The sequence below is a fragment of the Haematobacter genomosp. 1 genome (genome assembly GCF_002196855.1).
Taxonomy (GTDB): domain Bacteria; phylum Pseudomonadota; class Alphaproteobacteria; order Rhodobacterales; family Rhodobacteraceae; genus Haematobacter.
The window spans coordinates 1-55,023 of record NZ_NIPW01000034.1 but is presented as its reverse complement, the minus strand read 5'-3'; the positions used below and the strand labels follow the sequence as shown (position 1 = coordinate 55,023).

The window sequence follows — 55,023 nt, the reverse complement described above, 5'->3', positions numbered from 1 at the left end:
ACCGGCAAGGTGGAGATCACCTCCATGAACCATGGCTTCACCGTGGACAGCCAGACCTTGCCTGCGGAGGTGATTGAAACGCACGTCAGCCTGTTCGACGGCTCCAATTGCGGCATCCGCGTGAAGAACCGCCCGGTCTTTTCCGTTCAGTATCACCCGGAAGCCAGCCCCGGCCCGCAGGACAGCTACTACCTGTTCGACCGTTTCACCGCAGCGATCCGTCACAAAAAATCGAGTTGATCGGTTTCTGTTAACTTCGCGTTAAGGTTGATAGACGGAAGTTGACCCCCTGTTACACGGGGGGTCAGCATGTCCGTCACACCGCTTCGGGCCGTTCGCTCACGTCCTCAACCCGCGCCGCAGCAGGGGCGGCCCGAAATCGGTGCGCTGCTGGTTGGCAAGGGCACTCTGCTGCCGCCCGACCTCTTTCGGGCGCAAGCGCTGCTCGCCCGGCAGGAGGCGGACCTTCCCGATACCCTGCTGGCGCGGGGCCTCGTGTCGGAGCCGACCCTTCTCGCGGCCTTTGCCGATCAATCCAACGCCCGGATCGTCGATCCGCTGGCGGAGCGCCCGGACGCCCGGCTGATCCATACCTTCGGCGCCGTGCGCTGTCTGCGGGAGGGCCTGCTGCCCTGGCGGCGGGCAGGCGGCGTGACCATCGTGCTGTCCTCCCGGCCCGACCGCTTTTACAGGCGGCGGGAAGAGCTGGTGACGCTCTACGGCCCCGTCGCCCTCGCCCTCGCCTCCGCCCCGGCGATCGAGGAAGCCGTGCTGCGATCCGCGCGGGAGGAGCTGCGCGATCAGGCCGAATCGACGGTGGGAGAGGAGGAGAGCTGCCGGAACTGGCGGCCACAGCGTCTGGCCCGGCTCGGCCTCGGTGTCGCGATGGTCATGATCCTGCTGCTCGCAACGTCACCCCGGCTCGTGGTGGGCATTCTGGCCGCCGTCGCGCTGCTGGTGCTGGCCGCGAGCACTGTGCTCCGTCTGGCGGCTCTCGCGGCACGGCTGCCGTCTCTGCTGGCCGAGCGCCGGCCTGCCGCCACCGCCGATGTTGAAGTTCCGCTGATGCGGCTCCCCGTCGTCTCCCTGCTCGTGCCCATGTTCCGGGAGGAGGATATCGCACCGCGCCTGCTCGCACGGCTCGGGCGGATCGACTACCCGCGGGAGCTGCTTGATGTCATCCTCGTGCTGGAGGAGCGGGACCGGCAGACACACAAGGCCCTTGCCGAAGCCGATCTGCCGCCCTGGATGCGGATCGTCACGGTCCCCGACGGACCGCTCAGGACCAAACCGCGCGCGATGAACTTCGCCCTGGATTTCGCCCGCGGATCGATTGTCGGTGTCTATGACGCGGAGGATGCCCCCCATCCCGACCAGATCAACCAGATCGTGCGGCGGTTTTACGAGGCCCCGCCGGAGGTCGCCTGTCTGCAGGGTGTGCTGGACTATTACAACGCGCGGACGAACTGGCTCGCGCGCTGCTTTACCGTGGAGTACGCAAGCTGGTTTCGTGTGATCCTGCCGGGATTGCAGCGCCTCGGCCTGCCGCTTCCGCTCGGGGGCACGACATTGTTCATGCGGCGCGACGCGCTGGAGGCGCTTGGCCGCTGGGATGCCCACAACGTGACCGAGGATGCCGATCTGGGGATCCGCCTCACCCGCCACGGCTATCGGACGGAGGTTCTTCCGACCGTGACGGAGGAGGAGGCGAACTGCCGCGCGCTCCCCTGGGTCCGGCAGCGCTCTCGCTGGATCAAGGGCCACGCGATCACATGGGCGGTTCATATGCGCGATCCTGGCAAGCTCCGCCGCGATCTGGGCTGGCGGGGGTTCTGGGGGATGCAGCTGATCTTTGCGGGCGCGGTGGCCCAACCCCTGCTGGCGCCCGTGCTCTGGAGCTTCTGGGCGCTTGCACTGGGCCTTGGTCATCCCCTGTCGGGGATGCTGTCGCCCGCAGGCACCACGGCGCTGCTCACGCTGTTCTTCGGAGCCGAGGTGCTGAACATGGTCTGCGGGATGCTGGCGGTAGCCGTGCCGGGGCGGCGATTTCTGCTGCCTTTCGTCCCGACGCTGCATTTCTACCACCCGCTGGCGACGCTCGCGGCGGCAAAGGCCATCTACGAGCTCGCCTCACGCCCGTTCTACTGGGACAAGACCGCGCATGGCATCTTCGACGCGCCCGCTCCCGCCTCGCCCGCCTCCCCGCCTGTCAACGCGTGAGGATCATGCGGTCGCCCGCGATCTCCAGCCGCTCGAAGCGGCGCAGGTAGTCCATCCCGAGCAGCGATCCCGGCATTTCGCCCTCACTCACCCATGCGGTGACGTTACGTTCCGCATGCGGTCCGAAGCGCACCTCCTCCAACCGGACGCGGGCTGTGCGCACGAGGCCGTTTGCCGTCATCGCCTGCCCGAAATAGGGGAGTTCATCCGGGTCCAGACCGATGGCGCGGGCATCCTCGCGCGAAAGGACGACGTTGGACGCGCCCGTATCGACGATGAAGGAGACGGGCGTTCCATCGACCTCCAGCGTCAGGTGAAAATGACCATCCCGCCCGCGCGGTACCTCTATCCGGGCGCCGTCCTCCATCACCTGCTGGCGCGGCATGACGGTGGAGCGGATGTCGCCCCACAACCCGATGACCGCCAGCACGCCAAAGAAGATCAGCCCCCAGAGCGCCGCATGGCGCAGGAGCGTCATCCCTTCCCCGCGGCGGCGCAGCAGGAAACTTCCCCCCACGGCGGCGAGAAGCAGCATGAGATAGATGAACTGTCCGGCGTCGTTTCCGCTCAACCCTGCTCCTCCGTTGCCGGGATTTGACATAAGTCCCGCCCGGGCGGCGGCCAGTCCCTGCGACCTATAGCCCCGTCAGCAGCCCCATCTGGCGAATGCCGTCGATCACGAACTGCACCGAAAGCGCCGCGAGCAGCATCCCGAACAGCCGCGTGGCGACCATGATCCCGGTCGGGCCGAGACGCAGCGCGATCCACCCGGAGGCCAGGCACAGCAGATAGACGATCGCCACCACGGCCACCATCAGCAGAAGGATGATGGCCATGTCCAGTATGCCTGTGCCGGACTCGCCCATCAGCAGGATCATCGTCGTCAGCGCCCCCGGCCCGGCGATCAGCGGGATGGCGAGCGGGAAGACCGAGGGATCGGGCGTCGGCTCATCGGCATTGCGCACACGCCGCTCCGTCCGCCGCTCGAACAGCATGTCGAGCGCGGTAAGAAACAGCAGCAATCCCCCGGAGATGCGGAATGCCGGCATCGAGATGCCGATGGCGGAGAGCAGCGGCTCCCCCAGCAGTCCGAAGGCCGCGAGGATGATGATGGCCGTGATGCTGGCGCGCAGGGCGACCTGCTGGCGCTCCTGCGCACTCATCCCGGCGGTGAGGGTGATGAACGGCGCGACAAGCCCGATGGGGTCGATGATGACAAACAGCGTGACGAAGGCCGAAATGATCGCCGTCAGGGTCATCCACCCGCTCCCTCAGCCTTTGCGGCCTCCAAACTTTCGGGGTTCCCGCCCGTCGAGACCCTCAGCCTTCCGCCGCCTCCAGCCGTTCCAGCGCCTGCAGCCAGAGGGCCTCCGCGCGTTGCAGACCCTCCGCCACCTCAAGGCTCTTGGCCTGCCACTTGCGGGCATCGGCGACACGCTCGGGAGCATATAGCGCGGGATCGGCCAGAATCGCATCGAGTTTCTTGCGCATTTCCGTCAGCTTTTCGATGCGTTCCTCGGACTTGCGGACCTCCTGGCGGAGCGTCTGAACTTCGTCGCGTTTGGGACGCGCCTTCTTCTCCGCCCGCTCCTCCCGCGTGTCATCGGAGAGCAGCATCCGGCGGTAATCCTCCAGATCCTCCTCGAACGGCGTCACATCCCCATCCTTGACCAGCCACAGCCGGTCGGCCACGAGGCTGAGCAGGTGCATGTCATGGCTGACCAGCACCACGGCCCCCGAATACTCCGTCAGGGCAACGACAAGCGCTTCCCTGCTTTCGATGTCCAGATGGTTCGTCGGCTCGTCGAGGATCAGCAGATGCGGCGCGTCAATGGTGGCGAGCAGCAGGCTGAGCCGCGCCTTCTGTCCCCCGGAGAGCCGGGCAACGGCGGTATCCGCTTGATCCGCACCAAGGCCGAACCCCGCCAGCCGCGCCCGGAGCCGGGGCTGCCCTTCCGCGGGACGGAGCCGCCGGACATGCTGAAGGGGCGTCTCGTCCAGATACAGCTCATCCACCTGATGCTGCGCGAAGTAACCGACCCGGAGCCTGTTCGACACCGTCATCCGCCCTTCCAGCGGAGCGAGCTTTCCGGCCAACAGCTTGGAGAGCGTCGATTTCCCCTCACCGTTCCGGCCGAGCAATGCGATCCGGTCATCCTGATCTATGCGAAGGTCGAGCCGTTTCAGCACCGCGCGCCCGTCATAGCCCACCGAAACCTTGTCCAGCGCCACGATGGGGGGGGAGAGTTCCTCCGGCACGGGGAAGGTGAAGACATGGGCCTTCGCCTCCTCCGGCGCCGTTATCGGCTCCATCCGGGCGAGTTGTTTCACACGGCTCTGCGCCTGCCGCGCCTTGCTGGCCTTGGCGCGGAACCGGTCCACGAAACCTTGCAGATGGGCGCGCCGCAGTTCCTGCTTCTTGGCCTCCGCCGCCTGAAGCGCCCGCTGCTCCGCCCGCTGCCGCGCGAACTGATCGTAGTTGCCCTGCCAGTAGGTGAGCTTGCGGTTGTCCAGATGCAGGATGCCCTGCACGGACCGGTTCAGCAACTCCCTGTCGTGAGAGATGATGATGACCGTATGGGGATAGCGGCGCAGGTAATCCTCCAGCCACAGCGCCCCTTCAAGGTCGAGATAGTTCGTCGGCTCGTCCAGCAGCAGCAGGTCCGGCTGCGAGAACAGCACGCCCGCCAGCGCCACGCGCATCCGCCAGCCGCCGGAGAAATCCGAGCAGGGGCGAAGCTGCGCCTCCGCGTCGAAGCCGAGCCCCTTCAGGATGGAGGAGGCGCGCCCCTCTGCCGACCAGGCGTCGATATCGATGAGACGGGTGTGGATCTCGGCGATCCGCGCGGCATCGGTGGCGGTTTCCGCCTCCGCCATCAGGTCCGCGCGTTCGGTATCGGCGGAAAGCACCGTGTCGATCAGGGAGACGTTGGAGGACGGCACTTCCTGCGCCACGCCGCCGATCCGGGCGCGGCTGGGCAGCGCGATCTCACCGCCCTCCAGCGACAATTCCCCCCGGATCAACCGGAAAAGGGTCGTCTTGCCCGCGCCGTTACGTCCGACGAGGCCCACTTTGTGACCGGTCGGAATCGTGGCCGAGGCATGTTCGAAGAGCGGTCGGCCCTCCACGCTGTAGCTGATATCGGTGATCCTGAGCATGGGTTGGGCATGTCCTCTGCGCGCAGGCTTGTCAATCCGGCGCCGTTCAATACAGGGCTGCGGGTCAATACAAGGCTGCGGCGCGCTACGGCAGCAGGTGGCGATTCATCCGGCAGGCGGAAGACGCGCGGCTTCCCATCGCGGGCGTCCCGTGCTAGCAGGGCGCGGCAATCCGGGGCGCCCTGTCGGTGCCGCCGGCAAGAGGATATGTGACATGGCCATCGAACGGACCCTTTCGATCATCAAGCCCGACGCCACCGCCCGGAACCTGACCGGAAAGATCAACGCGCGCTTCGAGGAGGCGGGCCTGCGGATCGTCGCCCAGAAGCGCCTCTGGCTCTCCGAAGCCCAGGCCGGCAAATTCTACGAGGTCCACAAGGACCGTCCGTTCTACGGCGAACTGGTGAGCTTCATGGCCTCCGGTCCGGTCGTCGTGCAGGTGCTGGAAGGCGAAGGCGCGATTGCCAAGAACCGCGAAGTGATGGGCGCGACCAACCCGGCCAACGCGGCCGACGGCACCATCCGCAAGGACTTCGCCCTGTCGGTCGGCGAGAACTCGGTGCACGGGTCGGATGCGCCGGAAACGGCTGCTGAAGAAATCGCCTTCTATTTCTCCGGCCTCGAAATCGTCGGCTGAGAGCCCGGGCCGAAAAGCCTACGCTGAAATGAAAAGGGCCGTCCCGATCGGGGCGGCCTTTCCTTTTGCGCCTGGACGCAACGGGGGGAGCGCGACAGCGCCCCCGACCCGGCCGGGATCAGATCGATGCCCAGTCGGTGAACTTCGTTTTCCGGCGGGTCTCGAACGCGGGCTGTGCGGCCTGACGCTGCTCGGTGCCGGTGTCGTCCACGCCCATCTGCGGCGCGGGATTGTTGCTGTCCCCAGCCTGTTGAACGGACTGCTGGACGGGCGGTTTCGCGGATGCCATTCCACTGCTCCTTGGTTTGTGGCGATGGCTACTTACTCCCTCCCCACAAGGAAGCAAGGGGCTATCGTCAGACCCCCGCGCTCTTGTGATCACACCGAGAGAAAACAGCCTGCGACTGGCAGGTTTCCGCGGCATGATGAGGATGGAGCGGAACCAGCCGTGGCTTTTCAATACGCTGTAATAAAATGCTATTTTCGAAATCTATTGAATAATTCCGGGCGTCGTCGCTCTCGGGCAGCCCGGAAAGGGCTGATTAATGTTACGCCAGAAACACTCCGTGACCGATACAGAACCGGCCAAAATGCCACAACGCGCCGGGAGCGGACGCGGACCGCGGGGCGCAGCATTGTTTCCCGGGCAGCGCTAGTCGCGCGACTTTCCCGCCCCGAGTCCCGCCCGCATGAGGGTCTTTCGCACCGGGCCCGCGGAATAGAAGGCACCCAGCGCCGCGGCGCGCAGGTCACGGAGGGGGCGGGCCGAGACCATGGAGGCGCGGTTGAGCAGATCGATGCCCGCTTGCCGCAGATGAACGTCGCGCTCCCGCTGCAGCGCGAACTGACGCAACATCCCGGCCCCGCCCAGCCCCGCCGGATCCGCGGCAGCAAGATCGGCAAGCGTCGCGATGTCGGCAAGACTCATGTTCAGCCCCTGCGCCCCGATGGGCGGGACGACATGCGCAGCCTCCGCCACCAGCGCCACGCGCTCTGCCGTCATCCGTTCCGCCCGCTGGGAGATGATGGGCCACAGGCTCCGCCGCGTGATGAGGCGGAGCGGCCCCACCACTTCAGCCGAGCGTTCAGTCGCTTCCGCCTCGAATTCCTCCACCGGCAGGCGGGAGAGGCGCAGCGCCTCTGGCCCGCTTTCCATCCAGACCACGGCAGAGGCCGGGCGTCCCTCGCGGTCCGGCAGCGGGACAAGCGTGAACGGCCCGCCGGAACGGTGAACTTCGGTCGAGATACCGCCATGCGGGACCGGGTGGGTCACGGCGAAAGCCAGCGCCTTCTGGCCATAGGAAATCCGCCGGACGGGAATCGCCAGCGCTTCCCTGACCGGCGAGTTGCGCCCATCTGCCGCCACCAGAAGCCGGGCAGAAACCTGCGCCCCGTCAGACAGCGTGACCAGAGCCGCTTCCGTCCGGGTCAGAACGCCTGCCGTCGCCACGCCTGTGCGGAATGCGACATTCCGCATCTCGCCCAGCCGCGCCACCATCTCGCGGCGCAGCAGCCAGTTCGGAAGGTTCCAGCCGAAGGGCTGATCGGAGATATCGGCGGAGTCGAAGTCGCGCGTAAGCCGGGGGATCGTCTGCGCCCCTCCCGCATCGACGATCCGCATGATGGAAAGCGGCGCGGCAAAGGGCGCGAGCCGCTCCCACAGGCCCGCGCGGGTGAGCAGATCAATGGCCGGTTGCAGGAAAGCGGTGGTGCGCAGATCGGCCGCCGGGTCGCCCTCCTCCACCGTGGGCGGGGTGGGATCGACGCAAAGCGTGCGGAGACCGAGGGCACCGAACACCGCCGCAGCCGTCAGCCCCGCAACGCCGCCGCCCGATATCATCACGTCAAAGCTTTCGCGCTGCATCTCAGCCCCCCTGACCGCTGGCAAGCCGGGCAAGGAAACCGGCCAGATCGTTCGTGTGATGACGCACATGCGGCGCGTCCAGCCGTTCCGGCGCGACCAGCACCGTCTGCATCCCCATCTCATGGGGCGCGAGAAGGTTCCGGGGATCGTCCTCGAACATCGCGCCTTCCGCTCCGGTCACGCCGGCAAGACCGAAGACGGTCTCGAACGCCGCGCGCTGCGGTTTGGGGAGGTAGCCCGCATGCTCCACCCCATAGATACCGTCGAACAGCCCAGACAGCCCCCGCGCCTCCAGCACCCGTTCCGCATAGGGCGCCGAGCCGTTGGTATAGACGAACCGCCGCCCCGGCAGCGCCGCGATCTCTGCCCGGAGCGCCGGATCGGGCGAGAGCACGTCGAAGGAGATATCGTGCACCCGGGTCAGATAAGACCCCGGCTCCACGCCATGTTCGCTCATCAGCCCGGCAAGCGTCGTGCCGTAGAGCGACCAGTAGTGGTGACGCAGCCGGTCCGCCTCCTGCTGCGCGACGCCCAGCGTCTCCATGACGTATTCCGTCATCCGCCGTTCGATCTGGTCGAAAAGCCGCATGGCCGGGGGATAAAGCGTGTTGTCGAGATCGAACACCCATTGGCGCACATGGGCGAAGTCGTTCGACGGAGGCGAGGGTTGGCGTGTCATCGCACCTGTCTAAGCCCGGAAAAGCCGCGCCGCAACGTCCGCTGCGATATATGCCCGGAGGTCTGCCCGGGGGTCTGCCCGGACATCTGTCGGCAATGCTTGGCCTTGCCCCCGCCCACCGCGCCCTCTAGCTTCGGCCCCGACATTCCGAGACATTCGCATGACTGCCATCAAAGATCCGCCGAAAGACGCCTATTCCCTCATCCTCGACGCCATAGATGCCGGTGTCTATCGGCCGGGTGACAGGCTGGTCGAATCCGAGCTTGCCGACCGTTTCGGCGTGTCGCGCACGCCCATCCGGGAGGCGCTGCAACGGCTTGAGACGCAATCCATGCTCGTCCGGGATGGGCGCAGCATGGTGGTGGCCTCACTCGATCATCACCAGCTCGCCGAACTTTACGCCGTGCGGGCCGAGCTGGAGGGGCTGGCCGCCCGTCTTGCCGCCCGCCACGCCACGGATGAGGAAGTGCGCGTTCTCCGCGCCATGGTGGAGGAGGATCGCCGTCTTGCCAACGACCCGAACGCGCTGGCCCGCGCCAACCGGCGCTTTCATCACCAGATCCATCTGGCGTCGCACAACCGCTACCTGATCCAGCAGCTCGACCTCGTGCACCGCTCCATGGCCCTGCTGGCCTCCACCTCCCTCGCGGCGGAAGGGCGGGCGGACGCGGCCCTTCAGGAGCATCAGGCGATCATCGCCGCAATCGCGCAGCGGGATGGGGATACCGCGGCGGAGGCGGTGAAAACCCACATCTCGCGCGCCTACGAGATGCGCCTCAAGCTGGATGCGCAGCAGTCAGAACAGTTCTGAGGGTGTCGCCCGCGCCCGCCGCCCCCATATAGACGATCAAAGGAGGCGCCCATGACCCTGCCGTTCGACAACAGCTATGCCCGTCTGCCTGACCGGTTCTTTGCCCGCCAGCCCGCCACGCCGGTGGGTGCGCCGCGGCTCATCCGGCTGAACCGCCCGCTGGCGGAGCGTCTTGGGCTGAACGCCGACTGGCTCTCTGGCCCGGAAGGGGTGGCGGCGCTTGCGGGCAACACCGTGCCGGAGGGGGCGGAGCCGCTGGCCATGGCCTATGCCGGTCATCAGTTCGGCGGCTTCGTGCCGCAGCTTGGCGACGGACGCGCGGTCCTGCTGGGCGAGGTCGTCGCCCCCGATGGCGCGCGGTTCGACATCCAGCTCAAGGGGGCGGGCCGCACGCCCTTCAGCCGCATGGGAGACGGGCGCGCGTGGCTTGGGCCGGTGCTGCGCGAATACATCGTCTCGGAGGCGATGGCCGCCCTCGGCGTGCCGACGACCCGCGCCCTCGCCGCAGTGGCCACGGGAGAGCCCGTCTATCGCGAGGGGGCGCTGCCCGGCGCCGTGCTCACCCGTGTCGCGGCATCGCATATCCGTGTCGGCACCTTCCAGTTCTTCGCCGCCCGGCGGGACGAGGAGGCGCTGCGCCTGCTGACCGAACACGTGATCGCGCGGCACTATCCGGGAGCGGCGGGGCCGCTCGGCCTGCTGAAGGGCGTGATCGACCGTCAGGCCCGGCTCATCGCGCAATGGATGTCGGTCGGTTTCATCCACGGGGTGATGAACACCGACAACATGGCCGTGTCCGGCGAAACGATCGACTACGGACCCTGCGCGTTTCTCGACACCTATCACCCGCGCAAGGTCTTCTCCTCCATCGACCGGCAGGGGCGCTATGCCTATGCCAACCAGCCGCAGATCGCGCTGTGGAACCTCGCGCAGCTTGGCACCTCGCTCCTGATGATCATGGACGGGACGGAGGACGCGGCGGTGGAGGCGGCGGTGGAGGCGGCGGAGGATGCGCTCGGCGGCTTCGCCCCGATCTATCAGGCCGAGTACCTGCGGCTGTTCCGCGCGAAACTGGGCCTGCGCGGGGCGGAAGACGGGGATCTCGACCTCATCCAGTCGCTGCTCACGCTCATGGCCGAGGGTCAGGCCGATTTCACCCGCACCTTCCGGGGGCTGGCCGAGGGCACCGCGCGCGACGAGTTCACTGACGGCGCGGCCTTCGACCGCTGGGCGGCGGTCTGGCAGGCACGCCTGGCGCGGGAGACCGGCGACCCGGCAGAGGTGATGCGCGGCGCAAACCCCTGGATCATTCCCCGCAACCACCGGGTGGAGGAGGCCATCGCCGCCGCCGTGGCGGAGGACTACGCCCCCTTCGAGCGCCTGACGGCTGCGCTTGCCGACCCCTTCACCGTGCGGAGCGGGGAGGCCGACCTCGCCCGCGCGCCGCTGAAGGAAGAAGCCGTGCACCTGACCTTCTGCGGCACCTGAGCCGCATCCCGCACCCGTTAGCGCCCTCGGTCGCGCTAACGGGGAAAATCCGGCTGGCGAGGCCGGAGCAGATCGCTTAAACCGCCCCAAACACCGAAGGATTGCGGGATGGAAAGCATCATCGCCCGTTGTGAGGCGCGCGGCCTGCGGCTGACCGAACAGCGCCGCGTGATCGCCCGTGTGCTGGAAACGGCAGACGACCACCCGGATGTCGAGGAACTTTACGCCCGCGCCAGTGCCATCGACCCGCGGATCTCCATCGCCACCGTCTATCGCACGGTGAAGCTCTTCGAGGAGGCCGGTCTGCTGGAGCGCCATGAGTTCGGCGACGGGCGCGCGCGCTACGAGGATGCGGAGCGCGACCACCACGACCACCTGATCGACATCACCACCGGCGAAGTCATCGAATTCGTCGATGAGGAAATCGAGGCGCTGCAGGAAAAGATCGCGCAGCGGCTCGGATACCGGCTGAAGGGCCACCGGCTGGAACTCTACGGCGTTCCGCAGCACAGGAAGGACAAGGACAGGGCATGAGCACGATCATCGACATCATCGGTCGCGAGATCATCGACAGCCGCGGCAACCCGACCGTCGAGGTCGACGTGATCCTGGAGGACGGCACGCTGGGCCGTGCCGCCGTGCCTTCCGGCGCCTCCACGGGCGCCCATGAGGCGGTGGAAAAGCGTGACGGCGACAAGGGGCGCTATCTCGGCAAAGGCGTGCTGGAGGCCGTGGCTGCGGTCAACGGCGAACTGGCCGAGGCGCTGGTGGGTGAGGACGCGACCGAACAGGTGGCCATCGACCGGCTGATGATCGAACTCGACGGCACGCCCAACAAGGCGCGGCTCGGTGCGAATGCCATTCTCGGCGTGTCGCTGGCGGTGGCGAAGGCGGCGGCGGATTTCACCTCCCAGCCGCTCTACCGCTATGTGGGCGGCACCTCTGCCCGCGTCCTGCCGGTGCCGATGATGAACATCATCAACGGCGGCGCGCATGCCGACAACCCGATCGACTTCCAGGAATTCATGATCATGCCCGTCGGCGCGGAGAACATCCGCGAGGCGATCCGCATGGGGTCCGAGGTCTTTCACACGCTGAAGAAGGAACTGTCGGCGGCGGGTCTGTCCACGGGGATCGGCGATGAGGGCGGCTTTGCCCCGGCGCTGTCTTCCGCGCGCGACGCGCTCGACTTCATCCTGAAGTCGGTCGAGAAGGCGGGATACCGGGTGGGCGAGGACATCTTCCTCGCGCTCGATTGCGCCTCGACCGAGTATTTCAAGGGCGGGAAGTATGAGCTGGAGGGCGAGGGCAAGTCGCTTTCCGCCGCCGAGAACGTCGATTACCTCGCCGCCCTCTGCGCCGACTACCCGATCATCTCCATCGAGGACGGCTGCGCCGAGGACGACTGGGAAGGCTGGAAACTGCTCACCGACCGTCTGGGCGACAAGGTGCAGCTGGTGGGCGACGACCTGTTCGTGACCAACCCCGTGCGTCTGGCCGAGGGGATCGCCAAGGGCTGCGGAAATGCTCTGCTGGTGAAGGTCAATCAGATCGGCACGCTCACCGAAACGCTTGCCGCTGTCGATATGGCGACCCGCGCGCGGTTCAACTCCGTCATGTCGCACCGCTCGGGCGAGACGGAGGATGCGACGATCGCCGATCTCGCCGTCGCGACCAATTGCGGCCAGATCAAGACCGGCTCGCTCGCCCGGTCCGACCGGCTGGCGAAATACAACCAGCTCCTCCGTATCGACGAGATGCTGGGCGAGACGGCGGAATATGCCGGCCGCTCCATCCTGAAGTAAGGCGGCAGGGGCATGGACGATGCGGAGCGGATCATCGCGGCGCTCGGCCTTGCCCCGCACCCGGAAGGCGGCTGGTTCCGTCAGACATGGATCGCGGAGGCCGCGACGGGGGAACGCCCGTCAGGCACCGCGATCCTTTTTCTTTTGCGGGCGGGCGAGCGGAGCCATTGGCACCGGGTGAACGCGACGGAGATCTGGCATTTCCATGCGGGCGCGCCGCTCACCCTCTCCCTCTCCGAACATGCGGAAGGTCCGGCGCGGCACCTGCGCCTCGGCCCGGATGTGCTGGCGGGAGACAGCCCGCAATGCATCGTCCCCGCGGGCCACTGGCAGGCGGCCCGTTCCACCGGCGCATGGACATTGGCCGGCTGCACCGTCAGCCCCGGCTTCACCTTCGCAGGGTTCGAGCTCGCGCCTCCTGGCTTCGATATCGGCGGTTAGCAGGCTGCTGAAGGAGGCCCTTGGTCTGCGTCGGAGCGGAGATCGTTGGCAATCTGAGGAAATCCGGTCGGAAATCTACTGATTTCGGGTCCAGCCGGGTCATTCGGGGACCGAGGCCGTGTCAAAACCCCGTCAGGTAGTGTAGCCGTATTGTTCCATAGCGGTCGAGTTGACCTGCGGAGTTCATCGTTTCTTGCGTCGCCCTTCGGAGGAAACGGTTTTGGACAGGTTCACGTATTCCGAGATCGACACAGCCTCGACCGATTTCCCGAGCATGGGCACCCCAGAACCCGTCTCCAGCCGCTCAGGCGGCCCGCGCATCCGGGCGGCTGATCCGGCCGCCTGTCACAGGCCGCGGCACGCCAGTGGTCATCCGCGCGGAGAGCGGCAGGCCACGCAGCACACGGACGGCGAGGAAGGCGAAGGCCTGTGCCTCCAGCATGTCGCCGTCGAGGCCCGCATCCTCCACCGGTGCGACGCGCGTGCCAAGCCGTTCTGCCAGCATCCGCATCAGCGTTGCATTGTGCCGCCCGCCCCCGGTCACCAGCACGCGCGAGACGGGCGTCGGGAAATGCCGGGCGCCCGCCGCGACAGTCGCCGCAACCGCAGCCGACAGCGTCGCCGCCCCATCCGCATCGGACAGCGTTTCGACCGAGGGCAGAAGCCCAGGAAAGCCGTTCCTGTCCAGTGACTTCGGCGGTCTCTGTGCGAAATAGGAATGGGCCAGCAGCGCCGCCACAGCGGCCTCATCCACCGTGCCGGAGGCGGCGAGTGCGCCCCCCTCATCCCGCGTGGCGCCCCGGCGCTGGCGGAGAAAGTCGTCGATCGGGGCATTCGCGGGCCCGGTGTCAAAGGCAAGGAGCGCGCCTTCGGCCTCCGGCGCGGGGCGGCGCGGATCGACCCAGGTGAAATTGCCGACACCCCCAAGGTTCAGGAAGGCCACAGGCTCCCGCTCCCCCGCCCAGCGGGCGCAGGCGAAATGGAAAAACGGCGCGAGCGGCGCCCCCTGCCCGCCTGCCGCGACATCGGCGGAGCGGAAGTCCCAGATCACCGGGCGGGCCAGCGCCGCCGCCAGCGCCGCGCCCGAGCCTGCCTGATGTGTCCCCCGCCCGCCGGGATCATGGGCCAGCGTCTGGCCGTGAAAGCCAGCGACCTCCCCCGCCAGCGGGGACATCAGCGCTGCATGGGCGGCCTCCACCACCCGCGCAGCCTCCGCCACCCCCGGCTCGCCGGGCCAGCGGCCGAGCGCGGCGCGCAGAACGTCCCGCTCCACTTCGGTATAGGGGCGGTAGGCGGAGGGGCCGAAGGTCTCTATCCGTTCGCCATCCGTCACGACCGTCGCCGCATCCACCCCGTCGAGCGAGGTTCCCGACATCGCGCCGAGCGCTGTCATCATCCGGTCCATGACCCCTCCGAAACCGTTCCGCGCCGCCATGACGCTTTCCCTTGCAGCCGCCCGGCGGTATAGGCGACGGCACATGGAGAGGCACCACGGGTGAGCCTTGGGATCCATGTCAGACAAGAGAGGATGAAAGGGCAATGGCCTTCCAACCGAAATCCGATTTTCTGAGCGTCATGATCGAGCGTGGCTATGTCGCCGACTGCACCGATTACGAGGCGCTGGACGCGGCTTTGGTGAAGGGGATCGTGCCCGCCTATATCGGCTATGACGCGACGGCCGCGTCGCTGCACGTGGGGCATCTGCTCAACATCATGATGCTGCGCTGGTTGCAGAAAACCGGGCACAAGCCGATCACGCTCATGGGCGGCGGCACCACCAAGGTGGGCGATCCCTCCTTCCGCAGCGAGGAACGCCCGCTGCTGACCCCCGAGCGGATCGACGAGAACATCGCCGGGATGAAGCAGGTGTTCTCCCGCTACCTCTCCTACGGGGAGGCGGGGAACGGCGCGCTGATGCTGAACAACGCCGAATGGCTGGATCACCTCAACTACCTCGAGTTCCTGCGGGACATCGGGCGGCATTTCTCGGTGAACCGGATGCTGTCGTTCGAATCGGTCAAGTCGCGGCTGGACAGGGAGCAGTCGCTCTCCTTCCTCGAATTCAACTACATGATCCTTCAGGCCTATGACTTTCTGGAGTTGAACCGCCGGTATGGCTGCCTGCTGCAGATGGGCGGGTCGGACCAGTGGGGGAACATCGTCAACGGCATCGACCTGACGCGCCGGGTGATCGACGAGGAGATCTACGGTCTCACCTCGCCGTTGCTCACGACATCGGACGGGCGGAAGATGGGCAAGTCGGCGGGCGGCGCCGTGTGGCTGAACGCGCAGATGCTCTCACCCTACGAGTTCTGGCAGTTCTGGCGGAATACCACGGACGCGGATGTGGCCCGGTTCCTGAAGCTCTACACCGAATTGCCGGTCGCGGAATGCGAGCGGCTGGGGGCGCTCGCGGGGTCGGAGATCAACGGCGCGAAGATCATCCTCGCCAACGAGGTCACCACGCTCCTTCACGGTGCGGAGGCGGCGGAGGCGGCGGAGGCCACGGCGCGCGAGGTATTCGAAAAAGGCGGGATCGGGGACGATCTGCCCACGCTCGCGCTTGAAAGCGGGGAAGTGGGCGAGGGTATCACGCTGGCCCAGCTCGTCGTGCGGTCGGGGCTGGCGAAATCGGGCAAGGATGCGAAACGCCTGATCGCCGAGGGTGGCCTGCGCGTCAACGACGCGGCGGAGGCCGATGCGGGGCGAATGTTCGCGCCTGCCGATCTTGCGGAGCCGGTGAAGCTCACCGCGGGGCGGAAGCGTCACGCGCTGGTCGTATTGAACTGACCGGGCGGGGGCCGCGGGCGTTGCGCCTGCTGCCCCCATCCGTATGCTGCGGGCAAGGATCAAGGAGAACACCATGGATATCCGCGCCCTGACTGACGACTACGCCGTCTCGCCCCAGATCGACCCGTCCGACATTCCGGCGATCAAGGACGCGGGCTATACCACCATCATCTCCAACCGCCCGGATGCGGAGAACCCGCCGGAGCTGCGTAACGACGAGATGCGCCGCGCGGCGGAGGCAGCCGGACTGACCTTCGTGGAAAACCCGGTGATCGGCGGCGCGCTCACCGAGGACAACGTGACGGCGCAGGCCGCCGCACGGGAGGCGGCGACAGGGCCGGTGCTGGCCTACTGCGCCTCCGGCAACCGGTCGTCCATCATGTGGGCGCTGACGGAGGCGGGCAATCTCGCCACGGACGACATCATCGCGACGCCGTCGCGCTATGGCTACAACCTCGAACCCGTGCGCGGGCTGATCGACGCGCTGGCCGCGCGGAAGTGATCCTGCGCTTCGCCGGCAGCCACGCCTATCCGGGCTGTCGCGTCGGACTGGCGGAGGCCGTGGGCGATACGCTGGCGGAATTTTCCGACGGCAGCACCGCCCCTGCCATGGCAGAGCGGCAGGGCACGGGCTGGGACATTCGGATCGCCCCTTACCGGACAGCGCGGGGCACCGCCATCGCCGCCGGGAACTGGCGGTTGTCGCCCGTTGGCGACGGCTGGAAGGTCACGACACGGCTCGGCGGGTGACGCGGCAGCCTGTGCCGAACGAAACATGCAGCCTGTGCCGGGCGAAACAGAATGTGAGAGCGCGCAGTCCTCTCATCCGGCTTTCGGCAGAGGTGCTTTCAGCCCCATTTGGGCAGAGCACGCCCGGTCCGCTGCCGAAAGTCTTCAGATCAACGCGGGCGCAGGGGGCCGGGAAGTCCGGCCGCCTGCATCAAGGCGGGCGCAGGGACCGGGAAACCTGCCGCCCGCGACCCGCGCCGTTCAGTGCATCGACACGAAGCCATGCGCCTCGAACAGCGCACGGATCGGCTCGGAGGACAGGAAACTGACGAAGCCATCCGCTTCGGAAGGATGGGGCGGCTCCTTCATCACCGCGATCGGATAGAAGATCGGCGCGTGGCTTTCCGGCGGGAAGGTGGCAACGATGGTCACCGCCTTCTGCGCGACCGCATCCGTGCCATAGGCGACGCCATAGGCCGCCTGCCCCTCGGCGACGGCAGCAACCACCCCCGGCTCCGTCTCTGCGGTCAGCAGATGCGGCTCCACCATCTCCCAGACCCCGAGATGGCGGAGCGATTCGCGCCCGTAGTCACCAAGCGGCAACCCCTCTGCCGCCAAAGCCACCTTGCCCTCGGCCAGAAGTCTGGCGGCATCCGGGCTTTCGAGCGGGACGGGATCCGTATGCCCCGGCCCGCCGATCAGCACGAGCGTGTTGCCCAGCAGGTCGAACCGCTTGCCCTCCGCGATGAACCCGCCCGCATCCAGCAGGTCCATGGATTCCGCATCGGAGGACAGGAACACATCCACATCCGCGCCCTCCGCCACCTGCCGCGCCAGTTCCGAGCTGGCCCCATAGGTGATGAGCGCCCGCTCCCCGCTCGTCCGCGCCCACTCCGCCGCGGCGAGGTCGAGCGATGCCTTGAGGCTGGTGGGCGCAAAGACCACCACCGGCTCCGCCGCGTGAACAGGCAGGCTAGCCAAGCTCAGGCCAGCGGCGAGCAGAAGGCGGCGTGTCAGATCGAACATGGGGTTCCTCCTTGGATCGGAACGAGGGGCGCGTCGGAAGAGGCGCATGTCAGAGCGGCACGGGGGTCAGCACTTCCGGCTCATGCACCGTCACGCCGGGCAGGCCGGCCTGCAGGACCGAGGCATCCTGCGCGAGCAGCGGGAAGGTCCGGTAATGGCTGGGCAGGACAAGCGAGAAATCGAAGAACGTCTTCGCGGCATAGGCGGCACGGGTCATGTCCATCGTGTAATGTCCGCCCGCACAGAGGATGCCGATATCGGGCGCATGCAGATCCGCGATGATCTTCATGTCGGCCATCACATCGGTATCGCCGGAGAAATAGATCGTCCGCCCCTCGCCCGCGATGACATAGCCCGATTCCGTGCCGGCATAGATCGTCTGGCCGTCCACGGTCATGGAGGAGGAATGCGTGGCGTTGACCATCGTCACCTTTGCGCCGTTCAGATCGACCGTGCCGCCCTTGTTGAAGTCGATGGTCTTGCAGCCGTGACGCTCCGCGAAATAGCCCATCAGTTCGGGGATACCAACCAGCGGGATGCCAAGTTCCCCCGCGATGGCGAGCATGTCGCCGGTATGGTCGTTGTGGCCATGCGTCAGCACGATGTGGGTCGCGCCCCTGATGGCATCCGCGCGGCGGCCCTCCGGGAACATCGGGTTGCCGGTCAGCCACGGGTCCACCAGCAGAACCGCGCCCTCGACCTCGATGCGCCAGCCGCCATGGCCAAGCCAGATGATCTGCATGGATTTCTCCTTTATTGTTCCGCCCGAAAGGTAGCCGCGCCGCGCGGGAATGGAAACGCATGGACTGGAGCCGGACGATAGACGCCTATTGCGAGCGGACGGACGCCTCCTTCTGGTCGGAGCCGCTGAATGCCGTCACCAACCTGGCCTTTCTCATCGCGGCCCTTGTGTCCTGGCGGCGGATCAGCGGGGAGCGGCTGCCGCTGGCCGGTGTGCTCTGCGCGCTCCTGGCGCTGATCGGCATCGGATCCTTCCTGTTTCACACTTTCGCGACCCGCTGGGCGGCGCTGGCCGATACGCTGCCGATCCTTGCCTTCATCCTCGCCTATCTTTTCACGGCGAACCTGCATTTCCTGCGGCTCCGCTGGCCCCTGGCCCTGATCGGTGTGGCGTTGTTCTTTCCCTTCGCCGCTCTGGTCACCCCGTTTCTGGCGGGTGTGCCGCTGCTGGGCCGATCCGCCGCCTATCTGCCGGTGCCGCTCCTGATCCTGTTCTACGCGCTCCTGCTGTCGTCTCGCGCCCCGCAGACGGCCGGGGGGCTGGCGCTCGGAGCGTGCATCCTGCTTCTGTCGCTCACCGCCCGCTCCGCCGACGGGCTGGTCTGCGCCCGCCTGCCGATGGGCAAGCATCTGCTCTGGCACGTGCTGAATGCGCTGATGCTCGGCTGGATGATCGAGGTCTATCGGCGTCACATGCTTGCGGAACGGGGCCTGCCTCGCTAAACGATCCCGGTCCTGACGCGGAGACACCCCATGTCCATCGACACCGATACCGCGCGCCGCGTGGCGCACCTTGCCCGTATCCGGGTGGAGGAGACCGACCTGCCCGCGCTGGCGCAGGAACTGTCGAACATCCTCACCTTCATGGAACAGCTCAATGAGGTGGATGTGGAGGGCGTGGAGCCGATGACCTCGGTCACGCCCATGCGGCTCAAGCGTCGTCAGGACGTGGTGACGGAAGGGGAGATGCAGGACAGGATCCTCGCCAATGCCCCCGATGCCCGCGAAGGATTCTTTGCCGTGCCGAAGGTGGTGGAATGACCGAAGTCCTGCCGAACCGTCTGACCATCGCAGATGCGCGCGACGCGCTCCGCAAGGGCGACATCACCTCCGTCGAACTGACGGAATCCTGCCTTGAGGCGATTGCCGCGGCGGGGGCGCTGAACGCCTTTGTCCACACCACCCCGGAAATCGCGCTGCACCGCGCGACGGAGGCCGACAAACGGCTGGCCGGGGGCGATGCGCCCGCCATGTGCGGCATCCCGATCGGGGTGAAGGATCTGTTCTGCACCGAGGGCGTGGCCTCGCAGGCCGCCTCGCGCATTCTGGAGGGCTTCCGTCCGGGCTACGAATCGACCGTCACGCAGCAGTTGCGCGATGCGGGCGCCGTGATGCTGGGCAAGCTGAACATGGACGAATTCGCCATGGGCAGCTCCAACGAAACCTCCGTTTACGGCGATGTGGTGAACCCGTGGAAGGTGGACGACCGCAACCTGACGCCCGGCGGCTCCTCCGGCGGATCGGCGGCGGCGGTGGCGGCGGACCTGTGCCTTGGCGCCACGGGAACGGATACCGGCGGCTCCATCCGCCAGCCCGCCGCCTTCACCGGCATCGTGGGCATCAAGCCGACCTACGGGCGCTGCTCCCGCTGGGGCACCATCGCTTTCGCCTCCTCGCTGGATCAGGCGGGGCCGATGACCAAGACGGTGCGCGACGCGGCCATCATGCTGGAAGCGATGTCCGGGCCGGACGCGAAGGATTCCACCTCCGCCGACCTCGCCGTGCCGAATTTCGAGGCCGCGCTCACCGGTGACATCCGCGGCAAGCGCATCGGCATCCCGCGCGAATACCGCATGGACGGCATGCCCGACGAGATCGAGGCGCTCTGGAAACAGGGGACCGAAATGCTCCGCGACGCGGGGGCGGAGATCGTGGACATCTCCCTCCCCCATACGAAATACGCGCTGCCGGCCTATTACGTGATCGCGCCGGCGGAGGCGTCCTCCAACCTCGCGCGATATGACGGGGTGCGCTATGGCCACCGGGCAAAGCTCGGGCCGGGCGAAGGCATCGTGCAGATCTATGAAAAGACCCGCGCCGAAGGCTTCGGCAAGGAAGTCCAGCGCCGGGTCATGGTCGGCACCTACGTGCTCTCCGCGGGGTTCTACGACGCCTACTACAACCGCGCCCGCAAGGTCCGCGCGATGATCAAGCATGACTTCGACGTGGTCTTCGGCGACGGGATCGACGCGATCCTGACACCGGCCACGCCCTCTGCGGCATTCGGTCTGGGTGAAATGGCCGATGCGGATCCGGTAAGGATGTACCTCAACGACGTCTTTACCGTGACGGTCAACCTCGCGGGCCTGCCGGGGATTTCGGTGCCTGCGGGGCTGGACCGGCAGGGCCTGCCGCTGGGCCTCCAGCTTATCGGCAGGCCGTGGGAGGAGGGCGAGCTTCTCAATGCGGCCTTCGCACTGGAGACCGCTGCGGGATTCGTTTCCAAGCCCGCGAAATGGTGGTAAGGCGCTAGAAAATCAAATGGGTTGCCCGATGCGCCTTACCTTCGCTGTCCTCGCTCTCTCTGCCCTTGCTGCCTGCTCCTCCGAAGGGAGTTATCAGGAATACATGCACATGCGTGAGGGGGGCGCGGCTGGCGCCGCGCCGGCCAGTGCGATCGGCGGGCCTTCAGTCTCGTCCTCCACCCTCGGCGCACCCGCCGCCACCTACGGCGACACGGCGCCAGCGCAGGAGCGCGCGGCGGTGTTCACCGGCATCTCCGACGAGCAGAGCTTTGCCGCCGTCCGCTCGCGCGAGACGATCGAGAGCGACAAGGCCCGCATCGAGGCCAACGCCCGCAGCTACCAGCAGGTTGCGGCGGTTCCCCTGCCCCAGCGCACCAATACCGGGCCGAATATCGTGGCCTATGCGCTCCAGACCACCAACAACGTGGGAGAGCAGCGTTACAGCCGCGTGAACCCGTTCCGGGGCAATATGAACGCCAGCGCCTGCGCGCGCTATGCCTCGCCCGATCTCGCCCAGCAGGCGTTCCTTGAGGCGGGCGGCCCGGAGAACGACCGGCGCAGCCTTGATCCCGATGGCGACGGTTTCGCCTGCGACTGGGATCCGACGCCCTTCCGCAACGCGATGCGCTGACCCGTGGCCTCGCCGAACTTCGGCGAGCGTCGGGACGGCGCGCGGCCAGACATGGTGGTGATCCACTACACCGCGATGACCGATTTCCGCGCGGCGGAGGAGCGGCTGTGCGATCCCGCGGCGGAAGTGTCGGCCCACTGGCTGATCGGCAAGGACGGCGCAACGCTGCCGCTGGTGGAGGAGAGCCGCAGGGCATGGCACGCGGGGGCCGGCCAATGGGGCGCCGTGACCGACGTGAACTCCCGCTCCATCGGCATCGAGCTTGACAATACCGGCGCGGAGCCGTTCTCCGCCCCGCTGATGGCATCGCTGGAGCGGCTGCTGGCCGACATCCTCGACAGATGGGCCATTCCGCTGGAGCGGGTGATTGCCCATTCCGACATGGCGCCCGCACGCAAGATCGACCCCGGTCCCCGGTTCGACTGGCGGCGGCTCGCGCTGTCCGGTCTGTCGGTCTGGCCGGAGGCGGCAGAGGGGGGCGGAGCATGTCTGGACGGGCTTCCGGCCTCTCTCCGCGCCTTCGGCTACCCGGAGGGTGATGCGGCGCTGCTGCTCTCGGCCTTCCGGCTCCGCTTCCGCCCCTGGGCCGATGGGCCCGCCGACCCCGTGGATGCGGCGCTGGCCGCCGACCTTGCCCGTCGCTTTCCCGTTGACCAGAGGCGGGGGAGCGTCTAGCTCTCTCCCCGCGCGGATGGCCGGATGACCGCGGGGGCCGCAAGGCCCGCGAGGAAAGTCCGGACTCCATGAAGCAACGGTGCCGGGTAACGCCCGGCCGGGGCAACCCGAGGGAAAGCGCCACAGAGAACAGACCGCCCGCGGTTCGCCGCTGGCAAGGGTGAAACGGTGGGGTAAGAGCCCACCGCGGGACTGGCAACAGGACCGGCTTGGCAAGCCCCACCGGGAGCAATGCCGAATAGGGGCCTCGCGCCTTCCGCTCCGGCGGAGGCAGGGACGCTTCAGCCCGGAGGCCCGGGTTGGCAGCTTGAGCCCGGAGGTAACTCCGGGCCTAGAGGAATGGTCATCCAGGGGGTCCGCCCCCGGACAAAATCCGGCTTACAGGCCATCCGCGCATACAGACCAATGGGCAACGGACACCGGAAGCCCGACCACCGGAAAAACTGCGGAAGCCCCGAAGCCGCCCGCGGAGGATGCCATGACTGACGACCGGACCCAGAAACAGCGGATGCTGGCGGGGGAACTCTATCTGGCGAACGATCCCGAACTGGTGGCCGAACATCTTTCGGCGCAACACCTGCTTGCGGTCTTCAATGCCAGCGCGCCCGATGAAACCGCGGTGAGGGATCATCTGCTGTCCCGGCTGTTCCGCCACTGGGGCGATGGTGCAGTGCTGAAACCCGCCTTCCGCTGTGATTACGGCATCCACATCTCCATCGGCGCGCGCAGCTTCGTGAACTACGACTGCGTCTTTCTCGACTGCAACCGCATCGACATCGGGGAAGAGGTGCAGATCGGCCCCGGCGTGCACATCTATACGGCAACCCATCCCCTCGACGCCGCCACCCGGCGCTCCGGGCTCGAATCGGCCCTGCCCGTGCGGGTGGGCGACGGCGCGTGGATCGGCGGCGGCAGCATCCTCTGCCCCGGCGTGACGGTGGGCGCGAACACCGTCATCGGTGCGGGCAGCGTGGTGACGCGCGACCTGCCCGGCGGGGTGCTCGCGGTGGGAAATCCCTGCCGTGTGCTCCGGCCGATTTAGAATCGTTCCAGAAATCTTGACTTTCCCTGTCGGAATCGACATCTTGGCGGCAACAGGAGACAGCCCATGTTCATCCAGACAGAGACGACCCCGAACCCCGCCACGCTGAAATTCCTTCCCGGCCTGACCGTGCTGGAGGTCGGGACCGCCGATTTCCCGAACGAGGGCGCGGCCGACCGTTCCCCCCTCGCCCGCCGCATCTTTGCGGTGGAGGGCGTGACGGGTGTGTTCTTCGGCACCGATTTCGTGACGGTGACCAAGGCCGAAGGCGTCGCCTGGGAGCACATCAAGCCCGCGATCCTCGGCGCGATCATGGAGCATTATCAGTCCGGTATCCCGGTGATGGAGGGGGAGGCCCCGAAGGCCAACTCCGGCCACCGCGAGCATACGGGAGAGGATGCGGACATCGTCGAGCAGATCAAGGAACTGCTGGACACGCGTGTCCGCCCTGCCGTGTCCCAGGACGGCGGCGACATCACCTTCCACGGGTTCGACCGGGGCGTCGTCTATCTGCACATGCAGGGGGCCTGCGCGGGCTGCCCGTCCTCCACCCTCACGCTGAAGATGGGGATCGAGAACCTGCTGCGCCACTATATCCCCGAGGTGATCGAGGTCAGACCCGTTGCCGCCTGAGCCGCTGATTCTCGCCTTCGACACATCGGCCGCGCATTGCGCGGCCGCTTTGCTCTCCGGAGACCGGCTGCTTGTTTCGCGGCAGGAGGCCATGGAAAAGGGGCAGGCGGAGCGGCTGATGCCGCTGCTGGAGGAGGTGCTGGCGGAGGCGCAGGCCGGCTGGCGCGATCTCTCGGCGCTCGGCGTGGGCGTGGGGCCGGGCAATTTCACCGGCATCCGCATCGCCGTCGCCGCGGCGCGCGGGCTGGCGCTGTCGCTCGGCCTCCCCGCCATCGGCGTCAGCCGGTTCGAGGCGCTGGCGGTCGGCACCCAGCGCCCGGTTCTCGTCAGTCTCGATGCACGCCGCGATCATGTGTGGCTCTGTCCCCTGCGCGCTGAGGGCGGATCGCTGCCCCGGGGAACAAGCGAAGGCGCTGTGCTGGCCGACCCGAAGTCCCTGCCGGAGGGACTGGCAGAGAGCCAGCTTCCTGTTCTGGGCCACAGAGCTGCGGAGATCGCGCGCCTGACAGGGGGGGGAGCACTTGGGCCGGGGCTGCCGGTTGCGGAGGGCGTGGCCCGGCTCGCGGCTGAGCGGCGGCACCGCCCGGCTTCTCCGCCGGCCCCTCTCTACCTCCGCCCCGCCGATGCGGCGCCGCCCGCGGACCCGCCGCCGCTCATCCTGCCATGACGCCGGCGGAGCTTGCACAGCTTCACGCGGAAAGTTTCACCACGCCCCGCCCCTGGTCGGAGCGGGAGATGGCGGAGGTACTGGCCGGGCGCGGCGTCTTTCTGCTGAGGGAAGGCGCTGCCTTTCTCATCGGCCGGGTCATCGCGGATGAGGCGGAGTTGCTGACGCTTGCCGTCTCCTCCGCGTTTCGCCAGCGGGGTATCGGGCGACGGCTGGTCGAGGGGTTTGCGGCGGAGGCGGCGCGGCGCGGCGCGGCAAGCGCGTTTCTGGAAGTCGCCGCCGACAATGCCCCGGCGCGCGCGCTCTATGCCGCGACAGGTTTCCGGGAGGCCGGGCGCCGCAGGGGGTACTACGCCACCCCCGATGGCCGTTCCGTCGATGCGGTGGTCATGACACGGGCACTCTCCCCCTCCTGAACCGCCCCGCCACCGTCTGCGCCAGAAATCTGTTGACCGCCCGCAGGGGCTGCGGCCAAATCGTGCTGGGCGAAGACCCGGCTGTCGCCACTGGGACCGGGCGGCTGGCAGACAGGCAACAAGGAGACATTTCATGGGTTTGATGCGGACCTATCTCGGCGCCGCCGCTGCGCTGTTTCTGGGCGCGGGCGTTGCCGCAGCCGATCCGGCGCTGATCTTCGATCTCGGCGGGAAGTTCGACAAATCCTTCAACGAAGCAGCCTATGGCGGGGCGCAGCGCTGGGTCGCGGCATCGGGCGGCAGCTACCGTGAGCTTGAGATGCAGTCGGAGGCGCAGCGGGAGCAGGCGCTTCGCCGTCTGGCCGAAAGCGGTTCCAACCCCATCGTGATGACCGGCTTCGCCTTCGGCGACGTGTTGAACAAGGTTGCCCCGGACTATCCCGACACCAAATTCGTCATCATCGACATGGTCGTCGATCAGCCGAACGTGCGCTCCGTCATCTTCACGGAGGAGCAGGGGTCATATCTTGTGGGCATCATGGCCGCGATGGCCTCCAAGACGGGCACGGTCAGCTTCATCGGCGGCATGGATATTCCGCTCATCCACAAGTTCGCCTGCGGCTTTGTGCAGGGTGTGAAGGCGACCAATCCCGGCGCCAAGATCATCCAGAACTACGTGGGCACCACGCCCACCGCCTGGAACGACCCGGTGAAGGCCGGTGAGCTGACCCGCGCCCAGAAGTCGCAGGGCTCGGACGTGGTCTATGCGGCGGCAGGCGGTTCCGGCATCGGGGTTCTGCAAGCCGCCGCGGATGAGAAGATGCTGTCGATCGGTGTCGATTCGAACCAGAACTTCCTGCATCCGGGACAGGTTCTGACCTCCATGATCAAGCGCGTGGACAATGCCGTGTTCGAGGCCTTCACCGAAGGCGGGAACCTGGCACCGGGGCTCAAGGTGATGGACCTGGCCTCCGAAGGGGTAGGGTATGCTCTGGATGAGAACAACGCCGCTCTCGTCACCCCGGAGATGAAAGCCGCCGCAGACAAGGCTGCCACGGAAATCTCGGCCGGAACGCTCAAGGTGCACGACTACATGACCGACAACACCTGCCCCGTGCAGTGAGCGACGCGATGACGGGAGGCGGCGACGGCAGGGACACGGCGGCGCCCCTCGCCATCGAACTCAGGGGCGTGTCCAAATCCTTCGGCGCGGTTCAGGCCAACCGGGACATCTCGCTCAAGGTGCGCAAGGGCACGATCCACGGCATCATCGGCGAAAACGGCGCCGGGAAATCGACGCTCATGTCGATCCTGTTCGGGTTCTATCAGGCCGATGCGGGAGAAATTCTGATCGACGGCAAAGTGACCGCGATCCCGGACAGCCAGTCCGCGATCCGGGCGGGCATCGGCATGGTATTCCAGCATTTCAAGCTGGTGGAGAACTTCACCGTGCTGGAGAATGTCGTGCTCGGCGCGGAAGGCGGGCGCTTGCTGCGCCCCGCGCTCGCGCGGGCGCGGAGCCTGCTTGTGGACCTCGCCCGTGATTATGAGCTGAACGTGGACCCGGATGCGCTGGTGGAGGAGCTTTCCGTCGGCCATCAGCAACGGGTGGAAATCCTCAAGGCGCTCTACCGGCAGGCCAATATCCTGATCCTCGACGAACCGACGGGCGTGCTGACCCCGGCGGAGGCGGACCACCTGTTCCGCATCCTCCGCGCGCTCCGGGACGAGGGCAAGACCATCCTCCTCATCACCCACAAGCTGCGCGAGATCATGGAGGTGACCGATGCCGTCTCCGTCATGCGGCGCGGGGAGATGGTGGCGACGCTGCCCACGCGGGACACCACACCGGAGGCGCTGGCGGAGCTGATGGTCGGGCGCAAGGTGCTCCTCCGCGTGGAGAAGGAGGAGGCGACGCCCGGCCCTGTCGTGCTGTCGGTCGAAAACCTGACCGTGCGCGACCCCTCCGGCGTGGAGCGGGTCAAGGATGTCTCCCTCACCGTGCGGGCGGGGGAGATCGTCGGCATCGCGGGGGTTGCGGGAAACGGACAGTCGGAACTTCTGGCGGTGCTGGGCGGTATCATGCCCGCCGCCTCCGGTCACCTCCTGCTCAACGGCCGCGCCTTGCCGCTGTCGGGGCGGGAGGCGAACGGACGGACCCGCAGGAAGGCGGGCATCGCCCATGTGCCGGAGGACCGCCATCACCTTGGCCTGATCCTCGATTTCACGGCGTGGGAGAACGTGGCCTTCGGCTATCAGGACGACCCGGCCTACCGGCGCGGCCCGTTCATGCAGAACGGCGTGCTGATCGGGGAGACGGAGGCGAAGATGCAGCGTTTCGACGTGCGCCCGCCCCTTCCCCGCCTTGAGGCCAAGAATTTCTCGGGCGGCAACCAGCAGAAGATCGTTCTGGCGCGGGAGATGGAGCGCAACCCGGACCTGCTGTTGATCGGCCAGCCGACGCGGGGGGTGGATATCGGGGCGATCGAATTCATCCACCGGCAGATCGTCGCCCTGCGCGATGCGGGCAAGGCGATCCTGCTGGTTTCCGTTGAACTGGACGAGATCCGCGCGCTCTCCGACCGGATCGTGGTGATGTGCGGCGGTGAGATCATGGGCGAACGCGCGCCCGAAACGACCAGTGAACAGGAACTCGGCATGATGATGGCAGGAATGGACGGGAAGGCCGCGTGATGCCGAAATGGGCCGATGTCTTTCTCGTGCCGCTGATCAGCATCCTGCTGGCCTTCATCATCTCCGCGCTGGTGATCCTCGCCATCGGCGCCGACCCGGTGGAGGCGATCCGCACGATGGTGACGGGCGCGCTCGGCTCCTCCTACGGCTGGGGTTTCACGCTCTATTATGCCACCTCGTTCATGTTCACCGGGCTGTCGGTGGCCGTGGCCTATCACGCGGGCCTGTTCAATATCGGCGGCGAGGGGCAGGCGACGCTGGGCGGCCTCGGCGTTGCGCTCGTCTGTCTGGCGCTGCCGTGGACCTCTTGGTGGCTGGCGCTTCCCGCCGCGATGATCGGCGCGGCGGTGTTCGGCGCGGCCTGGGCCGCGATCCCCGCCTGGCTTCAGGCGCGGCGGGGCAGCCACATCGTCATCACCACCATCATGTTCAACTTCATTGCCGCGGCATTGCTGAACTATCTGCTGGTGAACATTCTGCGGCCCATAGGCTCCATGGACCCCGCGACGGCCCGTTTTCCCGCAGGGGCCACCCTGCCCCGCCTGTCGGAAATCCTCGCGCTCGTGGGTATTCCGTTCAACAACCGCAATCCGGCCAATATCACCTTTCTGATCGCCGTTGCCGCCTGCATCGCAGTCTGGCTCCTCATCTGGCACACGCGTCTGGGCTATGAGATCCGCGCCTTCGGCAAATCGGAATCCGCCGCGCGCTATGCCGGTATCTCGCCCACGCGGATCACCATGTGGGCCATGCTCATCTCCGGCGGGCTGGCGGGGATGATGGCCATCAACAACGTCATGGGGGAGGCCCAGCGGCTGGTGCTGAACTCCGTCGAAGGGGCGGGCTTCATCGGCATTGCCGTGGCGCTCATGGGCCGTTCGCATCCGGTGGGGATTTTCCTCGCCTCCCTGCTGTTCGGATTTCTCTATCAGGGCGGCGCGGAGCTTTCGCTCTGGATGGCGATCCCGCGTGAACTGATCACCGTGATACAGGCGCTGGTCATCCTGTTCACCGGCGCGCTGGACAACATGGTCCGCATGCCGGTGGAGCGGCTGTTTCTGAAATTCGGGAGAAAGGGCTGATGGACGCGGCCACGATCCTGCAGATCCTCGACAGCACGATCCGCCTCGGGACACCGCTGCTGCTGGCCTGTCTGGCGGGGATGTTCTCCGAACGGGCGGGGATTTTCGACATCGGGCTGGAGGGCAAGATGCTCGCCGCCGCGTTCCTGTCAGCGGCGGTGGCGGCGGTGACGGGCAATGTCTGGATCGGCCTGCTGGCGGGAATAGCGGCCTCGCTGGCGCTGTCGGCCATTCACGGCCTCGCCTCCATCACCTTCCGCGGCAATCAGCTCATCTCCGGCGTGGCGATCAACTTCCTGGCCTCCGGCTTGACGGTGCTGATCGGGCAGAACTGGTTCCAGCTCGGCGGACGCACCCCGTCGCTGGAGGGCGCGGCGCGGTTTCAACCCATCACGCTGCCCTTTGCGGAGACATTGCGCCATGTCCCCGTCATCGGCCCGATCTATGCGGAGCTGATCTCCGGTCATACCATCCTTGTCTATGTCGCGTTCCTGCTCGTCCCGGCGAGCGCGTTTCTCCTCTACCGCACGCGGTTCGGCCTCCGGCTCCGGGCGGTGGGGGAGAACCCGGCGGCTGTGGACACGGCGGGCGTGTCCGTCACGCGGCTGCGCTATGCGGCCGTGGCGATCTGCGGGGTGCTTACCGGGCTTGCGGGCGCCTATCTGGCGACCGGGCTCTCCGCGGGCTTCGTCAAGGAGATGACCGCGGGGCGCGGCTATATCGCGCTGGCCGCGCTGATCTTCGCCAAGTGGCGGCCATGGTATGCTCTCGGCGCGACGATGCTCTTCGGCTTTCTGGAGGCGCTGACCAACCGCTTCCAGACGATCGAAATTCTGGGCATCACCGTGCCGGTGCAGGTCATGCAGGCGCTGCCCTATGTGTTGACGGTCATCATTCTCGCCGGCTTTGTCGGTCGGGCTGTTCCTCCGCGCGCGGGCGGGGTAGCCTATGTGAAGGAGCGGTAGCCGCGGGCGCGCCGAACCGCCCGCGCGGGGAATGAGATGCTGCAAGTCTATCTGCCGATCGCCGAGGTTTCCGTCAATGGCGGGATCGTCTTCGCGATAGGCGCCATCGTCGGTATCCTGTCGGGCGTCTTTGGCGTGGGCGGCGGGTTCCTCATCACTCCCGCGCTGTTCTTCATCGGCATTCCGCCGCCCGTCGCAGTCGCAACCGGCGCCAACCAGGTGGTCGCCTCCTCCGTCTCGGGCGTTCTTGGTCACCTTCGCCGCAAGACCGTGGATCTGAGGATGGGCACCGTACTGCTCGTCGGCGGTCTCATCGGTTCATTGATCGGGATCTGGCTGTTTAACCGGTTGAAGGCGCTGGGGCAAATCGACCTGATCGTGCAGCTTTCCTACGTTGTGCTGCTCGGGACGGTGGGCCTGCTCATGTTTCAGGAAAGCCTCCGCGCGTTGCGACGGCAGCGGATGCAAGGCCCGGTCCGCATCCGGCGGAGCCAGCATCTGTGGGTCCACCGGTTGCCCTTCAAGATGAAGTTCCGGGCGTCCGGCCTTTATATCTCCGTCATTCCGCCGATGCTGGTGGGGTGCCTCGTGGGGATCATGGCGGCGATCATGGGCGTGGGCGGCGGCTTCCTGATGGTGCCCGCGATGATCTACCTGCTCGGCATGCCGACCAAGGTCGTGGTGGGCACATCGCTTTTCCAGATCATCTTCGTCACCGGCTTCACCACGCTCATGCAGGCGTGGACCAACCAGGCGGTGGACCTCATCCTCGGCACCCTGCTGATCATCGGCGGCGTGATCGGGGCGCAGATCGGCACGCGGCTCGGCGCCAGACTCCGGGCGGAGCAGCTCCGGGTGCTGCTGGCAGTTCTCGTGCTGCTCGTCTGCGGGCGGCTGGCCTATGATCTCGTCGTGACGCCGCCGGAGCTTTTCTCCATCGCGCGCGGGGGCGGGTTCTGATGCGCTTTCTCCCGCTGTTCCTGTTGCTCCTCACCCTCCTGCCGTTCACCGCAGACACGCAGACCCGCCCGACGGGTGAAAGGATCGTGGCGGGCTTCAGCCACGACTTCATCGACATCAGCGCGCGTTTCGACGGGTCGGAGATCCTCGTCTTCGGCGCCGTCCGGCGGGAGCAACCGATTCCAGAGGACAACCCCCTGGGTATCATCGTCACCGTCGAGGGACCGCCGGAGACGCTGACCGTCCGCAAGAAAAGCCATGAGTTCGGCATCTGGATGAACACGCAGAACGTCCGTATCCGCTCCGCGCCGAGCTTCTATGCCGTCAACACTTCCTGGCCTGTTTCCTTCATGCTGACGCCGGAGCAGGACCGGCAATACGGCATCACCCTGCCGCGGCTCATCTACATCGCGGGGCGGGACGTGTCGGAGGAGGAGGAACCGGCCTTCGTCGATGCGCTGATCCGAATTCGCCGGGAATCGGGAACATATCAGGTCAACGAGCGCGCCGTGTCGCTGGAGGAATCAACGCTGTTCCAGACGCGGGTGGAGCTGCCCTCCACGCTGGTGGAAGGGACTTATATCACCCGCATCTACCTGACGCGGGAGGGGCAGGTGATCGACCGCTACGAAAGCCACCTGCCAGTGTACAAGGTGGGGGTGGAGCGGTGGGTGCATCTTCTGGCGGTGGAGCAGCCGTTGATGACGGGGATTCTCGCCCTCGTGGTGGCCGTCGTGGCAGGGTGGGGCGCCTCGGCGCTGTTCCGGTCGCTCCGGCTCTGAGCGGTCAGAACGCCTTGAACGTCATGGTCGTCAGGCTGCGCTGGATATCCGCGATGTCGAATAGGTTCTCGGCCAGCCAGCGGCCGGTATCCTCTTCCTCGGGGATGTAGATCTTGGCGAGGAGATCCCATTCGCCGGAGGTGGAGTAGAGTTCGGAGACCACCTCCCGGTCATAGATCGCATCGGCAACCTCATAGGTCTTGCCGGGAGTGCAGCGAAGCTGAACAAAGATGCAGCGCATGGCATTTCCTTTCCAAATCATCCCGAACGGGGGTCATTCCTCCGCTTCGGCGGCGAGTTCCAGCGTGGGCCGCGCACCGGCCAGATCGGCAACACCCAGCGCCGCCGTCGGCCGCGCCAGCCGGTTGCGCACCACCCAGAGCAGCCGTTTCTCCGCCCGCGTGATAGCCACATAGGCAAGCCGCTTCCACAGGGGAAGTCCCGCCTCCATCCGCCCGGTCTGCGCCGCGGCCCAGAGATCGGGGGCAAAGACCTGCACGGCCTCCCATTGCGAGCCCTGCGCCTTGTGGATTGTCACCGCCGCGCCGTGCAGAAAGGTGGCGCCCATCCGCGCGGCAAAGGGGATGAAGGGCTCCTCCTCATCCGGCTTTTCGATCTTGACGATGGAGGCGGCGGAGACCTGCGGATCCTCCGCCCCCAACACGTGCAGACGGGAGAAGCCCGGCTTGCGCCCCTCGCCCAGATAGATGACCTGCGCGCCCTTGATGAGCCCGCGCGCCTCAAGGTCGATCCGCTTCTTGCGATGCTTCAGCGGCAATTCGATCCCGTCGCAGATCAGCGGCTCACCGGGCAGCAGCGCATCCTCCGGCGCACCGAAGGCCGCCCGGAACGCCTGGATGAGCCGGATCCGCGTGACATTGCGCCAGACCAGCACCGGGGAGCGCGCCATCAGATCGGACTCCACCCGCTGGCTCACCACCACGCGGGGGTCGCGCCGGGCCGCGTCCTCCACCATCGCCTCGAACCGCTCGAAGGTCAGCGCGGGATCGGCCAGCGCATGGGCGAGATCTAGGATCGGGTTGTCCTCCGCCTGCCGGTGAATTCGGGAAAGGTGCAGGACCCGCTTCTCCCCCAGCCCCTCGAAGGCCATTTCGCCCGACTGCCCCACGGGCGCGAGCTGCGCCGGATCGCCGAAGAGCACAAGCGTCGGAAAGATTTCCTGCAAATCCTCGAACTGGCGGGCGTCGAGCATGGAGGCTTCGTCCACGAAACCGATGTCCAGCGGATCCTCTCGCCGCTTCCAGCCCCGAATGAAGTCGGACCCGCGCAGCCCCGCGGTGGCAAGCGCGCCGGGGATCGACTTCATCTGATCGTAGAACGCCTTGGCCCGGTCCAGCGCGGCTTCCGCCATGCCCTCCACCACCGGGCGCTCACCGCCGTTCGCAAGCCATTCGGCCAGCCGCTCATATTGCGGATCATAGACGGGCGTATAAAGGATACGGTGGATCGTCGTCGCCGGCACCCCGCGGGAGCGGAGCACGCTCGCCGCCTTGTTAGTGGGGGCGAGCACCGCCAGCGTCCGCCGCTCCTTCCGCCGCCGCCCTTCCCAGTCGCCGGAGACGATCTCGACCCCGGCATCTTCCAGCGCCTTCGTCAGACTGGCGAGCAGCATCGTCTTGCCCGAACCCGCCTTGCCCGTGACCGCCAGAACCGAAGGCGCTTCCCCACCGGCGGGTTGAAGGGTTCCGTCGATCAGGTCCACCCCGGCCCCGGCCAGCATTTCGGCAAGTCGATCCCAGGCCTCGGCCTGATCGGGAGAGAGGGGGAGCATGTCGGCAGCCATGGCGCGACCCTATCCCGACAGCCGGGCACGCGCCAGCCGGATCAGCCGGGTTGTGGGGGCGGATGCGGAGCATCCTGCGGCCCGGCGTCGATCTCCCGCCGCGCCACCTCCTCCGCGATCACGATCTGATCGGAGAGAAGCGGCAGACCGTTCAGTTCTGAAAAGCGGCGCAAATCCGCGAGGACATCAAAAATCCAGTCATGCCGCGTCACAAATGCTCTCCATTATCGAAACATCTTGAGGTTAGCATGTCTTTCCCCTGCAACCGTGCGCAAATCAGCAGCATTGGGGAGACGCGCCTGCTTGCCGCGGCAGCCCGCGAAGCCTATCTTCTCAATATGACAACGCCGTTGATCGATCCTTTTGCGCGCGCAATACGTTACCTCAGGGTATCGGTGACAGACCGTTGTGATTTCCGCTGCGTTTACTGCATGGCGGAAAACATGACCTTTCTTCCGAAGGCAGAGCTTCTGACACTGGAGGAGTTGGACAGGATCTGTTCCGGCTTCGTGGCCCTGGGGGTCGAAAAGCTCCGCATTACCGGGGGGGAGCCGCTTGTCCGGCGGGGGATCATGACCTTTTTCCGGGCGATGGGGCGTCATCTGGAAAGCGGCGCCTTGAAGGAACTTACGCTGACGACCAACGGCTCGCAGCTTGCCCGCCACGCTGCGGAGTTGGTGGATTGCGGCGTCAGGCGGGTGAATGTCTCGCTCGACACGCTGGACGCGGGCCGCTTTGCGGAAATCACCCGCTGGGGACGGCTGTCACAGGTTCTGGAGGGGCTGGAAGCGGCAAAAGCTGCGGGTCTTCGGGTCAAGATCAATACCGTGGCGCTGAAGGGCGTCAACGAGGATGAGCTTGAGACGCTGGTCCAATGGTGTGCCGCCGAGGGTTACGACCTGACCTTCATCGAGGTCATGCCGATGGGCGATATCGGCAATGAAAACCGGCTGGACCAGTTCTGGTCACTTCGCGACCTGCGTGCGCGCCTTGCGCAGAGCTGGACCCTGACCGACCTTACGGAGCGGACGGGCGGCCCCGCCCGCTATGTGCGGCTGGAGGAAACCGGCCAGAAGATCGGCTTCATCACGCCGCTCTCACATAACTTCTGCGAAAGCTGCAACCGTGTCCGCCTTACCTGCACGGGGGAGCTTTTCATGTGTCTGGGGCAGGAGGACAAGGCGGACCTGCGCGCGCCCCTGCGCGAAGGCGCGGACGATGCAGTGCTGGAGACCGCCATCCGCGCCGCCATCGCGCGCAAGCCCAAAGGCCATGATTTCGACTATTCCCGCCAGACCGTCGCGGGAACCATGTCCCGCCACATGAGCCATACCGGCGGCTAGTGGCGTCAGTTCACCTGACCGGGAAGGCGCGCCAGCAGGGTGTCGACCATGTCGCCGGTGAACGGCTCCCGAAGCAGCAACCAACCTTCGGACAATGCGTCTTCTTCCGCCAGCGAACCGCTGACGACAATGACCTGTCCTCCCCGCTCCGCCACGGACCGGTGAAGCCCGGAGTCGAGGATCGCCTGCTTTCGCATCGACAGGAACGCGGCCGTAACGTCCGACATTTCCGCCATGGCATGATGGGCGATGTCGGCGCGGGAAAAGACCTGAACATCACATTCCCCCGCCGATCCGCGGATCGCCTCCACAATATCGGTCGCGATAAGCGGCAGGGGTTCGACCACAATGAACCGCGCAACTTCGGGCCGCCGTACTACGGAAAATCCGGATCCTTCCGTCAAGGCTCCCTCCATATCTTAAAATGTCGTATCCTGTCTTTGGAACATTCCAGCGCCGTCGTCATTAAACTACGACATACCAAAAGGAGCGACCGGCATGACGGTATCGTGTACTGCCTGCCCTCTTCGCCGCCGCCCTGCCTTCCTTCCCATGACCTCCGAAGAGCTGCGTTTCATGGAGCGTTTCAAGCGGGGTGAGATGATCGTCTCGCCCGGCACTCCCCTTTTCAGCGAGGGGGAACAAAGTCGAAACATGTACACCGTATTCTCTGGAATGGGATTGAAATACAAGAGCTTGGAGGATGGCCGCCGCCAGGTGGTGAACTTCGTCTTTCCCGGAGATTTCGTTGGGCTGCAAAACGCAATCAGCGCCGGAATGCAGTTCGGGATAGAGGCCACGACCCCCATGACCCTCTGTGTCTTCGACCGGTCGCGATTGGGGGAACTGTTCACGAGCCAACCGACGCGCGCTTATTCGCTGACATGGATCAGTGCGGCGGAGGAGTATTTTCTGGGTGACGCATTGGCGACAATCGGCCAGCGGGACGCGCGGGAGCGGCTGGCCTGGGCCATGGCGCGCATCTTCGGACGGCTGACCGCGCTTGGTCTCGCGGAGGGGCAGACCGTGCCCTTTCCCTACCGGCAGCAGGATCTCGCGGATGCGGTCGGGCTGTCGCTCGTCCATACCAACAAGATGCTGGCGCGCCTGCGGCTCGACGGGCTGGCGGACTGGGCGGGTGGGCGGCTCACCGTGCCGGATGTCCAGCGGCTGGGGGCGGCGGCGATGATGGATGAACTCATCCCGCCGCCGCGCCCGATCTTCTGACCGCCCTCAAGCGGCGCGGAGACGCTGCTCCACCAGTTCCGCCCAGAACGACGCGCCCGCCGGGATCGCCTCATCGTTGAAGTTGTAGGCGGGGTGATGGACATCCGCGCTGTCGCCGTTGCCGATCTGGATATAGGCGCCCGGCACGACCTCCAGCACGTAGGAGAAGTCCTCGCCCCCCATCAGCGGCTCGGCGTTGGTATCAACGTCGCCCGCCACGGTGCGGGCCGCTTCGGCGGCATAGCCGGTCTCTGTCTCCCAGTTGACGGTCGCGGGGTAACCGGGACGCCAGTCTATCTCGGCGCTGCCGCCAAAGGCCCCGGCGATCTGCGGCACCAGCGCCTTCAGCCGCTCCTCACCCAGCGTGCGCAGTTCTTTCTCGAAGGTGCGGACGGTGCCGCGCAGGGTCACCCGCTCGGGGATGACGTTGAAGGCTTCCGTCTCGGTGCGGAAACTGGTGACGGAGACGACGATCGACTTGACCGGATCGGCATTGCGCGAGGCGATGGATTGCAGCGCGATGACGATATGGCTCGCGATCAGCGTGGTGTCGATGCCGGCATGGGGCTTCGCGGCATGGCCGCCCTTGCCGGTCACGGTGATCTCGAACTCATCCGTCGCGGCATAGAAAGGACCGGAGCGGATGGAGAACTTGCCCACCTCCAGCCCCGGCGAATTGTGCATGCCATAGGCTTCGGTGATGCCGAAACGCTCGATCATGCCGTCATCCACCATGGCCTTGCCGCCCGCGCCGCCTTCTTCCGCGGGCTGGAAGATCAGCGCGACCGTGCCGTCGAAGTTCCGCGTCTCCGCCAGATACTTCGCCGCGCCAAGCAGCATGGCCGTGTGCCCGTCATGGCCGCAGGCGTGCATCTTGCCGGGCGTGCGGGAGGCATAGGGAAGCCCCGTGGCCTCGTAGATCGGCAGCGCATCCATATCGGCGCGCAAGCCGATCACCCGGTCCGATCCGCTCCGCCCCCGGATGATGCCGACGACGCCGGTGCGGCCGATCCCCTCCACCACCTCGTCGCAGCCGAACTCCCGCAGCTTTTCCGCCACGATGCCTGCCGTGCGGTGGACATCATACATCAACTCGGGGTTTTCGTGGAAATCGCGGCGCCACGCGGCGATCTCCTCCTGCAACTCCGCCAGACGGTTCTTGATCGGCATGTCTTGTCTCCTGTCAGACGCCGGGGCCGAGTTCGAGTTTCGACCCATCGGTAAATCGGGACCAGCGAAAGCGGGTCATGTCGTGGCCTGCCGGGCGGCCCGTCACCATGTCGGCGACGATCCGGCCCATCGCGGGACCGATGCCGAAGCCATGGCCGCTCATCCCCGTCGCCAGGGTCAGCCCCGGCAGGGCGGGTATGTGGTCCACCACGGGCACGGCATCCGGCATGGCGTCGATCATCCCCGCCCAGGCGCGGGCGATCCGCACGGTGCCGAGCTGCGGGAAGGCCTGCTGGAACCGCGACCGGAACTGCTCGACGATCCGCTGGTTCGGCTGCGGGTCCAGCACACGCATCCGCTCGAAGGGCGTGACCTCATCGGGCCTCCAGCGGCGCGGAGTATTCCATGCATCGGGATAGCCGTCCGGCGCCTTCCAGACGAAATGGTTGGAGGCGAAGTCGTCGAACAGCGCGGGCAGATATTTGCGGAAGTGGCGGAACGCATCCGGCCCGATCAGCACCTCATGGAAGCCGCGCGGGGCGAGCGTGTAGCCGCCGTCCTCCCGCCGCCGGAAGGCGTGGTCGGTGGCATAGACATTCCCGCCGAACACCTCCGGCAACGGCTCCGTCGCGGCGACGGTGGAGCGGACGGAAAGCTGCGGGATCATGACGCCATGGTTGCGCAGGAAGAGCGAAGACCACGCCCCCCCGGCGAGCACCACCCTGTCGCAGGCGACGCGCCCCTGCTCCGTCACCACCCCCGAGATCCGGCCCGCCGCGATGTCGAGCGTGCGGACAGCGCAGTTCTCCAGCACGGCGACGCCCCTGCGCTGCACGGCACGCGTCAGCGCGGGCACCGCGACCCACGGCTCCGCGCGCCCGTCGGATGCCGTCCAGAGCCCGCCGACCGCCGCCTGTCCGGCCATCGGCACCATGGCAGAGACTTCCGCAGGGGTCAGCAGCCGCGTGTCGAGCTGATGCGGCACGGCATTCCGTTCGCGCCAGTCTTCGTAATAGGCCAGTTTCTGCGCGTCCCCGGCGATGTAGAACACTCCCTCCCGCCGGAAGCCGAGGTCTTCGCCCGCCGCCTCCGCCAGCCCGCCCCAGATGCGGCTCGCCTCCATCATGATCGGAAGCTCGGCATGGTCGCGCCCCTGCTGGCGCACCCAGCCCCAGTTGCGGGAGGATTGTTCCCCCGCGATCCGGCCCTTCTCGCAAAGCACTACCTTCTCGCCCCGCTCCGCCAGATACCAGGCCGTCATCACCCCGATGACGCCACCCCCGATCACCACAACATCCGCCTGCGCGGGAAGGGGGTCGGTGAACTGCACGGGAGTTGCCGCGGTGATACCCGCCCGAACTGTGAATGCCATGCTGTCCCTCAGGCCGCCAGTTGTCCGACAAGGCGCTGCATGAACGCCCAGCCCGCGTCAAGCTGCGCGACCGTGATATACTCGTCGGGCTGATGCGCCTGCGCGATGTCGCCGGGGCCGCAGACGATGGTGGAATAGCCCTTGTGCTGGAAGTGTCCGGCCTCCGTGCCATAGCTGACGACCCCTGCCGCGTTCTCTCCGGTCAGGGCGCGGGTGATCTCCTCCGCCCGGCCACCGGCTTCGGGTTTCAGGAGCGGCACGAAGAAACGCTCGGTCACGGTGATGCCAGCGGCCGGGTTGATGGCCTTCATGCCCGCCTCCACCTCCGCCACGCGTTCGGCCAGACGCCGGCGATAGTCCGCATTCTCCTCCCCCGGGATGACGCGGAAGGCCATGTCGAGCCAGCAGTCCTCCGCCGTGATGTTCCCCGCCGTGCCGCCCCGGATGGTTCCGACATGGATCGTCGTCCACGGGGGGTCGAACATGTTCGCAAGGTCGGTTCGCGGCTTCGCCCGGTTTTCCGCATTCACCTCGTTGGCCCACATGATGAGCCGCGCCGCCTCATGAATCGCGCTGACGCCCTTGTGGAGCATGGAGGAATGCACCGGCACGCCGCGCACATGGATGGCGAGCCCGGACCCGCCCTTGTGGCCGGAGATCGGCTTCATCATCGACGGCTCCCCCACGATAACGGCAGAGGCCCGCGGCAGCCGTTCCGCCATCTCCGCCACCATGGAGGGGGCACCGACGCAGCCCACTTCCTCGTCATAGGACAGCGCGATCTGCAGCGGGCGCCTTACGCCCGCCGAAAGCGCCAGCGGCACCGCCGCCAGCGCCAGCGCATCGAACCCCTTCATGTCGCAGGCCCCGCGCCCGTAAAGCCGCCCGCCCCGCTCCGTCAGCACCCAGGGGTCGCTTGTCCAGCTCTGCCCATCCACCGGAACCACGTCGGTATGGCCCGACAGCACCACGCCGCCTTCGACATCCGGGCCGACTTGGGCGTAGAGGTTGGCCTTGGTGCCCTCGGCGTTATAGACGCGATGCGCGCTCACGCCATGCCCGGCCAGGTAATCCTCCACCCAGTCGATGAGGGGAAGGTTGGAATCGCGGCTGACGGACTGGAAGGAAACCAGCTTCTCCAGGATCTGCCGCGGGGTAAGGGTGGTCATGGTCTTCTCCGGCCCGGCCGTCCCCGCCGGGCGCTCATTCAGGATTGCAGGACGAAGTGGCCCGGACCGACCTCATCGTAGAGCGAGGGAGCGGGCTCGTGGCCGACCGGGAAGATCGGCGAGGGGATGGGCTTGAAGCTCAGATCCTCACGGATCTTCTTGCGCGACGGATCGGCCACCGGAACGGCGGAGAGCAGGGAGCGGGTGTAGGCATGGCGCGGATCCTCGAAGATCGCCTGCCGCGGCCCGATCTCCACGATCCGCCCCAGATACATCACACCGACGTGGTGGGAGACCCGCTCCACCACCGCCATATCATGGCTGATGAACAGGAAGGACAGTCCCAGCTCCGCCTGCAGTTCCATCATCAGGTTCAGCACCTGCGCCTGCACGCTCACATCGAGGGCCGACACCGCCTCATCGGCGACGATCAGCTGCGGGTTAAGGGCCAGCGCCCGCGCGATCGCCACCCGCTGCCGCTGGCCGCCCGACAGTTCGTGCGGATAGCGCCGCAGGAAGGAGCGCGGCAGTTCCACCCGGTCGAACAGGCCCGCCACCCGCTCCTCCAGCTCTGCGCCGCTCATCAGCCCGTAGTTGACGATCGGCTCCGCCACCTGATCCGAAAGGCGGCGCTGCGGGTTCAACGAGGCGAAGGGATCCTGAAAGATCATCTGCATCTCGCGCCGCATATCCCGCAGCTGGGATTCGGAAAGCAGGCGCACGTCCTTGCCGTCCATCCAGATGCGCCCCTCGTCCGGCTCCACCAGCCGCAGGATCGACCGGCCCGTGGTGGACTTGCCGCAGCCGGATTCGCCGACCAGCGACAGGGTTTCGCCCACGTTGAGGCGAAAGCTCACATCCTCCACCGCGTGGACATTGGCGACCGTCCGGCGCATCAGCCCGCCCTTCACCGGGAAGCGCGTCGTCAGATGCTGGACGTCCAGCAGCACCTTCGGCTCCCGTGCGGGGATGAGCGCGTCTGCAACCTTGGCGGGTTCGGCACCCATGATGCGCATGGGTTCGGGCGCGGACTTGCCACGCATCTCCCCGAGCTTCGGGACGGCTGCGAGCAGCGCCTTGGTGTAGTCCTTCTGCGGGTTGGAGAAGATCTCCTCGACCGTCCCCTCCTCCACCATGTTGCCGCGGAACATCACCACCACCCGGTCGGCCATCTGCGCCACCACCGCCATGTCATGCGTGATGAACAGCACAGCCGTGCCATGCTCCCGCTTCAGCCGGTCGATGAGGGCGAGGATCTCCGCCTGGATGGTCACGTCGAGCGCGGTCGTCGGTTCGTCGGCGATCAGCAGGCGCGGCTCGCAGGCCATGGCCATGGCGATCACCACGCGCTGCCGCATGCCCCCCGACAGCTCATGCGGATACTGCTTCAGCCGCCGCTCCGGCTCCGGGATGCGCACCTGCCGCATGAGGTCGAGCGCCCGCTCCCGCGCTGCCTCCTTCGACAGGCCCTTGTGAACGCGAAGCCCCTCCACCAACTGCCGCTCCACCGTGAACACCGGGTTGAGGGAGGTCATCGGCTCCTGAAAGATCATGCCGATCTCGTTGCCGCGGATCGTGCGCATGAGCGAGGGATCCGCCTGCGACAGATCGACCGTCTCCCCCGACTCGCGGGTGAACATGAGCTTGCCGCCCGCGATTGTGCCGCCGCCGTATTGCACAAGCCGCATGAGCGACAGCGAGGTGACAGACTTCCCGGAACCCGATTCGCCGACGACGCAGACCGTCTCTCCGGGGCGGATGGCAAAGCTGACATCCTCCACTCCGACCACGACTCCATCATTGGTATCGAACTCCACCCGGAGCTTTTCCACCGAGACAAGCGGCTTCGCGGCGGCGGGATCGTCGAGCATATGCGTCTCCTTCAGAGGATGGGTCACGCTAGGGAGCAGCCCGCGAAAAAGTCAAACGCCGCCTCCTGCACCGCATACATGCTCCGGTCGATGGTCTATATTTTGAGCTTATCGCTCATCGCTTGGGCAAAAACCACTGTTTGCGCCGATGAATGGCCTGATCGCGACACAGAGATGATTTGACTTCGCCACACGCCGCGCTTGCAATCGCATCTTCCCGTGACAGAGTGTGGAGGCGAAACGGTCATCGGAAAGCGCCGAGCGGTCAAGGACAAGCAGCCAGAAATGTCGTCCGCCCACAGCCCTCACAGTCCGTCGATCGGGGAAGGAACCCCGGCAGACCGCGCAGTTTCAATTCCAGCAAGGAGACTTCCATGAGACGAACCACGGCCCTGAGGGGAGCGGCGGCGCTGATCGCGCTTCTGCCTGCCGCCGCCATGGCGGAACGCGGCGCGGACGGCCATCTGAACATCATCTATTATCAGGCCCCCTCCATCCTGAACCCCTATCTGTCGGGGGGCACGAAGGACATCGAAAGCTCCTCCCTCATCATCGAGCCGCTCGCGCGCTACAACGAAAAGGGTGAGCGCGTTCCCTATCTGGTGGACGAGATCCCGACGCTGGAGAATGGCGGCGTGTCGCAGGACATGACCTCCATCACCTGGAAGCTGAAGCCGGGGCTGAAATGGTCCGACGGCTCGCCGCTGACCTCGGCAGACATCGTGTTCACCGCTGAATACTGCATGCATCCCGAGGGCGGTTGCGCGCAGCTTTCCAAGTTCGAGGGCGTCAAGACGGTCGAGGCCGTGGACGAGCTGACGATCAAGGTGACCTTCGAAGGACCGAAGCCGAACCCCTACCTGCCCTTCGTCGGCGGCCAGTCCCCGATCATCCAGAAGGCGCAGTTCGCCGAATGCCTCGGCACCAAGGCGCCCACCTGCACCAGCGCGAACTTCGGCCCCATCGGCACCGGGCCCTACGTGGCGACCGAATTCCGCCCCAACGACGTGATCTCGCTGAAAGCGAACCCGAACTACCGCGACCCGGCGAAGCCCGCCTTTGCCACCGTGACGTTCAAGGGCGGCGGCGATGCGGCGGCGGCGGCGCGCTCCGTGCTGGAGACGGGCGAGTTCGACTACGCCTGGAACCTGCAGCTTCCGCCCGAGGTGCTGGAGAAGATGGTGGCCGCCGGCAAGGGAGAGCTTGTCACCGGCTTCGGCACGCTGGTGGAACGGCTTGAGCTGAACCTCACCAACCCGAGCCCCGCCCTTCCGGCAGAGACGCGTTCGACCCGCAAGGAGCCGCATCCCTTCTTCTCCGACATCCGGGTGCGCAAGGCGCTCTCCATGGCGATCGACCGCCCGCTGCTGACGGAGATCGGCTATGGGCAGGCGGGCCGGGCGACCTGCAACCTCGTCCCCGCGCCGGAAGCCTTCGCCTCCACCGCCAACGACGCCTGCCTGACGCAGGACGTGGCCGGCGCCAAGGCGCTTCTCGACGAGGCAGGCTGGGTTCCCGGGCCGGACGGCATCCGCGTGAAGGATGGCCAGAAGCTCGCCATCATCTTCCAGGCGCCGGTCAACGCGATCCGTCAGGACTTCCAGGCGCTCATCAAGCAGTGGTGGCAGGATATCGGGGTGCAGACCGAGCTGCGCACCGTCGATCCCTCCGTGTTCTTCGGCGGCGATCCCGGCAGCCCGGACACATTCCAGAAGTTCTACGCGGACGTGGAGATGTACGCGAACAACTTCGACGGGACGGACCCGGAAGCCTATCTTGCCATGTACAAGTGCAACAACGAGCCGCGCCCGGAAACCGGCTGGCAGGGCGAGAACATCAACCGGTTCTGCGATCCGGCCTATGACGCCCTGATCGACAAGCTGGGCGAGACCGGCGTGTTCGAGGAGCGCACGAAGATCGCCAAGGAAGCGCACGACCTCTACATGCAGCAATCCGTCCTGCTGCCGCTGGTCGATCGCGGCCGGGTGTCGGGCAAATCCAAGACCTTGGGCGGCGTCGTCCTGAACACCTGGGACAGCGAGCTGTGGAACGCGGCGGACTGGTACCGGATCAAGTGATCTGATCCGTCGGGCGCCCCGCCTTTCCGGGTGGGGCGCCCCCTCCCCCGGCCATTCCGCCGCACGCTCCACGAGGCGCCATGTTCACCTATACGCTCCGCCGGCTCCTGCTGGCGATCCCGACACTGCTGTTCATCTCGCTGGTCATCTTCCTGCTTCTCGACCTCGCTCCCGGCGATCCGATGGCGCAGATGCCGCTGACCATTCCTCCCGAAGTGCGCGACAAGATGCGCGAGGCGCTCGGCCTCAACCAACCCATCTATGTCCGCTACGGGCTGTGGCTCTACCAGTTCTTCTGGGTGGAACCGCTGCATATCCTCGGCAATCTCACCGGCCACGAATTCGCCGCCGGTCAGCAACGCATCCTGTCCTGGCAGAGCCGCAGCCCGGTGGCCGATGTCATCGCACAGCGCCTGCCACAGACGCTCTGGGTCGTGGGCCTGTCCTATGTGGTCGGCGTGCTGCTCGCACTGCCCATCGGGATCATTTCCGCCTACCGGCAGTATTCCTGGTTCGACCAGATCGGCACCTTCGTCTCCATGATCGGTTATTCGGTGCCCACCTTCTTTACCGGGGTGCTGATGATCGTGATCTTCTCCGTCTATCTCGGATGGTTCCCCTCCATCTACGATACGACGCTGGTGGTGAATTCCTGGGACACGTTCCTCCAGCAGGCGCGGCAGATGGCGATGCCGGTCTTCGTGCTCGCGCTCTACAACGCCAGCCAGATCAGCCGGTTCATGCGTGCCTCCATGCTCGACAATCTCAACCAGGACTACGTGCGGACGGCGCGGGCCAAGGGGCTGTCGGAAAAGACCGTGGTCCTCAGCCATGTGCTGCGCAACTCGCTGATCCCGGTCATCACGGTGATCGCGCTTGGTGTTCCGACGATCTTCGGTGGAGCGATCATCACGGAGCAGGTGTTCAAGGTGAACGGGTTGGGGCAACTCCTCATCACCGCGATCTATGCCAATGACATCCCGATGGTGCAGACCCTGACCTTCATCTTCGCGGTGCTGATCGTGCTTTTCAACCTGATCGCCGACATTCTCTACGGCATTCTGGACCCGAGGATCCGCTATGACTGATGCAACGCTGGCCAAGACCGCGGCCAAGCCGCCCCGCAGCCAGTGGGTGGACATCTGGCGGCAGTTCCGCAGCCACAAGGGTGCGCTGATCGGCGCGGCGGTGTTCCTGCTGATCGTGTTCGGCGTCGTCCTCGGCCCCTATCTGTGGCACGCGGATCCGACGACCATCGACATCCGTGCCCGCAATCAGGGCCCGAGCCTGCTGCATCCGCTGGGCACCGACCAGCTGGGCCGCGACATGCTGGCGCGGATGATGGCGGGGGGGCGGGTTTCCGTCGCGGTGGGGCTGACGGCAATGGTGCTGTCGATGCTCCTCGGCACGCTTGTGGGCGTGGTGGCGGGCTACTTCCGGCGGCTGGACGGCCCGCTCATGCGGCTGACGGACCTGTTCCTCGCCCTGCCGCTGCTGCCGCTGCTGCTGGTCATGGTGCTGCTGTTCCGGGAGCCGCTTTCGGGCTGGCTCGGGCCGGAGATGGGCACCTTCCTGCTGATCGTGACCGCCATCGGGGTCACGAGCTGGATGCACACCGCGCGCATCGTGCGGGGTGACGTTCTGGCCATCAAGGAACGGGAATTCGTTCCCGCGCGCTCCATCGGGACACGGCCGAACAAGATGATCCTGCGCCACATCCTGCCCAACATCCTCTCGCCCATCATGGTTTCCGCTACCCTGGGGATCGCCACGGCGATCATCACGGAAAGCTCGCTTTCCTTTCTCGGGCTGGGTTTTCCGCCTGACTTCCCGACGTGGGGACGGCTGCTCTACGACGCGGTGGACTACCTCCAGCAATACCCCGAGCGGGTGATCTGGCCGGGGTTGGCCATCTCACTCACGGTGCTGTCGGTGAACTATATCGGCGACGGCCTGCGCGACGCGCTCGACCCCCGCATCCGCGGGCGGTGAGACTTCAGGCAGGCAGGCAAGGCGCCCCCGGGGGGCGCCTTTTCGTTTCGCGCAGATCGTTTCGCTCAGAACAGGACGCGCCAGAAAAGGCTCCGCCGCGGGGGGGCGCCTCCCCTCTGTCGGCCAGCCGTGGTGGCGCTGTCGCAATGGATGTATTCGCGCGGGGCATCGGAACAAAGGAAGAAATAGCCCGCCACCGCGGTCTTCGGAAAAGCCAGCATGATGAAATACCTCAAATGAAAAGACGCCCGGCAATCACCGGGCGCCTAATATTTTAGCAGATTATGGCCGTTTCAGCCAGTCTCAGTTGATCAGCGGCAGGAGCTGGTCCAGCGACTTCTTGGCATCGCCGTAGAACATCCGCGTGTTGTCCTTGTAGAACAGCGGGTTCTCGATCCCCGAATAGCCGGTTCCCGCGCCACGTTTCGACACGAACACCTGCTTGGCTTTCCACACCTCCAGCACCGGCATCCCCGCGATGGGGGAGTTCGGATCTTCCTGCGCAGCGGGGTTCACCACGTCGTTGGAGCCGATGACGATGACCACATCCGTGTTCGGGAAGTCGTCGTTGATCTCGTCCATCTCCAGCACGATGTCGTAGGGCACCTTCGCCTCCGCCAGCAGCACGTTCATGTGCCCCGGCAGACGGCCCGCGACCGGGTGGATGCCGAAGCGCACTTCCTTGCCCGCCGCGCGAAGCTTGCGGACCAGTTCCGACACCGACTGCTGCGCCTGCGCGACCGCCATGCCGTAGCCCGGCACGATGACGACGGAATCGGCATCGTTCAGCGCGGCGGCAACACCCTCCGCGTCGATGGCGATCTGCTCGCCGGTGATCTCCATCGCGGGGCCCGTGGTGCCACCGAAGCCGCCGAGGATCACGCTCACGAAGGAGCGGTTCATCGCCTTGCACATGATGTAGGACAGGATCGCACCGGAAGACCCGACGAGCGCGCCCACCACGATCAGCAGGTCGTTGCCCAGCGTGAAGCCGATCGCCGCCGCCGCCCAGCCGGAGTAGCTGTTCAGCATGGAGACCACGACGGGCATGTCCGCGCCACCGATCCCCATGATCAGGTGCCAGCCGATGAAGCCCGCGAGGATCGCCGTGACGATCATCGTCCAGATGCCCGCACCGTTGAAATACATCACCCCGAGGATGATGCAGACCAGCAGCGCAGCGAGGTTGAGCAGATGGCCGCCCGGCAGTTTCTTCGGCTTGCCATCCACCTTGCCGGCCAGTTTGCCGAAGGCGACGACGGAGCCGGTGAACGTCACCGCGCCGATGAAGATGCCGAGGAACACCTCCACCTTCATGATGGCGAGTTCGACGCCGGACTTGTGCGCCAGAACCGCCGCAAACCCGGAGAAGGTCTCCGGCGAGGCACCGGAGGCGAGCAGGCGCGCGACCCGGCCCGCCTCAAGTTCCGCGTTGAGCGCGATGATCACGGCGGCGAGGCCGACGAGACTGTGCATCGCCGCGACGAGCTGCGGCATCTCCGTCATCCCGACCCGGGAGGCGAGCACAACGCCCGCCGCACCGCCGATGACGACCATCAGCAGGACGAGCCAGTCGCCATGCACACCGGGCGCCAGAAGCGTCGCGATGAAGGCCAGCGCCATGCCGGCGATGCCATACCACACCGCGCGTTTCGCGCTTTCCTGACCGGACAGGCCGCCCAGCGACAGGATGAACAGGACCGCCGCCGCGACATAGACGGCAGCAACCATTCCAAGGGACATGATTTCCGCCTCCTCAGCTCTTCTGGAACATGGCAAGCATCCGGCGCGTGACCAGGAAGCCGCCGACGATGTTGACGGAAGTCATAAGCACGGCAAGCGCCGCAAGGATCGTGACGAGCCAGGAGCCGGAACCGATCTGCAGGATCGCCCCCACGATGACGATGGAGGAGATCGCGTTCGTCACGGCCATCAGCGGCGTGTGCAGCGAATGGCTGACGTTCCAGATCACCTGGAAGCCGACGAAGCAGGCCAGCGCGAACACCACCATATGCTGCATGAAGCTCACCGGCGCAAAGCTGCCGAGCACCAGCAGGATGAGCGTGCCGACCACGAGCAGACCCACCTGGTTGAGTGTCGCCTTGCGGAAGGCGGCGGTTTCGGCCGCGCGCTTCTCTTCCGGCGTCAGTTCCTTTTCCTTGGGCTTCGGCTTCGCCGCGGCGATGGCCTGCACCTTGGGCGGCGGCGGCGGGAAGGTGATCGCATTGTCCTTCACCACGGTCGCGCCGCGGATCACGTCATCCTCCATGTTCTGAACGACCTGCCCGTCCTTGGCGGGGGTCAGGTCGGTCATCATGTGGCGGATGTTGGTCGAATAGAGCGCGGAGGACTGCGTGGCCATCCGGCTGGGGAAGTCGGTGTAGCCAACGATGGTCACGTCATTGTCGGTGACGATCTTCTGATCCGGCACCGTCAGCTCGCAGTTCCCGCCCCGTTCGGCAGCGAGATCGATGATGACGGAGCCGGGCTTCATCGCCTCGACCATGTCCTTCGTCCAGAGCACCGGCGCGTCCCGGCCCGGGATCAGCGCGGTGGTGATGACGATGTCCATCTCCGGCGCCAGCTCACGGAACTTGGCAAGCTGCTTTTCCCGGAACTCGGGGCTGGAGGGCGCGGCGTAGCCCCCCGTGGCAGCACCGTCCTGGCTTTCCTCGAAGTCGAGGAACACGAAGTTGGCGCCCATGGATTCGATCTGCTCGGCCACTTCCGGCCGCACGTCGAAGGCATAGACAATGGCGCCAAGAGAGGTGGCCGCGCCGATGGCGGCAAGACCTGCCACGCCCGCGCCCACGATCAGCACCTTTGCGGGGGGTACCTTGCCCGCCGCCGTCACCTGCCCGGTAAAGAAGCGGCCGAAGTTGTTCGCCGCCTCGATCACCGCCCGATAACCGGCGATGTTGGCCATGGAGGAGAGCGCGTCCATCTTCTGCGCGCGGGAAATCCGCGGCACCATGTCCATCGCGATGACGCTGGTGCCCCGGTCCTTCAGACGCTCCATCAGGTCCTTGTTCTGGGCCGGATAGAAGAAGGAAATCAGAAGCTGGCCGGAATGTGTGAGATCCGCTTCCGCCTCCGTCGGCGGGCGCACCTTGGCGACGATGTCGGAAAGCTGGAACAGCTCCTCCTCCGTCGGCACCACGCGCACGTTCGCTGTCCTGTAGGCTTCATCCGTGAAGCCCGCCTTCAGCCCCGCTCCGCTCTGGATCAGGCAGTCGTATCCAAGCTTTTGAAGCTGAAGCGCGCTGTCGGGCGTCATCGCCACGCGCGCTTCTCCCTCGAAGCTCTCCTTCGGCGCCCCTATTCTCACACTCGTGTCCCTCTCTTGGATCGTTCTTCGTTGCGAGCCGGTATGGCCAATGAAATGTGGCTTCGCAACAAACTATGCGCCTCGCCGCCTGGCAGAGGCAAAAATGGCCGAGAAAATCGCATTTGCGCAACGCCGTTCCACGAGGCTGTCATCAGGTGGAACGGTAGTCTCAAGATCGTTAGCGCTAACCCCGGACGGGGGCGCGCCATGCCGCACGAATCGTCACAGGTTTGTCGGAATTTTCCGCAGAACCGGCAGGAGTGTGGCCATTTCCGGCCCGTGATCCATGCCCGTCAGCGCTTTGCGGAGCGGCATGAACAGGCCGCGCCCCTTGCGCCCCGTCGCCGCCTTCACCGCGCCGGTCCAGGTGCCCCAGGTGGTTTCGTCATGCGGGGCGGGCGGCAGAAGCGAGAGCGCGGTCGCCACGAACTCCTCGTCCTCCGGCGCTACCACGGGCTCCGCACCCTCCGATACCAGTTTCCACCAGCCATCGAGGTCGGCGAGCACGGTAATGTTGTCCTTCACTGCGTTCCAGAACGGCGCCGCCATCTCCTCCGGCACGCCAAGCGCCGTGAGCCGCTCCTTCACCGCGGAAAGCGGCAGGGACTGCACATATTTCTGCGTGAGCGGGAACAGATCGTCCGGGTCGAACTTGGTCGGTGCCGCGCCGAACTGGTCGAGCGAGAAGTTCTCCGCGATCTCGTCGAGGGAATGGAACAGCTCCACCGGCTGAGAGGAGCCAAGCCGCGCCATCAGCGACAGCAGCGCCATCGGCTCCACCCCCTGCGCCCGCAGATCACGGAGGGAGAGCGTGCCGAGCCGCTTGGACAGCCCCTCGCCCTGCGCACCCGTCAGCAGGCTGTGGTGCGCGAAGTCGGGCGGCGTTGCGCCCAGCGCCTCGATGATCTGGATCTGCGTCGCGGTATTCGTCACGTGGTCGGAGCCGCGCACGATATAGGTCACGCCCATATCGACGTCATCGACCACCGAGGCGAAGGTATAGAGCACCTGCCCATCCGCCCGGATCAGCACCGGATCGGACACGGAGGCCGCGTCGATGGAGATCTGGCCGAGGATGCCGTCCTGCCACTCCGTCCGCTCCTGATCCAGCAGGAAGCGCCAGTATCCGGGCTGCTCCAGCCGCTTGGCGTCCTTCTCCGCTTCCGTCAGCTTCAGCGCCGCGCGGTCATAGACCGGAGGCTTGCCCATGTTGAGCTGCTTCTTGCGTTTGAGGTCCAGCTCCACCGGGGTTTCGAACACCTCGTAGAGCCGCCCCTTCTGCCGAAGCTCTGCGGCGCAGGTCTCATACCGGTCCAGCCGGTCGGACTGCCGCTCCAGCCGGTCCCACGTCAGCCCCAGCCATTCGAGATCCTCCATGATCCCGTCGGCATATTCCTGCTTGGACCGCTCCCGGTCGGTATCATCGAGACGCAGGATGAAGGTTCCCCCCGCCTTCCGCGCGATCAGGTAGTTGAAGAGCGCGGTGCGAAGGTTGCCGACATGGAGATAGCCGGTCGGCGAGGGCGCGAAGCGGGTCGTGGTCATGGTCGGCCTCCTGTTGAGGCTGCTCTTTCACAGCCGGTCGCTTTTGTCCATAACAGCGACAGGAGACATGCCATGACCGAAGAAGAACTCGACGAGAATCTGCTCTGGGCGGGCACCACCCCCCCGTCGCTTGAGGATATGGAGGCGCTGGCGCGGGAAGCCATCGCCGCGCTGCCGGGCCAGTTCCGGGCGGAGGCGCTGAAGGTCGCGCTCCGCGTCGAGGATTTCGCGCCGGAGGATCTGCTGGCGGAGATGGAGATGGAGGATCCGTTCGAGCTGACCGGCCTCTACGAAGGCATCCCGCTGCCGGAGAAATCCGTGATGGATCAGCCGATGCGGCCCGATACGATCTGGCTGTTCCGCAGGCCCATCCTGGACGAATGGGTGGCGCGGGGGGATGTCGCGCTCGGCGATCTGGTCGGTCATGTGGTGGTCCATGAACTGGCCCACCATTTCGGCTGGTCGGACGAAGATATCGCCACCATCGACCGCTGGTGGGAATGACGTCTCTGCCATGGTCGGGCTCTGCTCCTGCGGAGACATCCCGCAGGAGAGCCGGACTGGTCCGGGTCTGCCTAAGCGGGCCTGCCTGACCGGACCTGCTGACCGGGCTGGCGGTCGGGAGGCCCAACACCGCCTCGCCCAGCGAAACGGCGGTGCTGCGCAGGCCGACTGGGCATGATGGGCACCTCAGCTGTCAGCCAGCGAAACGGCCGTGCTGCGCGGGCTCGACCATGCCGCTTCCTCGCCGGCGCGGCGGGCCATATTGTTTGTGGGCCGTATCGTCTGCGGAGGGCAGCGGAGGACGAGGTGCGTCGGGTCTCTTGGGGAAGCCAACCACCGCATTCGCAAAGCTCGGCGGGACAGCCGGGAGTGATCTCTGCCTTGTCATGGGCTATCCCTTGCTGCTCTCCGGTAAACCGGGGGCGGTTCAGAGCGACCTTTCAGACCTGCCGGACCGTAGCGGCCGAGGGCTGCCCACCGAGCCGGACCCCATCTTCCCCGATGGTGCCACGCACCCTCCGGTTCGCGATCAGAGGCTGTCTTCACAAAGCGCATAACAGCCACACGCACGCAAAGACCGGTGCCTCCCCGCGCCGGATCGGCCGGGAGCGTGCCGAAACTCGGCTCCAGCGACGTGCAGAGGAGTTTGTTCCCCTTTGCAACCACTGACCTTACTTGCGTACTGATGTCCTGAAAGTGGCATCGGATCGGAACTGTATTCCACATCACCGCGGTAGATGAGGAAACAGCCTTGGCCCTCTCCTCAACTCGCAGCCGGAGCCTGATACCGCAGGGGCGGCAGCGGGCAGCGGGCAGCGGGCTCTGATAAAGCGACCGGCAGCCATATCAACCACTTTTCCGCTCCTTCGCACCCCCTCATGGCCGAGTCCCCCACCTTCGCTTCAATCACGAAACGGTTGAGATAACCGTTAGCCGGATCAACCAAGACGTGACGGCATAATCATACCCACACCAAAACGATTATACTTCCAACCTTGGCGTGCTGGCGTGCTGGCGTGCTGGCGTGCTGGCGTGCTGGCGTGCTGGCGTGCTGGCGTGCTGGCGTGCTGGCGTGCTGGCGTGCTGGCGTGCTGGCGTGCTGGCGTGCTGGCGTGCTGGCGTGCTGGCGTGCTGGCGTGCTGGCGTGCTGGCGTGCTGGCGTGCTGGCGTGCTGGCGTGCTGGCGTGCTGGGAAACACGCGCAAACCCGTTCCATTGTCCACCGCCTTCCCTGCGGCGTCGCGTCGCAGCGGTGACAATCAGGCGCGGATTTCTCCAATCCCTGCGCTACCCTTCAGGACCAAAGCAGCACAGGAGAACCGCCATGACCGGATTGACCCGCCGGACGGCCCTGATGAGCGGGGTTGCCGCTCCGTTTCTCGCAACCCTTCCCGTCGTTTCCCCCGCTAGCGCCGCCGCGCCGGCACTCGGAGCCTCGATGCCCACGCATTACCGCTTCCCCCTTGGCGCGATGGAGGTGACGACCGTCCTCGCAGGCTCCGGCGCGATGCAGGATATCCATGCCACCTTCGGCCTCAACGCCAGCGCGGAGGAATTCGCCGCGCAGGCCCGCGCCTATTTCCTCTCCGACAGCGAGGGGCGGAACGGCTATGCGCCGACCGTGGTGAATAAGGGAGAGATGGTGCTGCTGTTCGATACCGGGCTTGACGGCATCGCCACGGCGGCGGCGCTCGGCGGCGCGGGTATCGATCCCGCGAGCATCGATGTCGTCGTCCTCACCCATATGCACGGAGACCATATCGGCGGGCTGATGACCCAGGGCGCGCCCACCTTCCCCAATGCGCGCTACGTGATGGGGCGGGCGGAGTTCGACTACTGGGCGACGACGGGCAACGAGCGATTCGAGTCCCATGTCCGCCCACTGGCCGACAAGACCGCCTTCATCGCCGGCGGTCATGAGGTCGCGCCCGGCATCACCGCGATCGAGACCTTCGGCCACACGCCCGGGCACCTCTCCTTCCGTGTGCAGAGCGAGGGACACGTCCTGATGATTCTCGGCGATGTGGCGAACCATTACGCCTTCTCACTCGCCAAGCCGGACTGGCACGTCCGCTTCGACATGGACAAGGACAAGGGTGCACAAACGCGGCGCGCCATCCTCACCCGGCTGGCGGAGGAGCGCATTCCCTTCGTGGGCTACCACATGCCTTTCCCGGCCGTGGGCTTCGTCGGGGCCGAAGGGGAGGATTTCCGCTTCTTCCCGGCAACATATCAGTTCCTCCTCGGTCAGTCTTCGGACTGAGCGCTCGGAGCGGCGTTCCGGGGGTGACGGGCAGTCCGAGGGTGGCGGGCATTCCGGGGGTGACGGGCCCTTCCCCGGAACTGGCGCCTCGTCCCCGTGTGGGTCCGGCACCCCGGACGGAAGGGGATTTCCGCATGACCGACCTGGACCCGTTACGGCAGGCGCGGGGCTCCACCCCCTGGCGGAGCGAATGACCTGCGGAAGACACATGTCGGACTCTGGCCCGCTGCACCTGCACCGGCACCGACCGTGCCAAAGGCAAAGGCAAAGGCCCGCTCCGCACAACCGGAAACCGTGGGTGCCACCCTTCTCCGCCGGAGCGATCCTGTGGCGGGTGCGCGCACATTTCTCCGAAGCTGCCTGCCGCGCGCTGGCAGGATCGAAAGCCTGCTCCCTTGGCCGTGAGTATTCCAGAACTAGGCTCCAGCGCGGCGGAGCGGCATTCTCCTCCACTCAGTGACCAGTGACCAGTGACCTCATCTGCACGCACTGATGGCATGAAAGCAGCCTTGAGGTTGAATTTTCATTCCACATCGCTGCCGAAAGACATGTGTTCAAGCAGCCTCGTCCCATTCCACCCAAGGGGCGCTCCCCTCTCGACATGGCCCGGGTGTATGTCTGGCCCCGCTCCATCGACACCGCCTGAAGCGCAGGCGAAGCCCCGGACGCAGTTCCACAGAGCAGCCGCCCGAGAGGGGTGAGTGTGGACCTCGTGGTGACAGGGTGCAGTATGGAGCACGCCGAGCCTAACGGCGTGGGGCATGTACGGTATCGATGCATTTCCTCCGGCAGTTGCCGATCACTGGCGCGGGAATATCGCCTGCCTCAACGATACAGCCAGCCGAAGCTCCCGCGCGCAGGCAGGCGAGAGGCCCCACTCGACACAGAACCCAATGAGCCACTGCGGCGGGGCAGACCGCCGGACAGCATGGCGCGTGTCAGACGCGCCGGGTCACGGGCGCCGGTTTCTCCGCCATCGCTGCTTCCAGATGCGCGCGCAGGAGCCTGTCCATCGCCGCCCGCGCCTGAAGACTGCCGACCCGGTCGAAGCCGAAGCTCCGCACCATGCGCCAGTGACCATGCACGAGGCTCACGAAGACGAAGGCTATCTCCTCGCAGGCGGCGGGCGGCAGGCTCGGATAGCTTTCCGCCGTCGCCGAGACGATGGACAGCCGCAGTTCATCCTGCCGCTCTGCCAGCGCTTCCAGCAGATCGGGCGCGCGACAGGCCAGCACGACCAGCGCATCCTCCACCGGCTGGAGCGCTCCGCGCGGCGGATCCTCCTCGTCCAGCAGGCCGAGGTGATAGTCGAACAGCACCCCCAGCCGGCTTTCGTCACCGCGGGCAAGCCCGGTCGCCACCCTGCCCTGCTGCACTTCCGAAATGGCGTGCGACACCGCGCCCATCAGGCTTTCCGCATCGGGAAAGTAGTGCCGTACCAACTGACGCGACATTCCCGCTTCTCTCGCCACGGCGTCATAGGATGGAAATGGCAGGCCCTCCCGCTGAATCGCAGAGACAGCGCTCGCCACAATCTCCTGACGTCTGAGATCCGCCACAGACTTCGGCATGATCGTTCCCCCCCCTCAGGCACCTCCCCGTGCCTTTCACCATGCTAACGCGCTCCGGCGATCCTGCCAGCCTTCTTTGCACCCGGGGCCGCTTGCGGAGTTGATTTCGCAAAGATTTTGCGATTTGACCGCCCCCGACACGGACGGCGGCAGCGCCGCGACGCAGAAGGAGCGGGCGATGGCGGAGACGCGGGACCACGGCGGCGGGCTGGACGCGGCCCGCGCGCGGCATGGCGGCGCGGCGGCGGAGTGGCTCGACCTGTCCACCGGCATCAACCCGGAGGCCTATCCGCTTCCCGTGCTCCCCTCCGAAATCTGGGCCCGC

Annotated in this window: 54 protein-coding genes, 1 other RNA gene and 1 pseudogene (1 of these 56 only partly in view); 35 read left to right on the top strand and 21 right to left on the bottom strand. The window is 66.3% G+C overall.

Annotated elements, in window-relative coordinates:
* Both carA and CDV49_RS16405 read left to right on the top strand, forming a co-directional pair.
* Positions 1-240: the 3' end of a glutamine-hydrolyzing carbamoyl-phosphate synthase small subunit gene (gene carA, locus CDV49_RS16410; RefSeq protein WP_088216487.1), read on the top strand. It extends 924 nt beyond the left edge of the window; only the last 240 of its 1,164 coding nucleotides appear in the window; its start codon lies off the left edge, out of view; the stop codon is at positions 238-240.
* 69 nt (positions 241-309) lie between these two features.
* On the top strand, positions 310-2,220 hold the full coding sequence (locus CDV49_RS16405) for a glycosyltransferase family 2 protein (RefSeq protein ID WP_088216486.1): 1,911 nt from the start codon (positions 310-312) through the stop codon (positions 2,218-2,220).
* On the opposite strand, the gene CDV49_RS16400 is transcribed toward CDV49_RS16405, so the two are convergent.
* The 3 genes from CDV49_RS16400 to CDV49_RS16390 form a co-directional block, all read right to left on the bottom strand.
* Positions 2,210-2,791 (bottom strand): retropepsin-like aspartic protease family protein, encoded by a 582-nt coding sequence (locus tag CDV49_RS16400; protein ID WP_256947380.1) that lies wholly within the window; start codon positions 2,789-2,791, stop codon positions 2,210-2,212. The two genes, CDV49_RS16405 and CDV49_RS16400, sit on opposite strands and share 11 nt — an antisense overlap.
* 64 nt (positions 2,792-2,855) lie before the next feature.
* Complete coding sequence (locus CDV49_RS16395; RefSeq protein ID WP_088216485.1) at positions 2,856-3,479, bottom strand: MarC family protein; 624 nt, start codon at positions 3,477-3,479, stop codon at positions 2,856-2,858.
* A 61-nt stretch (positions 3,480-3,540) separates the two neighbouring features.
* Positions 3,541-5,379 (bottom strand): ABC-F family ATP-binding cassette domain-containing protein, encoded by a 1,839-nt coding sequence (locus CDV49_RS16390; RefSeq protein WP_088216484.1) that lies wholly within the window; start codon positions 5,377-5,379, stop codon positions 3,541-3,543.
* Between the two features lie 214 nt (positions 5,380-5,593).
* Here CDV49_RS16390 and ndk point away from each other — a divergent pair, with 214 nt between their 5' ends.
* On the top strand, positions 5,594-6,016 hold the full coding sequence (gene ndk / locus CDV49_RS16385) for a nucleoside-diphosphate kinase (protein ID WP_035708607.1): 423 nt from the start codon (positions 5,594-5,596) through the stop codon (positions 6,014-6,016).
* A gap of 118 nt (positions 6,017-6,134) precedes the next feature.
* Here the strand turns inward: ndk and CDV49_RS20530 are convergent, their stop codons facing one another.
* The 3 genes from CDV49_RS20530 to CDV49_RS16375 all read right to left on the bottom strand — a co-directional run bounded on the left by CDV49_RS20530 (position 6,135) and on the right by CDV49_RS16375 (position 8,559).
* Positions 6,135-6,305 carry a hypothetical protein gene (locus CDV49_RS20530; RefSeq protein ID WP_179209244.1) on the bottom strand — a complete coding sequence of 57 codons (171 nt, stop codon included), beginning with the start codon at positions 6,303-6,305 and terminating at the stop codon, positions 6,135-6,137.
* Positions 6,306-6,668: 363 nt separating this feature from the next.
* Entirely contained in the window at positions 6,669-7,880 is a 1,212-nt protein-coding gene (locus CDV49_RS16380) for a UbiH/UbiF family hydroxylase (protein WP_088216483.1), read from the bottom strand.
* A gap of 1 nt (position 7,881) precedes the next feature.
* Complete coding sequence (locus tag CDV49_RS16375; protein WP_088216482.1) at positions 7,882-8,559, bottom strand: pyrimidine 5'-nucleotidase; 678 nt, start codon at positions 8,557-8,559, stop codon at positions 7,882-7,884.
* A gap of 160 nt (positions 8,560-8,719) precedes the next feature.
* On the opposite strand from CDV49_RS16375, the gene CDV49_RS16370 reads away from it, so the two are divergent.
* The 5 genes from CDV49_RS16370 to CDV49_RS16350 all read left to right on the top strand — a co-directional run bounded on the left by CDV49_RS16370 (position 8,720) and on the right by CDV49_RS16350 (position 13,104).
* Positions 8,720-9,370: a GntR family transcriptional regulator gene (locus tag CDV49_RS16370; RefSeq protein WP_088216481.1), complete on the top strand. Its 651-nt coding sequence runs from the start codon at positions 8,720-8,722 to the stop codon at positions 9,368-9,370.
* A 51-nt stretch (positions 9,371-9,421) separates the two neighbouring features.
* On the top strand, positions 9,422-10,858 hold the full coding sequence (locus CDV49_RS16365) for a protein adenylyltransferase SelO (protein WP_088216480.1): 1,437 nt from the start codon (positions 9,422-9,424) through the stop codon (positions 10,856-10,858).
* Between the two features lie 108 nt (positions 10,859-10,966).
* Positions 10,967-11,392: a Fur family transcriptional regulator gene (locus tag CDV49_RS16360; RefSeq protein WP_088216479.1), complete on the top strand. Its 426-nt coding sequence runs from the start codon at positions 10,967-10,969 to the stop codon at positions 11,390-11,392.
* Entirely contained in the window at positions 11,389-12,663 is a 1,275-nt protein-coding gene (eno, locus tag CDV49_RS16355) for a phosphopyruvate hydratase (protein ID WP_088216478.1), read from the top strand. The genes CDV49_RS16360 and eno overlap by 4 nt, the downstream gene beginning before the upstream one ends.
* Before the next feature lie 12 nt (positions 12,664-12,675).
* Positions 12,676-13,104: a cupin domain-containing protein gene (locus tag CDV49_RS16350; RefSeq protein ID WP_088216477.1), complete on the top strand. Its 429-nt coding sequence runs from the start codon at positions 12,676-12,678 to the stop codon at positions 13,102-13,104.
* A 304-nt stretch (positions 13,105-13,408) separates the two neighbouring features.
* Here the strand turns inward: CDV49_RS16350 and CDV49_RS16345 are convergent, their stop codons facing one another.
* Entirely contained in the window at positions 13,409-14,539 is a 1,131-nt protein-coding gene (locus CDV49_RS16345; RefSeq protein ID WP_256947379.1) for an anhydro-N-acetylmuramic acid kinase, read from the bottom strand.
* A gap of 104 nt (positions 14,540-14,643) precedes the next feature.
* Here CDV49_RS16345 and tyrS point away from each other — a divergent pair, with 104 nt between their 5' ends.
* The 3 genes from tyrS to CDV49_RS16330 all read left to right on the top strand — a co-directional run bounded on the left by tyrS (position 14,644) and on the right by CDV49_RS16330 (position 16,644).
* The gene (gene tyrS, locus CDV49_RS16340; protein WP_088216476.1) at positions 14,644-15,894 is read left to right on the top strand and encodes a tyrosine--tRNA ligase; all 1,251 of its coding nucleotides are present in this window, start codon (positions 14,644-14,646) and stop codon (positions 15,892-15,894) included.
* Between the two features lie 73 nt (positions 15,895-15,967).
* The gene (locus CDV49_RS16335; protein ID WP_088216475.1) at positions 15,968-16,396 is read left to right on the top strand and encodes a TIGR01244 family sulfur transferase; all 429 of its coding nucleotides are present in this window, start codon (positions 15,968-15,970) and stop codon (positions 16,394-16,396) included.
* Complete coding sequence (locus CDV49_RS16330) at positions 16,393-16,644, top strand: hypothetical protein (RefSeq protein ID WP_088216474.1); 252 nt, start codon at positions 16,393-16,395, stop codon at positions 16,642-16,644. The genes CDV49_RS16335 and CDV49_RS16330 overlap by 4 nt, the downstream gene beginning before the upstream one ends.
* A gap of 240 nt (positions 16,645-16,884) precedes the next feature.
* Here CDV49_RS16330 and modA read toward each other — a convergent pair whose 3' ends face one another.
* Positions 16,885-17,649, bottom strand: coding sequence for a molybdate ABC transporter substrate-binding protein (gene modA, locus CDV49_RS16325; protein WP_179209243.1), 765 nt, complete (start codon positions 17,647-17,649; stop codon positions 16,885-16,887).
* Positions 17,650-17,698: 49 nt separating this feature from the next.
* Entirely contained in the window at positions 17,699-18,391 is a 693-nt protein-coding gene (locus CDV49_RS16320; protein ID WP_088216472.1) for a metal-dependent hydrolase, read from the bottom strand.
* Positions 18,392-18,450: 59 nt separating this feature from the next.
* Between CDV49_RS16320 and CDV49_RS16315 the strand changes: the two genes are divergently transcribed.
* The 16 genes from CDV49_RS16315 to CDV49_RS16240 all read left to right on the top strand — a co-directional run bounded on the left by CDV49_RS16315 (position 18,451) and on the right by CDV49_RS16240 (position 31,462).
* A complete protein-coding gene (locus CDV49_RS16315; protein ID WP_088216471.1) occupies positions 18,451-19,113 on the top strand; it encodes a ceramidase domain-containing protein in 663 nt (220 codons plus the stop codon).
* Between the two features lie 30 nt (positions 19,114-19,143).
* Positions 19,144-19,431: an Asp-tRNA(Asn)/Glu-tRNA(Gln) amidotransferase subunit GatC gene (gene gatC, locus CDV49_RS16310; protein WP_035741492.1), complete on the top strand. Its 288-nt coding sequence runs from the start codon at positions 19,144-19,146 to the stop codon at positions 19,429-19,431.
* Positions 19,428-20,915: an Asp-tRNA(Asn)/Glu-tRNA(Gln) amidotransferase subunit GatA gene (gene gatA / locus CDV49_RS16305; RefSeq protein ID WP_088216470.1), complete on the top strand. Its 1,488-nt coding sequence runs from the start codon at positions 19,428-19,430 to the stop codon at positions 20,913-20,915. The genes gatC and gatA overlap by 4 nt, the downstream gene beginning before the upstream one ends.
* A gap of 28 nt (positions 20,916-20,943) precedes the next feature.
* Positions 20,944-21,546 carry a hypothetical protein gene (locus tag CDV49_RS16300; RefSeq protein ID WP_256947378.1) on the top strand — a complete coding sequence of 201 codons (603 nt, stop codon included), beginning with the start codon at positions 20,944-20,946 and terminating at the stop codon, positions 21,544-21,546.
* Between the two features lie 51 nt (positions 21,547-21,597).
* Positions 21,598-22,221, top strand: a complete 624-nt coding sequence (locus CDV49_RS16295; RefSeq protein WP_088216468.1) for an N-acetylmuramoyl-L-alanine amidase — start codon at positions 21,598-21,600, stop codon at positions 22,219-22,221.
* A gap of 12 nt (positions 22,222-22,233) precedes the next feature.
* Positions 22,234-22,618: RNase P RNA component class A (rnpB, locus tag CDV49_RS16290), an RNA gene on the top strand.
* A gap of 81 nt (positions 22,619-22,699) precedes the next feature.
* On the top strand, positions 22,700-23,263 hold the full coding sequence (locus tag CDV49_RS16285; protein ID WP_088216467.1) for a sugar O-acetyltransferase: 564 nt from the start codon (positions 22,700-22,702) through the stop codon (positions 23,261-23,263).
* 66 nt (positions 23,264-23,329) lie between these two features.
* Positions 23,330-23,896, top strand: a complete 567-nt coding sequence (locus CDV49_RS16280) for a NifU family protein (protein ID WP_035741497.1) — start codon at positions 23,330-23,332, stop codon at positions 23,894-23,896.
* Positions 23,886-24,563, top strand: a complete 678-nt coding sequence (tsaB, locus tag CDV49_RS16275) for a tRNA (adenosine(37)-N6)-threonylcarbamoyltransferase complex dimerization subunit type 1 TsaB (protein ID WP_088216466.1) — start codon at positions 23,886-23,888, stop codon at positions 24,561-24,563. Before CDV49_RS16280 ends, tsaB begins: the two co-directional genes overlap by 11 nt.
* Positions 24,560-24,979, top strand: a complete 420-nt coding sequence (gene rimI, locus CDV49_RS16270) for a ribosomal protein S18-alanine N-acetyltransferase (protein WP_088216465.1) — start codon at positions 24,560-24,562, stop codon at positions 24,977-24,979. The genes tsaB and rimI overlap by 4 nt, the downstream gene beginning before the upstream one ends.
* A gap of 133 nt (positions 24,980-25,112) precedes the next feature.
* On the top strand, positions 25,113-26,102 hold the full coding sequence (locus tag CDV49_RS16265; RefSeq protein ID WP_088216464.1) for a BMP family lipoprotein: 990 nt from the start codon (positions 25,113-25,115) through the stop codon (positions 26,100-26,102).
* A gap of 8 nt (positions 26,103-26,110) precedes the next feature.
* Positions 26,111-27,673 carry an ABC transporter ATP-binding protein gene (locus CDV49_RS16260; protein WP_088216463.1) on the top strand — a complete coding sequence of 521 codons (1,563 nt, stop codon included), beginning with the start codon at positions 26,111-26,113 and terminating at the stop codon, positions 27,671-27,673.
* On the top strand, positions 27,673-28,755 hold the full coding sequence (locus tag CDV49_RS16255; RefSeq protein ID WP_088216462.1) for an ABC transporter permease: 1,083 nt from the start codon (positions 27,673-27,675) through the stop codon (positions 28,753-28,755). Before CDV49_RS16260 ends, CDV49_RS16255 begins: the two co-directional genes overlap by 1 nt.
* Positions 28,755-29,720: an ABC transporter permease gene (locus CDV49_RS16250; RefSeq protein WP_179209242.1), complete on the top strand. Its 966-nt coding sequence runs from the start codon at positions 28,755-28,757 to the stop codon at positions 29,718-29,720. Before CDV49_RS16255 ends, CDV49_RS16250 begins: the two co-directional genes overlap by 1 nt.
* Positions 29,721-29,759: 39 nt before the next feature.
* Positions 29,760-30,680 carry a sulfite exporter TauE/SafE family protein gene (locus tag CDV49_RS16245; protein ID WP_088216513.1) on the top strand — a complete coding sequence of 307 codons (921 nt, stop codon included), beginning with the start codon at positions 29,760-29,762 and terminating at the stop codon, positions 30,678-30,680.
* Complete coding sequence (locus tag CDV49_RS16240) at positions 30,680-31,462, top strand: TIGR02186 family protein (protein ID WP_088216460.1); 783 nt, start codon at positions 30,680-30,682, stop codon at positions 31,460-31,462. Before CDV49_RS16245 ends, CDV49_RS16240 begins: the two co-directional genes overlap by 1 nt.
* A 4-nt stretch (positions 31,463-31,466) precedes the next feature.
* Here CDV49_RS16240 and CDV49_RS16235 read toward each other — a convergent pair whose 3' ends face one another.
* Genes CDV49_RS16235 through CDV49_RS20525 form a run of 3 tightly spaced genes read right to left on the bottom strand, consistent with a single transcriptional unit; the run spans position 31,467 to position 33,478 of the window.
* A complete protein-coding gene (locus tag CDV49_RS16235) occupies positions 31,467-31,703 on the bottom strand; it encodes an Lrp/AsnC ligand binding domain-containing protein (protein ID WP_035741509.1) in 237 nt (78 codons plus the stop codon).
* A gap of 33 nt (positions 31,704-31,736) precedes the next feature.
* Entirely contained in the window at positions 31,737-33,266 is a 1,530-nt protein-coding gene (locus tag CDV49_RS16230; protein ID WP_088216459.1) for an ATP-dependent DNA helicase, read from the bottom strand.
* 41 nt (positions 33,267-33,307) lie between these two features.
* The gene (locus CDV49_RS20525; RefSeq protein WP_179209241.1) at positions 33,308-33,478 is read right to left on the bottom strand and encodes a hypothetical protein; all 171 of its coding nucleotides are present in this window, start codon (positions 33,476-33,478) and stop codon (positions 33,308-33,310) included.
* Positions 33,479-33,604: 126 nt separating this feature from the next.
* On the opposite strand from CDV49_RS20525, the gene moaA reads away from it, so the two are divergent.
* Positions 33,605-34,609 carry a GTP 3',8-cyclase MoaA gene (gene moaA / locus CDV49_RS16225; protein WP_088216512.1) on the top strand — a complete coding sequence of 335 codons (1,005 nt, stop codon included), beginning with the start codon at positions 33,605-33,607 and terminating at the stop codon, positions 34,607-34,609.
* Between the two features lie 5 nt (positions 34,610-34,614).
* On the opposite strand, the gene CDV49_RS16220 is transcribed toward moaA, so the two are convergent.
* The gene (locus CDV49_RS16220; RefSeq protein WP_088216458.1) at positions 34,615-35,013 is read right to left on the bottom strand and encodes a hypothetical protein; all 399 of its coding nucleotides are present in this window, start codon (positions 35,011-35,013) and stop codon (positions 34,615-34,617) included.
* 94 nt (positions 35,014-35,107) lie between these two features.
* Between CDV49_RS16220 and CDV49_RS16215 the strand changes: the two genes are divergently transcribed.
* Positions 35,108-35,836 carry a Crp/Fnr family transcriptional regulator gene (locus tag CDV49_RS16215; protein WP_088216457.1) on the top strand — a complete coding sequence of 243 codons (729 nt, stop codon included), beginning with the start codon at positions 35,108-35,110 and terminating at the stop codon, positions 35,834-35,836.
* Between the two features lie 6 nt (positions 35,837-35,842).
* Here CDV49_RS16215 and CDV49_RS16210 read toward each other — a convergent pair whose 3' ends face one another.
* The 4 genes from CDV49_RS16210 to CDV49_RS16195 are packed head-to-tail and all read right to left on the bottom strand — an operon-like array spanning position 35,843 to position 41,418.
* Entirely contained in the window at positions 35,843-37,006 is a 1,164-nt protein-coding gene (locus CDV49_RS16210) for a M20 aminoacylase family protein (RefSeq protein WP_088216456.1), read from the bottom strand.
* 13 nt (positions 37,007-37,019) lie between these two features.
* Positions 37,020-38,378, bottom strand: coding sequence for an NAD(P)/FAD-dependent oxidoreductase (locus CDV49_RS16205; protein WP_088216455.1), 1,359 nt, complete (start codon positions 38,376-38,378; stop codon positions 37,020-37,022).
* An 8-nt stretch (positions 38,379-38,386) separates the two neighbouring features.
* Positions 38,387-39,547: an acetylornithine deacetylase gene (argE, locus tag CDV49_RS16200; protein WP_088216454.1), complete on the bottom strand. Its 1,161-nt coding sequence runs from the start codon at positions 39,545-39,547 to the stop codon at positions 38,387-38,389.
* A 38-nt stretch (positions 39,548-39,585) separates the two neighbouring features.
* Positions 39,586-41,418: an ABC transporter ATP-binding protein gene (locus tag CDV49_RS16195; RefSeq protein WP_088216453.1), complete on the bottom strand. Its 1,833-nt coding sequence runs from the start codon at positions 41,416-41,418 to the stop codon at positions 39,586-39,588.
* A 374-nt stretch (positions 41,419-41,792) separates the two neighbouring features.
* Here CDV49_RS16195 and CDV49_RS16185 point away from each other — a divergent pair, with 374 nt between their 5' ends.
* The 3 genes from CDV49_RS16185 to CDV49_RS16175 all read left to right on the top strand — a co-directional run bounded on the left by CDV49_RS16185 (position 41,793) and on the right by CDV49_RS16175 (position 45,488).
* Positions 41,793-43,496 (top strand): peptide ABC transporter substrate-binding protein, encoded by a 1,704-nt coding sequence (locus CDV49_RS16185; RefSeq protein WP_088216451.1) that lies wholly within the window; start codon positions 41,793-41,795, stop codon positions 43,494-43,496.
* 80 nt (positions 43,497-43,576) lie between these two features.
* On the top strand, positions 43,577-44,584 hold the full coding sequence (locus tag CDV49_RS16180; RefSeq protein WP_088216450.1) for an ABC transporter permease: 1,008 nt from the start codon (positions 43,577-43,579) through the stop codon (positions 44,582-44,584).
* Entirely contained in the window at positions 44,577-45,488 is a 912-nt protein-coding gene (locus CDV49_RS16175) for an ABC transporter permease (RefSeq protein WP_088216449.1), read from the top strand. Before CDV49_RS16180 ends, CDV49_RS16175 begins: the two co-directional genes overlap by 8 nt.
* Before the next feature lie 303 nt (positions 45,489-45,791).
* Here the strand turns inward: CDV49_RS16175 and CDV49_RS16170 are convergent, their stop codons facing one another.
* From CDV49_RS16170 to gltX, 3 genes are all read right to left on the bottom strand, one after another.
* Positions 45,792-47,231: an NAD(P)(+) transhydrogenase (Re/Si-specific) subunit beta gene (locus CDV49_RS16170; protein ID WP_088216448.1), complete on the bottom strand. Its 1,440-nt coding sequence runs from the start codon at positions 47,229-47,231 to the stop codon at positions 45,792-45,794.
* A gap of 13 nt (positions 47,232-47,244) precedes the next feature.
* Positions 47,245-48,816 (bottom strand): Re/Si-specific NAD(P)(+) transhydrogenase subunit alpha, encoded by a 1,572-nt coding sequence (locus CDV49_RS16165; RefSeq protein WP_088216447.1) that lies wholly within the window; start codon positions 48,814-48,816, stop codon positions 47,245-47,247.
* Positions 48,817-49,038: 222 nt separating this feature from the next.
* Positions 49,039-50,361, bottom strand: a complete 1,323-nt coding sequence (gene gltX, locus CDV49_RS16160; protein ID WP_088216446.1) for a glutamate--tRNA ligase — start codon at positions 50,359-50,361, stop codon at positions 49,039-49,041.
* Positions 50,362-50,433: 72 nt separating this feature from the next.
* Between gltX and CDV49_RS16155 the strand changes: the two genes are divergently transcribed.
* Together CDV49_RS16155 and CDV49_RS16150 are read left to right on the top strand one after the other, a co-directional pair.
* Positions 50,434-50,865 (top strand): metallopeptidase family protein, encoded by a 432-nt coding sequence (locus tag CDV49_RS16155; RefSeq protein WP_035741539.1) that lies wholly within the window; start codon positions 50,434-50,436, stop codon positions 50,863-50,865.
* 1,323 nt (positions 50,866-52,188) lie between these two features.
* Positions 52,189-53,127 carry an MBL fold metallo-hydrolase gene (locus CDV49_RS16150; RefSeq protein ID WP_088216445.1) on the top strand — a complete coding sequence of 313 codons (939 nt, stop codon included), beginning with the start codon at positions 52,189-52,191 and terminating at the stop codon, positions 53,125-53,127.
* Positions 53,128-54,065: 938 nt separating this feature from the next.
* Here CDV49_RS16150 and CDV49_RS16145 read toward each other — a convergent pair.
* The gene (locus CDV49_RS16145; RefSeq protein WP_143413188.1) at positions 54,066-54,698 is read right to left on the bottom strand and encodes a TetR/AcrR family transcriptional regulator; all 633 of its coding nucleotides are present in this window, start codon (positions 54,696-54,698) and stop codon (positions 54,066-54,068) included.
* A gap of 178 nt (positions 54,699-54,876) precedes the next feature.
* Here CDV49_RS16145 and CDV49_RS16140 point away from each other — a divergent pair.
* Positions 54,877-55,023, top strand: a pseudogene (locus CDV49_RS16140) (threonine-phosphate decarboxylase); the annotation flags it as partial.

Bases quoted from the DNA above. Each gene is read 5' to 3' on its own strand.
- CDV49_RS16150 (WP_088216445.1), top strand. From the start codon at position 52,189: ATGACCGGATTGACCCGCCGGACGGCCCTGATGAGCGGGGTTGCCGCT.
- CDV49_RS16185 (WP_088216451.1), top strand. From the start codon at position 41,793: ATGAGACGAACCACGGCCCTGAGGGGAGCGGCGGCGCTGATCGCGCTT.
- CDV49_RS16230 (WP_088216459.1), bottom strand. From the start codon at position 33,266: ATGGCTGCCGACATGCTCCCCCTCTCTCCCGATCAGGCCGAGGCCTGG.
- CDV49_RS16300 (WP_256947378.1), top strand. From the start codon at position 20,944: ATGCGCCTTACCTTCGCTGTCCTCGCTCTCTCTGCCCTTGCTGCCTGC.
- eno (WP_088216478.1), top strand. From the start codon at position 11,389: ATGAGCACGATCATCGACATCATCGGTCGCGAGATCATCGACAGCCGC.
- ndk (WP_035708607.1), top strand. From the start codon at position 5,594: ATGGCCATCGAACGGACCCTTTCGATCATCAAGCCCGACGCCACCGCC.
- CDV49_RS16180 (WP_088216450.1), top strand. From the start codon at position 43,577: ATGTTCACCTATACGCTCCGCCGGCTCCTGCTGGCGATCCCGACACTG.
- CDV49_RS16375 (WP_088216482.1), bottom strand. From the start codon at position 8,559: ATGACACGCCAACCCTCGCCTCCGTCGAACGACTTCGCCCATGTGCGC.
- modA (WP_179209243.1), bottom strand. From the start codon at position 17,649: ATGTTCGATCTGACACGCCGCCTTCTGCTCGCCGCTGGCCTGAGCTTG.
- CDV49_RS16195 (WP_088216453.1), bottom strand. From the start codon at position 41,418: ATGCTCGACGATCCCGCCGCCGCGAAGCCGCTTGTCTCGGTGGAAAAG.
- CDV49_RS16395 (WP_088216485.1), bottom strand. From the start codon at position 3,479: ATGACCCTGACGGCGATCATTTCGGCCTTCGTCACGCTGTTTGTCATC.
- CDV49_RS16380 (WP_088216483.1), bottom strand. From the start codon at position 7,880: ATGCAGCGCGAAAGCTTTGACGTGATGATATCGGGCGGCGGCGTTGCG.
- CDV49_RS16405 (WP_088216486.1), top strand. From the start codon at position 310: ATGTCCGTCACACCGCTTCGGGCCGTTCGCTCACGTCCTCAACCCGCG.
- CDV49_RS16320 (WP_088216472.1), bottom strand. From the start codon at position 18,391: ATGCAGATCATCTGGCTTGGCCATGGCGGCTGGCGCATCGAGGTCGAG.
- CDV49_RS16215 (WP_088216457.1), top strand. From the start codon at position 35,108: ATGACGGTATCGTGTACTGCCTGCCCTCTTCGCCGCCGCCCTGCCTTC.
- CDV49_RS16360 (WP_088216479.1), top strand. From the start codon at position 10,967: ATGGAAAGCATCATCGCCCGTTGTGAGGCGCGCGGCCTGCGGCTGACC.
- CDV49_RS20530 (WP_179209244.1), bottom strand. From the start codon at position 6,305: ATGGCATCCGCGAAACCGCCCGTCCAGCAGTCCGTTCAACAGGCTGGG.
- CDV49_RS16255 (WP_088216462.1), top strand. From the start codon at position 27,673: ATGCCGAAATGGGCCGATGTCTTTCTCGTGCCGCTGATCAGCATCCTG.
- CDV49_RS16285 (WP_088216467.1), top strand. From the start codon at position 22,700: ATGACTGACGACCGGACCCAGAAACAGCGGATGCTGGCGGGGGAACTC.
- gatC (WP_035741492.1), top strand. From the start codon at position 19,144: ATGTCCATCGACACCGATACCGCGCGCCGCGTGGCGCACCTTGCCCGT.
- CDV49_RS16350 (WP_088216477.1), top strand. From the start codon at position 12,676: ATGGACGATGCGGAGCGGATCATCGCGGCGCTCGGCCTTGCCCCGCAC.
- gltX (WP_088216446.1), bottom strand. From the start codon at position 50,361: ATGACCACGACCCGCTTCGCGCCCTCGCCGACCGGCTATCTCCATGTC.
- CDV49_RS16175 (WP_088216449.1), top strand. From the start codon at position 44,577: ATGACTGATGCAACGCTGGCCAAGACCGCGGCCAAGCCGCCCCGCAGC.
- moaA (WP_088216512.1), top strand. From the start codon at position 33,605: ATGACAACGCCGTTGATCGATCCTTTTGCGCGCGCAATACGTTACCTC.
- CDV49_RS16370 (WP_088216481.1), top strand. From the start codon at position 8,720: ATGACTGCCATCAAAGATCCGCCGAAAGACGCCTATTCCCTCATCCTC.
- tyrS (WP_088216476.1), top strand. From the start codon at position 14,644: ATGGCCTTCCAACCGAAATCCGATTTTCTGAGCGTCATGATCGAGCGT.
- CDV49_RS16260 (WP_088216463.1), top strand. From the start codon at position 26,111: ATGACGGGAGGCGGCGACGGCAGGGACACGGCGGCGCCCCTCGCCATC.
- CDV49_RS16250 (WP_179209242.1), top strand. From the start codon at position 28,755: ATGGACGCGGCCACGATCCTGCAGATCCTCGACAGCACGATCCGCCTC.
- CDV49_RS16345 (WP_256947379.1), bottom strand. From the start codon at position 14,539: ATGGCGGCGCGGAACGGTTTCGGAGGGGTCATGGACCGGATGATGACA.
- CDV49_RS16265 (WP_088216464.1), top strand. From the start codon at position 25,113: ATGGGTTTGATGCGGACCTATCTCGGCGCCGCCGCTGCGCTGTTTCTG.
- CDV49_RS16295 (WP_088216468.1), top strand. From the start codon at position 21,598: ATGGTGGTGATCCACTACACCGCGATGACCGATTTCCGCGCGGCGGAG.
- gatA (WP_088216470.1), top strand. From the start codon at position 19,428: ATGACCGAAGTCCTGCCGAACCGTCTGACCATCGCAGATGCGCGCGAC.
- CDV49_RS16280 (WP_035741497.1), top strand. From the start codon at position 23,330: ATGTTCATCCAGACAGAGACGACCCCGAACCCCGCCACGCTGAAATTC.
- CDV49_RS16145 (WP_143413188.1), bottom strand. From the start codon at position 54,698: ATGCCGAAGTCTGTGGCGGATCTCAGACGTCAGGAGATTGTGGCGAGC.
- CDV49_RS16155 (WP_035741539.1), top strand. From the start codon at position 50,434: ATGACCGAAGAAGAACTCGACGAGAATCTGCTCTGGGCGGGCACCACC.
- CDV49_RS16210 (WP_088216456.1), bottom strand. From the start codon at position 37,006: ATGCCGATCAAGAACCGTCTGGCGGAGTTGCAGGAGGAGATCGCCGCG.
- CDV49_RS16315 (WP_088216471.1), top strand. From the start codon at position 18,451: ATGGACTGGAGCCGGACGATAGACGCCTATTGCGAGCGGACGGACGCC.
- argE (WP_088216454.1), bottom strand. From the start codon at position 39,547: ATGACCACCCTTACCCCGCGGCAGATCCTGGAGAAGCTGGTTTCCTTC.
- rimI (WP_088216465.1), top strand. From the start codon at position 24,560: ATGACGCCGGCGGAGCTTGCACAGCTTCACGCGGAAAGTTTCACCACG.
- CDV49_RS16170 (WP_088216448.1), bottom strand. From the start codon at position 47,231: ATGTCCCTTGGAATGGTTGCTGCCGTCTATGTCGCGGCGGCGGTCCTG.
- CDV49_RS16205 (WP_088216455.1), bottom strand. From the start codon at position 38,378: ATGGCATTCACAGTTCGGGCGGGTATCACCGCGGCAACTCCCGTGCAG.
- CDV49_RS16365 (WP_088216480.1), top strand. From the start codon at position 9,422: ATGACCCTGCCGTTCGACAACAGCTATGCCCGTCTGCCTGACCGGTTC.
- CDV49_RS16335 (WP_088216475.1), top strand. From the start codon at position 15,968: ATGGATATCCGCGCCCTGACTGACGACTACGCCGTCTCGCCCCAGATC.
- CDV49_RS16235 (WP_035741509.1), bottom strand. From the start codon at position 31,703: ATGCGCTGCATCTTTGTTCAGCTTCGCTGCACTCCCGGCAAGACCTAT.
- CDV49_RS16240 (WP_088216460.1), top strand. From the start codon at position 30,680: ATGCGCTTTCTCCCGCTGTTCCTGTTGCTCCTCACCCTCCTGCCGTTC.
- CDV49_RS16390 (WP_088216484.1), bottom strand. From the start codon at position 5,379: ATGCTCAGGATCACCGATATCAGCTACAGCGTGGAGGGCCGACCGCTC.